Consider the following 48,150-nt stretch of genomic DNA (forward strand, 5'->3'; position numbering starts at 1 on the left):
TTAACAATTTTTAATTTAAAACTATCACTATATTTTGCCATATGAAAACACCCCAAAAGTTAGATTTTTACTCTAACTTTTGGGGTGCAGTACCTAGATGAGGGGAGATTTTTGGTTTAATTACTCTATTACACGAATTCGTACTTGTCTAACGCCAAATCTAAGGGCGTCAGCTTCGTTTGGCATAAAGATATCAATTCGATTGCCTTTAATGGCGGAACCAGTGTCGCCTGCGATAGCTGTACCATAACCTTCAACCCATACTTTGGAACCTAATGGGATGACATTCGGGTCAACTGCAATAACTTTCCTGTCTGGATTAGCTCTTAAATCAATACCTGTTCTGGTTGTTCCGCTGCATCCATCACAGTATGCAGTGTAAGCTGTAGCTTTGACATACATAGTCTCGCCTTCCTGGCTTGTCTCACTGACTTGCTGAATTTCTTGTTCTTCTTGTTGTTTATTTTCACTTGATTGAGCTTGTTTTGGTTCTGGCTCAATCAATGTAATTTCACCTTTTGGTTTTAAATTACTTTCTGATGTTGATAGAAATTGAACATGATGTTCTTTTGCTCCTAATTGAGTTTCTAATGTTGAACTATGAATCTGAGATGCGTTCAATGGAGAACTAAACATCATTAGTATGCCCAGCAAGACAAGTGTTGCCGTCACACTAAATAATGCACGTTTCATGTCGTACCCTCCATATAATTTGTGTCTAAAGTAGTGGTTAAAAAGAAATGCTCTTCTTTCAACCCTTGTGTAGTATATCAGCTGAATGTCTCAAGTCAATTACAACGCTTGTACAGGAACATGACATTATCATTACAAAAGTCTCAAATTAAAAATGAGTTTATATTCATATTGCATCAATCCTGTGATTGCGGTATTGAGGAAGAGTTATCGAGTTATTTAAGTTTCTATGCTATCTTAAATAGTTGACGAAGGGTTATTGCAAAGTTGTATACTTCTAATAACTAGTCATAGAGATACACACAAAGGTATTGGCAGTGCAATAAAATAGATATAGATACAGTTATCTTAGGAAGGAGATATCATCGTGAGAGTTCTATTAATCAACGGCACAATTGTTGGTGAGAAAACGAAAGTCTTACTTAATGAGGTAAAAAAACAATTAATAGAATATATACCGAGCCACGAGCTACAAAACTTATATCTTGAAGATTATCAAATGGAGTTTGCCGATGGGCGCCCTAAAGAGGCTTACAATGAAGATACTCAAAACCTAATTGAAGCGATTGAAGAGGCTGATGGGTATGTGATCGTATCACCCATTTTTCAGAGATCCATTCCAGGTGTTTTGAAAAATATGTTTGATTTGATTTCCCCAAAAGCTATGCGGTATAAGCCAGTTGCAATTTTGGGTAATGGCGGTACTTATCAGCATCATTTGGTGGTTGAACATCAACTGAAGCCAATTTTGGATTACTTCAGGTGTTTAATGACGCCAAATTACATTTATACGCATACCAATCATTTCTCGCATCAAAATGAGTTAATCGATGAGGATATTTTAAAGCGGATTCAGGAGCTTGCTGGCGTGTTTCATCAATACTTAAAAATGAGTGAAGATATTAAAAATGGCGATGATTTTAGTTTGACTGATTATTAAAAAGTAACTCCTGCGGGTAATCCCGCAGGAGTTACTTAGTGTTTATTCGCCTTTAAACTCAGGTTTTCGCTTGTTTAAGAACGCATCAACGCCTTCTTTATGATCTTCAGTTTGGCGCATTTTAGCTTGTCCTTTCGTCTCTTGATCTAAAATCTCTTCTAAGTGCGGCAACTGTTCGTTGTTAATAATTTTTTTAGATTCAATCATCGCTAATAGTGGTGCTTGAGATAATTTTGTTAAATAACCACTTAATGTTGAATCAAGGTTTTCACAAACGACATCCACCAAGCCTAGTGGCTTCGCTTCTTTTGCTGTCATCATTTGGCCTTCCCAAATAAGTTGCTTAGCTTTAACAGAGCCGACACGTTGCTCCATATAAAAATGCCCGCCACCATCTGGGATGAGCCCTATTCCTATGAAGTTCATTGCAACTTTTGCATCTTCTTTCGCAATGACGTAATCCGCTGCCAAAGCAATGCTTAAACCTAGGCCTGCAGCAGCACCATTTAACGCAGAGATTGTAATTTTTGGCATGGTGAAAAACAATGTACTAACACGCTTAATCTTTTGCATAACATCCTCAAATGCTTTTGGGTCAGAGGATTGCAGCATCGTCTTCATGTCGCCACCTGCTGAAAATGCTTTGCCTTTGCCAGTTAAAACCACAATATTGGATTCATCATTTTGAACTTCTTCTAACACTTCAGCTAATTCATTAAGTAGCTCAACATCCATTGCATTTAAATGGTCTTCGCGGTTTAGTTTAATCGTTGTTACAGGCCCTTCCCTATGTACAAAAACTGTTTTTTCTTCCATTTTGTCACCTCATTTATATTTTTAATTCATTTAGTTGCTTGTAATAGTCAATTGCTTTGAGATATTCTTCTTTTTCCGTATAGACTTCTGCAAGTAATTGTAGTAATTCTTTCATTAATCCGTTTTCACCTATCGTTTTATAGTGTGGCAGGATCACGTTTACACATCTGTCGATAAAATCTTGTTCATGTGTTCGCTTTTGAAGTTGATGTTTTAAAATATAAAAGCGATGGCGAACCTTTGTAAAATTAGTACCTTGTAATAATTCTTCACCTTTTGTAACGTATTCTTGAGCTTTGTCATGCTTGCCTTGTTCGATGAAAACCTTTGCAATGATTAAAGTTGTATGGGCTGTATCATATAAATAGTCATGGTTATTTAAGGCTTCAAATAATAATTCTAATGCGTAGTCTAAGTCTCCTTGTCGATAATAAAGGATCGCCAAATTATGTGTTGCTCGGGAACGTACTTTTGGTGAATCGCCCATTGGTTTTGACTTTAACACTTGGTTAAAATAGGATTTCGATATGTCGTATGCTTCTAAGTTTAAATAATTAATCCCAAATAAGTGATAGCAGTCGGTTACTTTTCGATAAAGTAAATCGTTAGCGTATTGCTCAAGGGCAATGCCGACGTAATAATTTGAATAAATAGGCTTGTTCATTCCCATGTAAGATAGGGCAAGTAAATAATAAATCTCAGGATCTCTTAAGTTATGGTCTTCTAAAATATCTTTTGCTAAGTGAAAGTAATGGTTAGCCTGTTTGGCATTTAAGTGACAGTTATAATAGAACCCTACTATTTTGTAAAAATAAAATAGCTTGCGCTCAGTAAATTCTGTCTCTAACCTTAATAAGTCTTGAAAATTAACTTTAAATTTCTCCGTCGGATTCGTCTTAATTAAGTAGTAAAAATGCATAAGCTCAAAATAGTTCTGTGTATGGATCTCATGAAAAGGCGTTATAATATCATTTAATTCATCGACAATTTCTTTAGCTTGTTCTAAGTAATCAAACGTAATTTGTTTATATAATTGATCAATTTGCCTCTGAATGGTTTGTTCATCATATGATGTTAACTTTTCATAATCCATGTTGAGTCGATTGAATAATAGTTCAATCGTATCTGACTTAGGAACCAATGCACCGCTTTCAATTTTACTTAAATAGGAAACAGAGCACACACCATTTGCAAGATCTTTTTGCGTTAATCCTTGTTTTGTTCGGTAAAATTGTATGATAGAACCAAGATCCATCTTGCATCCCCACTTTCTTAGTCAAATTTTATCATTATTTTGAATAATATAATAGAGTGTTAGATTGACTTATCAATTTTCAACGATTAAGATAAATATAGAAAATAAAATACTAGAATGATGGGGTGTAAACATTTCGGTGTTTACTTAAAAGGGAAGTTCGGTGAAAATCCGACGCGGTCCCGCCACTGTGTATGGGTAGCAACTAATCAACCACTGTCCAATAGATGGGAAGGGGTTAGAAGCTAAGACCCTAAGCCAGGAGACCTGCCTAATCGTTTTAGCTCGTTTTCCTTCGGGGTTAAAGGAACGGCTATGATAGATATGTGATCGTAGTATGGCAGGGTGCCTTCGTTTTCCTAATTCCGGGGAGAACGGAGGCATTTTTTATGGAGAAAGGAAGATTAATATGCAGAAGAAATTATGGCTATTGTTACTAGGAGTAATCCTTGCTGTCGGGTTAACAGCATGCCAAGGTGATCAAGGAGAAGAGGAAACTACCAATCCCGAAGATGATCAAACTGTTGAGGAAGATGGAGAACAAGGGGAAGAAGGATTTGAGTCCGTCACTTTAACGGATAAGACGGATACAGAAGTGACGATTGAAGAAGAACCGGAGACGATCGTATCTGTTCTCCCAAGTGCAACTGAAATCGTTTATGCCGTTGATGCTGGAGACAAGGTTGTCGGAGTCTCACAGTGGGCAAACTATCCAGAGGAAGTTTCAGAGGTTGAAAAAGTCGGTGATCAGCAGCTTAATATTGAAAAAATTGTTTCACTAGATCCCGATTTAGTCGTGGCTGATTTGAATAATGCTGATGACATTGACGCCCTTCGAAATGCAGGGCTGGATGTATTAGTATTAGGTGCTCAAAGCATAGATCAAGTTTATGAAGATATAAAGTTAGTCGGGCAGGCAACCGGTCATACAGGTGAAGCGGAAAATGTCATTGATGACATGCAAACGACTATTGATGACGTTACTACTGGCGTGAGTGACCTAACAGAAGAAGAGAAGAAGCGAGTGTGGGTCGAGGTAGGACCAGAGCTATTCTCAGGTGGTGAAGGTTCATTTATTGATGAGGTAATCGAGTTAGCAGGTGGAGTCAATATTATTGGTGACCAAGAAGGTTGGCCACAAGTCAGTGAAGAAGTGGTGTTAGAAAAAGACCCGGATGTCATTATTACGACTTATGGCTATCATACGGAAGACGCTGTAGATCAAGTGTTAGCACGTGACAATTGGCAAGGTGTCACAGCTATTCAGGAAGAACAGGTCTATGATTTACACAGTGATCTTCTAACTCGTCCGGGACCACGTCTAGCAGATGGTTTAAAAGAACTGGCTGAAACGTTATACCCTGATCTAATGGAATAAAGGACGTTGAATTGTGAATAAGACATCTCATGTTTTATGGGTATGGATTCCTGTTTTTATTGTTATGCTGCTTGCTGTTATGAGCTTATCAGTAACATTAGGGGCAGCTAATATTAGTTGGCAACTCGTGTGGCAAATTATCTTTTCAAAAATTCCTGGTGTTTCCTCATGGATTGATGTTAGTTGGGAATCCAATATTGAAACGATTGTTTGGGATTTACGACTGCCGCGTGTCATACTAGGTGCAATGGTAGGAGCAGCGCTAGCTTTAGCTGGCGCTCTATACCAAGGTGTGCTCCGGAACCCTTTAGCTGATCCGTTTATTTTAGGGGTTTCTTCCGGAGCTTCTTTTGGTGCGGCATTAGTGATCGTATTGGGTGTTAACGTATGGTGGCTAGGTAGCTTTACGCTTCCTGCTGTCGCCTTTCTATTTGGTTTTCTTAGTTTACTCATTGTCTACTATTTGTCTAGAGTTAATCAAAAGGTGCGACTTGAGACGATTATTTTGGCAGGAGTGGTCGTGCAATCATTTGTCGGTGCTTGTTTGTCATTAGTCTTAGCACTTTCAAATGAAAAGTTGCAGACGATTGTGTTTTGGATGATGGGAAGCTTAGCTTTAACTGAATGGGATTATAATCAAATGATTTTCCCGATTATGATTGTGATCAGTATTGTGTCATTGTTCTTTATAAAAGAATTAAATATGTTAGGGCTTGGTGAAGAAGCAGCGCACCACAGTGGGGTTTCAGTACAGCGGACACGGTTCATTTTATTAGTGTTAGCTTCGATTATTACAGGTGCTGCTGTTTCTGTCTCTGGTGCAATCGGTTTTGTTGGGTTAGTCGTCCCACATATTATAAGGTTGCTATTTGGAGCAGATTATCGAGTGATTTTACCTTTATCCATTATTGGCGGCGCGATCTTTTTAGTTGGAGCCGATGCTTTTGCGAGAACGATTATGGCCCCTAGAGAGTTACCATTGGGTGTCATTACAGCATTTCTCGGAGCGCCATTTTTCGGATATTTATTACGTCGAGCAAAGCGCGGTTTTTTCTAATTCACAGCCTATACAGGAGGGCTTTAAATGCTTGAATTACAACAGGTAAGTAAAACGATCGGAGATAAGCAAATTGTTCATGATGTGAGTTTTTCTCTTGATAAAGGAAAAAGCATAGGATTAATTGGCCCAAACGGTGCTGGGAAGTCAACTTTAGTCAAGTTAATCTCAGCTTTAGAGAAACCGAGCAGTGGTTGTATTCATTTTTTCGGAGAAGACGTTCAAAAATGGTCAGTCAAAAAGTTAGCGCAACATATTGCGGTTTTATCCCAAGACGGGCTGGCACCTTATCCTATTACGGTGTACGATGCTGTATTGATGGGGCGCTATCCGCATTTAGGTTTTTTTCAACGAGAAGGAAAAAAAGATCATGAATTGGTTGAAGACGTCCTTGAAACAACAGGTCTTTCCGAGTTTCGCGACCAAATGTTGGATACGCTTAGCGGTGGTGAACGTCAGCGAGTCGCAATCGCGAAAGCCATGGTTCAGCATCCGCAGTTACTCATTTTAGATGAGCCAACGACGTTCTTAGATATCGGTCATCAACGCCAAATCTTAAATTTAGTTCAGAGTTGGCAAAAACGCGAAGGTCTAACGGTGCTTATGGTGTTACACGACTTGAATTTAGCTGCACAATTTTGTGATGAGTTAGTGTTGATGAACCAAGGTGAAATTGTGAATATCGGAACGAGTGAACAAATCATTGCAAGAGAAACGTTGCAATCTGTTTATCAAACAGACCCGGAAATTATCCGTCACCCGAAATCAAATATTCCTCAAATTTTGTTATAATATAAAGAGCTTGTCTAGTATAATGTAGTAGAGAACGAAACAGGAAATGGGGAAATATGAATGATTGAATGGAGAAACCTATACCGCGGTCTTCTTATGGGAGCGAGCGATATTGTCCCAGGTGTCAGTGGCGGTACGATCGCCGTTATCCTCGGTATTTACGAACGATTTATTGAATCAATCAATGATGTTTTTACAAAAAGATGGAAACAAAGCCTTGCATTTTTAATTCCGCTTGCTGTTGGTATTTTATTTGCCATGTGGAGCTTGACGGGGGTTATTAATTGGGCGTTAAAACATTATCCGGATCAGGTCTCATTTTTATTTTTAGGATTAATTGCCGGAGTCATTCCATTCCTAGCCCGGAAGTCGAATTACAAGGAAACATTTGAAAGAACACATTATGTATTATTAGTTGTGGCCATATTACTCGTTGGGTCCATGTTTTTCTTAGAACAAGATCCAGTAGGTGATGCTATTACAACTTTTGATCCAACGACTTACCTTATTCTGTTTTTATCAGGATGGCTCGCCAGCACAGCTATGATTTTACCAGGAATTAGCGGGTCGATGCTATTAGTTTTAGTTGGAATGTATCCGACATTTTCCCATGCCATTCACGAATTTGTATTTGAAGCACTGATTCCACTTGGTTTGGGGATTGCGTTTGGTTTACTCATTATGAGTAAGATTTTGCGCTATCTGTTCCATAAATTTTACTATCAAACTTATGCTTTAATTATCGGCTTAGTCATTGGATCGTTATTCGTTATTTTTCCGGGATTTGATACTGATATGATGATGAATGTACTCAGTATGATTTTCTTAATCATTGGGTTGTTAGTGGCTTATGGATTAGGGAAAATTGAACATTAAAATGTTGTCAGAGCATTGAATTGTAACTCAATTTGATGCTCTTTTTTGTGTCTAAAAAAGAGCAATTTCCGATAAGGGAATTGCTCAAACTAACTTTATTATCTAAACTTGCAGATTTATTCTCTATTTATAGTTTATGAAAAACCGGCTTGCGATCTTTGAAAGTCGAGACATACTTGAATCCAATATCTTTTAACAAATTATAAGCTTCATCAATCCGGTCGCCAACGCGCACAGGTTTGTGAGCGTCTGATCCTACGGTAATAATCTCGCCGCCCATATCATAATAAAGCTGTAAGATATCTTTGCTTGGTAATAATCGGTTCATATTGTATTTGTAGCCTGATGTGTTAATTTCAATGCCTTGTCCGCGTGGGATGATGGTTTTGAAAATCTCTTCTATGACCTCATGGAAGTGGTGCACGCCTTCTTCGTATTTGTAGCGGGTGACGAGATCTAGATGACCTAAAATACTGAAGGCATCATAATCTTTTACGCAATCAAGTAATTCTGTATAGTATTTTTCGTATGCCTCATCAATTGTGTAATCCTCGAAAAGCTTACCAGAGTGTAAATCCTTACGATCAGTCGTATGCATCGATAAAATAATAAAGTCGAAGTGATTGGATTCAGTTAATGTTTTATATGAATCTACTAAATGTGGCTGAATCCCTAATTCAATTCCTTTATGAATGGTCAATCGATCAGCATATTGTTGTTTGACGTCTTGAAAAACTTTTTCATACGCCTCTAAGTCTACATCAAATTCAATCGTTGGGTCTGGGTAATCATAATCGATATGATCGGTTAACGTAATCGATGTTAACCCGCGTTTGATTGCAGCCTCAGCCATGTCTTCCATTCGTGCTTCACAGTCCGCTGAAAATGTTGAGTGCATGTGATTGTCGTGCATGTGATTCTTCCTTTCTGCAAATCTTTAAATCTCATTCTAATACCTTGACAGGATTCTGTACACCCATTAAAATAAACATTATCTTTAATCTGATAAAGTGATAAACAAATAGAGAGATAAAGGAAGTTGATTATGCCATTCGACAAACAATTGCCTCAAGGAGTGTCAGATCTTTACTCTAACGACTACGAAAAAAAAGAATATGTCATAGGCCAAATCAATCAACTCACAAAATTATACGGGTTTAAACCCATTCAAACACCAACATTTGAATATTATGATTTGTTCATGAGCATGCCGAATACATTAGATACAGATCAAATGATTAAATTAATCGATCACGATGGGAAAATTTTAGTGTTGAGGCCTGATGCGACTATTCCGATTGCCAGAATGGTCGCCAGTTCAGCTGATAAAAAGCCGTTTGAAAGGCTATCATATGTTACGAATATATTTAGAATGCAAAATGGTGAGTCCGACGTGTTTTCGCGGTCTTTTACTCAACTAGGGGTTGAGTGTTTTAAAGAGAAAGATGCTTACGTCGATGTAGAAATGATTGTATTAGCCATTGAATCGTTACAAGCAATTGGAGTTGAGCGGTTTCAGATTGATTTAGGTCAGGCTAAATTTTTTCAGTCATTATTGAAAACGATGAACTTAACACCTGCTGATGAGAGACTAATTCAGGAGAAACTAGAGCAGAAAAACGAATCAGAGTTAGAACAAGTTTTAGGCAAATACAAGATTGATAAGAAATCCAAAAACGTTTTGATGCGTCTGACGGATTTATTTGGAAACCCTTTAAGTGTTGTCAACGAAGCTAAATCTTTAGCACTAAACGATGACATGCGTGAAGCGATCTATGAGCTTGAGTGGGTGGTTCAACAATTAGAAGAATTGAATTTAGCAGACTATATTTCAGTTGATCTCGGTCTAGTTAATAACCTTAATTATTACACTGGACTGATGTTCCAAGGGTACGTTCATGGCTTCGGCCGCTCCATTATCCAAGGTGGACGTTATGATCGCTTAACTGAAGAATTCGGGTTGCCAATGGATGCGATAGGTTTTGGGGTCTATATTGACCAGTTAATTGATGTCCTTGAGAAACAACATCATTTTTTAAAACACGAAACCATTCAAGTAGGAGTGCATAGCGAAAAAACAATCGAGGCCTTTCAAGTAGCTCGACAGCTTAGGCAAGCTGGTATGGTTGTCAATTTATTTAGTTACGAAACCGAACTAAACGTCGATCTAGATCAAAAATTAATTCAACTACGCGATGAACACACGCCTTTTGAGTCCACCGAAGATTTAATTGACAAGGTAGGTCATATGTATGGAAAAAATTAAAATTGCACTGACAAAAGGTCGTCTAGCTGAAAAGAGCATTCAGTTGTTTGAAACCATGGGCATTCGTTTTTCAGCTTTTTACGAGGATAGTCGAAAATTAATTATCCCTAGTGATTGTGAAAACTTCGAAGTGATCTTAGTTAAAGCTTTAGACGTGACAACGTATGTTGAAAATGGTGCTGCTGACCTTGGGATTGCAGGAAAAGATACACTTTTAGAAACGAATGCAGACGTTTTTGAAATTGTCGATTTAGGATTTGGGAAGTGCCGCTTTGCAGTAGCTGGCCCTACTCATTTTGATATAAATCAGGCCGTTAAATTATCAGTTGCGACAAAGTACCCCAAAGTGGCATCACAATATTTCAGCGATCAAGGGAAGCAAATTGAAACGATTAAGTTAAACGGATCAGTAGAACTCGCACCGTTAGTCGGATTATCAGATGTCATTGTCGATATTGTTGAAACGGGACGAACTTTAGATGAAAACGGCCTAGAGATTCTTGAGAATATGCATGATATAAGTGCAAGGCTAGTTGCGAATAAAGCTAGTTTTAAAACGAAAAATCAAGCATTGAAACCACTAATCGAAGAAGTAAAAGAAGTTATTGCTGTAAGGCAGGGGTGAAAAACATGCAAATCACGGGAGTGGAAAGAGCAGATATTCCATCCATAAAAACATCGAAAAAAGACCGTGAAAACCAGGATTTACGTGTCATAGACGAGCGAGTTAAAACAATCGTTGAGACGATCAAACAAGAAGGAGAGTCAGCTGTATTTCAATATATAAAGGAACTGGATCAAGCAGAGCTAGATTCTCTTTTCGTTAGTGAGGAGGAAATTGGGCGGGCATTTCAGTCAGTATCAGATGAGATGGTAAACATTCTTGAGGAAGCAAAAGACAACATAGAATCGTATCACCGACTTCAAAAAGAACAATCTTGGTATGAACACCAGAAGCAAGGCATTTGGCTCGGTCAACAAGTGACACCGATTGAGCGCGTAGGCGTTTATGTCCCAGGTGGAAAAGCCGCTTACCCATCAACAGTGTTAATGAATATCCTTCCGGCAAAAGTTGCTGGAGTGAAAGACATTGTCGTTACGACTCCTGCAGGTCAAGATGGGAGCGTCAATCCGATGACGATTGTGGCAGCAAGGATTGCAGGTGCCACACAGATTCTAAAAGTAGGCGGTGCCCACGGCATTGCGACACTTGCTTATGGTACAGAGAATTTGAAGCCTGTTGATAAGATTACGGGTCCCGGAAATGCTTATGTGGCACGCGCAAAAAAATACGTATTTGGAGATGTCGGGATTGATATGATCGCAGGTCCTAGCGAGGTTTGTATTTTAGCTGATGACACTGCGAATCCAGAATATGTCGCAGCTGACCTCTTAGCTCAAGCTGAACACGATGAATTAGCTTCTGCCATTTTAGTTACGACTTCACATGAAATAGCGATTCAAACTCAACTTGAAGTTGATCGTCAATTGGAAGAGCGCAAACGAAAACAAATTTTACAGCAGTCAATTCAACATCAAAGCGCGATATATGTTGTGTCAGATCTAGACGTTGGTTTTGAACTGATTAATGAATTAGCCCCTGAACATTTAGAATTAATGGTCGAAAATCCATTCGAACGATTAGGCAGTGTTCAAAACGCTGGAGCTATATTTTTAGGAGATTATTCCCCTGAACCGTTAGGCGATTATTGGGCTGGTCCTAATCACACGCTTCCGACGAATGGAACTGCTAAGTTTTCATCACCGCTAGGAGTCTACGATTTTATGAAAAAGGCGAGTGTCATTTATTATGATCGGGAAGCGTTAAGCCAAGTGGAACAAAACATTCAACGATTTGCGGAGGAAGAAGGTCTTGACGGACATGCGGCTTCCATTCGTAAACGGTTTGAGTAAGGAGTGATGATCTAATGCGTGAAGCAACGATTAATCGAGAAACAACAGAAACAAAAATTAATTTAACACTAAATATTGATGGTCTGAATCAAACTGAGATCGATACAGGAGTTGGTTTCTTTAATCATATGTTGACGCTATTTGCGGCTCACGGAGCATTTGAGCTTAAGGTGAACGCTGCTGGTGATTTAGATGTCGATTTTCATCATACCGTTGAAGACGTTGGGATTGTGTTAGGGCAAGTGTTCAAAGAAGCCTTAGGTGATAAAAAAGGGATTAAACGATATGCATCAGATTTTACGCCGATGGATGAGTCGTTAAGTTTAGTATCGGTAGATGTTTCTAATAGACCTTATTTAGTTTTTGATGTAGAAGGATTACCTGAAAAAGTAGGATCGTTTGATACCGAGTTAGTGGAAGAATTTTTTAGAGCATTCGTGAATCAAGCGGGTATCACGTTGCATGTTAAATTGATTCACGGACGGAACAGTCACCACATCATTGAATCTATTTTCAAAGGGTTTGGTCGCGTGCTAAATGAAGCAGTCACCGTAGTAGATCCGAATGGTCAAGTGCCATCGACGAAAGGGACGTTATAGATGATTGCCATTATTGATTATGGAGCGGGTAATTTACGAAACGTCAAACACGCACTAAATCTTTTAGAATTAGAGTCTTTTATAACGAATCAACCTGATGATTTAAGCCGAGCGAATGGCATGATTTTACCTGGTGTAGGCGCTTTTGGCCATGCGATGGACCGTTTGCGTGAGAAGGGTTTTGATCAAAAAATCGTTGAGGAAGTTGCCAATGGTAAACCATTACTTGGCATTTGTTTAGGCATGCAGTTGTTATTTGATAAAAGTTATGAGCACGGTGAACATGAAGGGTTAGGTATAATTCCAGGAGAAATTGTTCGATTTAATACGGATTTAAAAGTTCCTCATATGGGATGGAATCAGCTAGAAACAGAGAATCACTACAAAAATCATCCCATGGTGCGTGGCATTCAAGACGGTGATTATGTCTATTTCGTTCATTCCTTTTTTGCTAAAGCGAATAACGAACAAGACGTGTTGTTTAAAACAGATTATGGTCAGCGTTTTACATCGGCTGTATTGCGCGACCATGTTGTGGGAATGCAATTTCATCCAGAGAAAAGTTCAAAAGTCGGTATGCAATTATTGAAAAACTTCGGGGAGATGGTGAGTCGTGAACATATTTCCAGCAATTGATATTCGAAATCAACAAAGCGTCCGATTACTTCAAGGCGATTATGATCAGGAAACTCAGTACGGCAACCCAGTTGAAATGGCGAAACGGTGGATACGCGAAGGCGCAACGTATTTACACATAGTCGATTTAGATGCTGCTAAAGGTGATTCATCTAATAATTTAAAAGTCATACAAACGATTGCCGACGAAGTTGACGTGCCCATTCAGGTTGGTGGAGGCATTCGGTCAGAGGAACGGATTAAAGCGTTATTAGACATTGGTGTTGAACGAGTTATTTTAGGAACGGCTGCTGTAAAGGAACCTGACTTTGTTAAACGGTCTGTGGCTAAGTTTGGAAGTCAGGTCGTGGTTTCAATAGATGCTAGAGATGGTTATGTTGCAACAGATGGCTGGATGGAAACATCGACTTTAAGGGCGTTAGATTTCGTAAAAGAGCTAGAGTCAGCAGGTGTTCAAACGATCGTTTATACAGACATATCAAAAGACGGCATGCTTCAAGGCCCAAACTTGAGCGAGTTAAATTATATGAATGATGCAACGTCCATAGATGTCATTGCATCAGGCGGTGTCACAAGTCTAGATGATATTCAAGCTCTGAGCGGAATGGGAATCTACGGCGCTATCATCGGAAAGGCCTTGTACGAAGGAAAAATTGACCTTAAAGCCGTGATGGAGGAAGTTTAATGTTAGCCAAACGAATTATTCCATGTCTCGACGTTCGTGATGGGCGAGTCGTAAAAGGGACTCAATTTCAAAATATCCAAGATGTCGATGACCCAGTGGTTTTAGGGAAGCAATATAGTGAACTAGGGGCAGATGAATTGGTGTTTTATGATATTACAGCTTCGCATGAGAAGCGGTCGATCTTTTTAGATGTCGTCGAGCGTGTTGCAGAGGAAGTGCATATTCCATTTACCGTTGGAGGGGGCATTGCGACGGTTGATGATTTTCGAACCGTTCTTAAGGCTGGTGCCGATAAAGTGTCGGTCAACAGTGCCGCTGTGCGAAACCCGGGTTTAATTAATCTAGCATCTGAGCGATTCGGTGATCAATGTGTTGTGTTATCCATTGATACGAAGTTTGTAAATGGTCAGTGGAACGTATTTGTCCAAGGTGGCAGAAAAGATACAGGGCTTGAACTGTTTGAGTGGGCTCGTGAAGGTGTTCAGCGTGGCGCAGGTGAGATTGTACTAAACGTTATGAATGCTGATGGTGTTAAAACAGGTTATGACGTTGAGGTGACCGGGCAATTAGCACAAACAGTCAATGTGCCTGTTGTAGCCTCGGGTGGCGCAGGAAAAAACGAACATTTTCTAGATGTGTTAAAAAATGGAGCAGATGCAGCTCTAGCAGCGTCCGTTTTCCACTTTGGAGAAATTGAGATTCAAGACTTAAAACAATTTTTATCGAATGAGGATTTACCAATAAGGTTAGGGTGATCATATGAATTTTAACGAAGACGGTTTAATTCCAGCTATTGTGCAGGATTATAAAACAGGCGACGTGCTCATGCTCGCGTATATGAACGATGAAGCATTACAGAAGACAAAAGAAACGAAAACATCTTGGTTTTATAGCCGGAGCAGACAAGAACTTTGGAATAAAGGAGCAACTTCTGGCAATACCCAAACAGTGAAACAAATAAGCTACGATTGCGATGAAGATACGATATTGCTTCAAGTGGAACCAAAAGGGCCCGCTTGTCACACAGGAGAGAAGAGCTGTTTTTATAGAGACTTTGACATCGGTGAAGAGCCGTCATTTAAGCGTGAAGTCGTGCATCAAATATTTGAGTCGATTTTAGATCGTCGTGAATATCCTAAAGAAGGCTCTTATACGAATTATTTATTCGATGAAGGCGTGGATAAAATTTTAAAGAAGGTTGGCGAAGAAGCGAGTGAAGTGATCATCGGTGCAAAAAACAATGACGATGAAAACTTAGCCATGGAAATCGCAGACCTCACTTATCATATTTTAGTGTTATTAGCGGAGAAAGACTTGCCAATCGAGCGCGTGAAAGAGGAGTTAACAAAACGAGTGAAAGGGGACTAATCATGAGTAAGTTCTGGAGCAGCACGGTTCGAAAGACGAAGCCTTACGTGCCAGGGGAACAGCCTAAGGAGACGGATGTTATTAAGTTAAATACGAACGAAAATCCTTATCCGCCATCGCCTAAAGCGTTGGAGGCTATGCAAAATGAAATCGGAGATGATTTGCGTAAATACCCAAGCCCAACCGTCGATACGTTGAAAAACGTCATTGCTAATCGAGAGGGTGTGGCGCCCAAAAACGTATTTGTCGGGAATGGTTCTGATGAAGTATTAGCCTTTGCGTTTCAAGCGTTTTTCGAGCACAATGAAGCGATTAAGTTTCCAGACATTACGTATAGTTTTTACCCCGTGTATGCCAAGTTGTATGACATTCCATATCAAACGGTTCCATTGAACGACGATTTTTCTATAAATGTTGACGGTATGTGTAATTCCATTGGTGGCGTGATCTTTCCGAACCCCAATGCACCAACAGGTCTCGCACTTTCTTTAAATGATATCGAAAAGGTGATTCAAGGCAACCCGAACCAAGTCGTCATCATCGACGAAGCGTATGTCGCTTTTGGCGCGGAAACAGCTGCTCCTTTAACGAAAAAATACCCAAACGTCCTCATTACGCGCACGTTATCGAAATCACACGCCCTCGCCGGCATACGACTAGGATATGCAATTGGGAGTCCAGAACTCATTGAAGGGCTTGAACGTATTAAAAATTCGTTTAACTCTTACACGATTAATCGTGTCACATTAGCTGGGGCTGAAGCGGCGTTGCAGGATGATGGCTATTATAGTGAAGTAATTGAACGAGTTGTAAATACAAGAGAGTGGACCCGATATGAGCTTCAACAAAAAGGGTTTGAAGTCTTACCTTCTAGTGCCAATTTTCTTTTTTGTAAACCGACTGAAATCCAAGCTCGTGAACTTTATGAAAAACTTAAAAACTCTAAGATTTACATTAGATATTTTGATAACTTAGAAGACTATATCCGAATTTCTATTGGAACAGAAGAGGAAATGCAGGCATTGGTAGATCATATCAAACAAAAGGTCAGCGCTAAATGATTGCGCTGACCATTATTATTTAATCTAAGTCAATCGTTATTTCTTCTAGTTCAATAACCTCTTGCGGTTCATCACTGTTTATTGAGCGTGACATACTACCATCTTCATTGTTGTTATCAGCCATTGAGAGTTGAAGTGTAGGTTTAATGATTAATTTTGTTGCTTCTGGATTTTTATCTAACATGCCAATGTAAGATCGGTTTTTATCACCTCGGTCAATCTTATTTTCCCATTCATACTCGTTTCCTAAATTATCATAAACCGTGAAATTCATAATTTTAAAATCCCATTGCTCAAAGGTGTCATCTTTAATACTATAATCGAAATATAATATGGAATTCATTGGTGTCTGTACTAATTGATCCATATTTACTTCTACATTTTCTGTTTCTAATTGATGATCTAAATCCATGATATTATTATCAGTAGTTTTTATAGGGATCTTGAAGTACCAATCTCCATGAATGTTATTCTGATGGTCCAGAGTCACGCTATAAGGCTCCCAAACAATATATGACTCATCTATATAATTTTGAGAGTGTGACAGTGTAGCCATACCAACATATGTGTTCTTAGTTAATCTAGTTATGTTTAAGTCCATTAGTCCTCCGTAATGTAAAAATCCTGGTTCTCCCACAATTTTTGGGTTAGGACCTAATTCTTTTTCACTTTGTATTTGAAAGGTTAAAAATGCTGTTCTTCCGTCATAAACGATTTCATCAATGGTAAATTCAATACCACTGCTATAAGCTACTTGATTAACGTCTGTGGCGTTTTCCTGGTAATCCTCGGCTTCTTCACCCATAAAAAAACTAAAAACATTACTAAACCCAGGTATGTCTATAGCTTGAGAGGTTAAAGATACCCCTAAAAATAATAAGCTAAATGTCATAGCTATGGCTACTATCTGTTTTTTCCATTTAAAGCTTTTACGCTGTTGTTGAATTTGTTGTCTAAGAGAATTTTTAAGTCTTCTTTTTTCTAATTCACTAGCCTCGATTTCATCAATTTCATTTATATTGATGTCGATATGATTGAGGAGATCATAAACATTTTTCATAGAACATTCCCTCCTAATTCGAACTTATTAATTTCTCCGGATAACTTCTTTTTACCTCGATATATGCGATTGTCCACGGACGTTATGGATAAATCTAAAGCTTGGGCAATCTCTTTTGAACTTTCATCAAAGTAATATTTACGAATTAAAATTTCTTTATCGATTGGCTTTAATTGATTGAGTAAATTTATTAAATCTTGATTATTTTCCATTTCAACATATGAATCCTCAGGAGATTGGCTATGCGAATGGTTGATTTGTTCAACAGGAATATCTTGATTATTAGAAGCCTTTCTGTAAAAATCGACAGCTTTAAACTTAGCAATGGCACAAATCCATTTCTCAAAATCAACCTTTTGCCCCTTAAACTTTTTAGAGTTGTTCCAAATAGATAAGAAAATATCATTTATACATTCATCGAGTAACGATTGCTGGTTGATAGGAGAGAGTACTTTGTAGGTAATCCCTTTAATTAATGGAAGGTATTGATCCACAATGTACTCCAGAGCTTGTTCGTTTTGCTTTTTCAATTGTTTAATGAAATTCTTCTCAGTAATCTCCATTTCTTCAAACCCCTTTTACAAAAATTCCATGCATGGAAAAAGCGTTTCTTATCCTATATAACGAAGAATAAGTAAAAATCTCTCAAAAAATTTATCAGTATAATTTAATTGTACCAATTTTTTGAAATAAGTAAGGAAGAAACTTAGGGAACGTAGAGAACAAAAAATTAACCAACTAGCTAGAACTAGTTGGTTAATTTATTTCAAACATTTATTCTAATGGCTCCCAATCATAACTTGAACTTTGGATTATGTCATAAAGTTCATTGACCTGATCAACTTCATGGTGATACCCACCTGCAATTTGTAATCGGTTTTCTCCTAACATTATGAAATATGTCTCTGAATTGCTAGTTTTAATACCTATGGTGTAATCGAATTTTGGAGGGTTATTTACTTTTTGTAGTTGCATATCAGAGGGTTTAGTTATAATATCATGAATCACCTGTTGGTCGTTAGTGCGGAATTGCTTGTTGTTTCGTATATCTTCAATCTCGATCTCTTGAATGTCGTCTTCATTTACTAGAGTTGATATTTCATTACCATATGTCGTTTGATTTGCTTGATTGACAAAAATAAAAGTCGCTCCAATTAAGATGACGAGTATGATTAAGATTATCCACCTTTTTCTCAATGCCGAACACCTTCCTTAATAGTCAGTCCGATCTTTCAATAATAAATATAAGATAACAATTAAAATAATAAAGTTAGCTAATTGAAACATGCCAGATAGGTCGCTGTGTGAAAAGACCTGTTGGATTAACGGAACTTGATAGAGTAAAAATCCTAATATTAATGAACCTAAAACAATTAAAAATGTGTATAGCATAATGACTCCCTTTAATTAACATTTTTAGTCTATTTTATCACAAAATATTATGAATATTATAAAAAGCAGTTCAATCAGAGTTGAACTGCTTTTTAGTTAATTATTTTCTTTATTTTTAATAAGCCTTAGTGCATTCAGTGTTACAAGCAATGTCGCGCCCATATCTGCTAAGATAGCGATCCATAATGTTAGCCATCCCGGGATGACAAGTAAAAGGGCGAGGACTTTTAAGCCTAAGGCAAAGCCAATGTTTTGTTTAATAATGTTTAGGGTGCGGCGACTTAGACGAACGGTAAATGGTAGTTTGTTTAAGTCGTCTCCCATTAAGGCAATGTCTGCGGTTTCGAGTGCTGTGTCGGTACCAGCACTGCCCATGGCGATCCCGACATCAGCTGTTGCGAGGGCTGGTGCGTCATTGACGCCATCACCGACCATGGCAACCTTCCCGTATTTTTGACTGAGTTGTTTAATTTCAGTTTGTTTATCTTTTGGCAGCAATTGTGATAAATATTCTTTGATGCCAACTTGCTCAGAGATTGAGCGAGCTGTTTTCGCATTGTCACCTGTTAATAAGATGGAATGGTCCATGCCTAATTTGTGCAATTCGCCTACCATATCCTTAGACATGTCACGAACTGCATCGGCAATGGCAATTAAGCCTATGATTTGATCATTTTCACTCATCAATACGACCGTGTGACCCTGTTCTTGTAACGCCTCTACTTCATGTTGCGTTGAAGGACCAAGATTAAACATGTCTGGACTCCCTATTTGATAGCGTGAGCCGTTAATCGTTCCGACGATGCCTTTGCCGGTTACAGATTGAAAATCCTTGACTTCATAAGAAGATAGGTCAAATTGTTCGGCATAATGAATGACTGCCTGAGCAAGCGGGTGCTGAGATTGTTGTTCAAGACTGCTCGCGATGGAAAACCATTCATGATCACTGAGCAGAGATAAGTTTTGATAACGTTGCACTACAGGTCTTCCTTGTGTAATCGTTCCTGTTTTATCAAAGGCAATGGCATTAATATTGCCCAACGTTTCAAGGTAGGCGCCACCTTTGACTAACACACCATTTCGTGCAGCACTTCCGATAGCCGTCACGATTGCGACAGGTGTTGACACGACTAGGGCACAAGGACAGCCAACAACTAATACAGCTAAACCTTGATATAGCCAAACCTCAAAACTTGCACCCAATAATAATGGAGGCAAGGTTGCAACGCCTAGCGCCATTAGCATAATCAAAGGCGTATAATATTGTGCGAAACGGTCTACAAATTGTTGAGCAGGTGCCTTTTCGTTTTGAGCTTCTTCTACTAGGTGAATAATTTTAGCTAACGTAGTGTCCTTAACAAGTTTCGTGACTTTGATTTCTAGATAACCTTCTTCGTTTAACGTACCAGCGAAAACGTCATCGTTGATCGCTTTATAAACTGGAACAGACTCACCTGTAATGGCTGCCTGATTAATGGACGATTCACCCTTAGCGACAACACCGTCAACCGGAATTTTCTCACCTGGTTTAACAATCACGATATCGTTAACTTGAATATCATCGACGTGAACTTCTTGCTTTTCACCGTGACGCATAACAAATGCGGTTTTCGGCGCAATGCCCATCAATGATTTAATGGAGTTTCGGGCTTTATCCATACTATAAGACTCAAGGGCTTCACTAATCGCAAATAAGATCACAACAGCGGCACCTTCAATCCATTCACCGATTAGTGCTGCACCAATAACTGCAATCGTCATCAGCGTTTTCATATCAAATCGTAATTTAATGGGGTTTTGAAAACCTGCTATGAAGAGGCGGTGCCCTCCAATGACGATCGAGGCAATAAAAGAACCGATTGTCACAGGATGCTCTTCTCCAAGTTGGAAGAAAAGACCAATCCCTAGCGCTAATAAGATTAACGAGCCAACGACATTTCCGTTTTCTTTAACATAACCCCAAAGTGTTTTTCTCGGAGTTTCTTCAAATTCTTGGGTCACTTTTAAATTTTCAAACGAACCAGCACGTTCGAGCTCTTCAATTGTTGCTGAGCCTTCGACCGTGATTTTTGAAGCACCGAAATTAACGTCGGCATTTTTGACCGTCGAAATTTCTTTAACATTGCTTTCGAATGTTTTCGCGCAGTTGGCACAAGACATGCCTTGAACGTAAAAACTTTGCTCTGTATCGGACATAGTTTATTCCTCCAGTTCCTCCTGGTGCTCGATTGCAACTTTAATTAAGTCATGGACGTGATGGTCATCGAGCGAATAATAAACGTTTTTGCCATCTTTTCTTATTTTGGCTAAACCGTGTTTTTTTAACGTACGTAAATGATGAGAAGCGCTAGCAACTGATGTATCGGTGATCGCAGCTACATCACATACGCACAATTCTTCTTGTATCGTAAGGGAATGAGCGATTTTAATGCGTGTTTCATCGCTTAAAACTTTAAACAATTGACTAACCGATTTAATCGGAACTTCGTTAAGGGATGTATAGACATGTTGCAATTCCTCTTCCGTCACAGCGGACGTACAATTAGGAAGTTTCATTTTTTAACCTCTTTCATTCAAATGTTCGTTTGAGTATATTATATTCAAATATATATTTGAATGTCAATCATTTGATTACCCAATTTAATTCGATTAAAATTTTACAAATAGAAAGAGGTGACAACATGATTCGTGGAGGTAAACTAACGGATTTAGATCAAATAGTTGATTTAGTTGAACGAGCTAAACAGAAAATGAAACAAGAAGGAAACGATCAGTGGGATGATACGTATCCGACAAAAGAGCATTATGAAGCGGATTTACATAATGGACAGTTATATGTCTTTGAGCAAGGTGGGAAAATTCATGGTGCAGCCTGTATAAGCGATGAAGGACACCATGAATATGATGAGATTCCTTGGAAAATTTCTAAAAAACCTTATCTTTGTATGAAACGCTTGGCTGTTGATCCAGACTCTCGTCATAAAGGTATAGGACTCGCTTTTTATCAATATGCAGATGAGTTGGCAAAACAAATAGGAGTACCCTCTCTAAGAACAGATACGAATGGATCCAATAAAGCTGCGCTACGTTTGTTTGAAAAAGCAGGTTATTCATATGTCGCATCTGAGCCACACGGCTATTATAAAGAGCCTTTTGTGTATTATGAAAAGAATGTTGATTAGTGTTTAATAATTTCATTTAGTGCTTAATACTATAAAATTACTGCTTAATACTGTTAAAAAAGGGTTGATCCAACTATTTGGATCAACCCTTTGTCTTTATTATTTCGTAAGTGATAAATATTCTTCTACATCATTTTTACAAAGCTGGATTCCTTTTTCCCAGAATGATTCTTGCGTAATATCTTCACCTAAATGCTTCATTGCTAGATCTTCAACTGTCATGACAGCTGTATCTTGTAGTAAAGCAATGTATTTATTCTCATAGCTCGTTCCTTCTTCAAGTGCTTTCGCATAAATGCTTAATGAGAACAGGTAGCCGAATGTGTACGGGAAGTTATAGAACGGTACACCCGTAATATGGAAGTGTAGTTTATTCGACCAGTAGCTTGGGCTAGTTGTGTTAACCGTATCACGATAAGCCTCACGCTGTGCTTCGTCTGTTAACTCATTTAAGCGGCTTGCGGGTACAAATCCATTTTTACGTTCTTCATAAAAACGTGTCTCGAATAGGAAACGAGAATGAATGTTCATAAAGAAAGCAACACTTCGTTGTAATTTGTCTTCAAGTAAAGCAACTTTTTCTTCATCTGAAGAAGCTTGCTTGACAGATGCATCTGCGACAATCATCTCTGCAAATGTCGACGCTGTCTCAGCAACGTTCATCGCATAACGACGGTTTAGCGGGTGAACATCTTTAAGCGCATACGAGTGAAACGCATGGCCAAGTTCGTGAGCTAATGTCGCAACGTTAGACATGGAGCCACTGTACGTCATAAAAATACGTGACTGCTGGTTTAATGGAAAACCAGTACAGAAACCACCTGGACGTTTACCAGGGCGATCTTCAGCTTCAATCCAGGCATCTTCAAAAGCCGTCTTTGCAAAGCTTGCCATTTTCGGACTGAATTTATCAAAATGCTTTAGAATAAACTCAGCACCTTCATCGTAAGAAAGCTTTTTCTTATTTTTCTGTGTTGGTGCGGCTAAATCATACCACTCCAACTTATCTTTGCCTAAAAGTTCAGCTTTGCGGTTTAGATAGTTAACAAATGGATCTTTGTTTTTCGAAATCGCACCCCACATTGCATCAAGTGTTTCTTGTTTCATGCGGTTAATGGAAAGTGGTTCTTTTAACACATTGTCCCAACCGCGCTTTTTATAAACGTTTAAACGGAACCCTGCTAAGTGATTTAACGTTTTCGCAAATAGCGATTCTTTTTCTTTCCAAGCGGCTTCTAGTTTTTCGTAAGCTTCTTGACGCACGTTTGGGTCTTCGTGGGATAAAAGATTATTGGCTTGTCCAACCGATAACTCTTCACCATTAACGTTGACAGTCATTTGACCCACAATCGTGTTGTACATCTGGCCCCAAGCATGATACCCATCAACAGATAATGCTGAAATGAGTGCTTCTTCATCTTCAGAAAGCTGTTCTTGAGCTTGTGTACGCCATTCGTTTAAGACGAATTCTACTTCAGCTAATCGATTATCTTTTAATAATTCGTTCCAAACGCTTTCTTCAGTTTGGGCTAGTTTTTGTTTCAAAACATTAAATGCAGAACCATATAGAGCACTTAATTCTGTAATTTCACTACGTAATGCGCTTGCTTTATGATCACTCATATCTTGAGCTTCTAAGCAGCTCACAAAGGCTCCTGCTTGTCCCATATGTTGAACAATGTCCGCTGTCTCATCTAATAGTTCAGCGACTTGGCCGACGTCTGATGCTGTCGTTGGTGTTTTGAAATTGGATGTACGTTCTGCGTATGTACGCACGCGTTCTTTCGTCTGATCTAAATGCTGACGAAATTCCGGTGACTCACTTCCACCTTTAAAAAAGACATTTAAATCCCATACGACTGGGTAAGTTGTTTGACTCATAGGTTGACCTCCTAATTAGCTTCAAAATTTTCATAAAATTATAACTCATATTATATCACATGAAATACTTCGGTTAAAGAATATTTCGGAACTGGAAATAATTTAAAAAGAAGTCTTTAAATATGAAATTGTAGATTAAAATGAAGGGTTTTAAATTGATAGAATTTTTAAGTAACTAAAAAATTTATGTGGTAAAATAAGTTAAAGTGCGCACTCAAGAAGAAAATTAATAAGAGGAGAGGCAAATTAATGACATTATGGGGATTGTTTCTAATTATTGCTGTCATTGTAATTGTTTTAAGTTTTTCTTTAAAGGGGATTTTATCAAAAAAAAGTAGCACTGAAATTATGATCCTTGGACTTTTGTTTATTTTAACGGGTGGCATTTTATTAATTGAACCTAATCTACCTAAAAATACTATGATTATCTTAATTGAATTTGGCTTTGTTATTTTTGGCTTTTTCGTTGGTGCTTTAGGTTTCTTCAAAGATTAAAATTGTTTAGTAAATTAAATCACGTTAAGGTGGCGGTTAAATATGAGTGATACTCCAAAATTAACTTTACCGAAAGAATTAGAAATCTATCGAAGTCAAATTGAAAGCACGGTAAAACCTGTCGTTAAAATTTCTACATCAAAAATAAAAACGGATATCTATCAAAGTAAGTTTGCAGGCTATCCATACTTACCCAAGACAATGGAACACCCAAAGGATGCTAGGGATAGACCTATGAAATTGTTAGCTCAGTTGAATTTTGAAGAAATTCCACTATTAGATAATATGCCCAAGGAAGGAATATTACAGTTCTTTATCTCAGCCGAAGACGATGTGATGGGTATTGAATTTGATAATATGACAAATCAGAAAAATTTCAAAGTATTATTTCATGACAAGATAGAGAAAGATAAGTCATTATTAGTTTCTGACTTCTCATACTTGGATGACCTTGATACTGAATACTTTCCGATGCAACACGAATTATCATTAATATTTAACATCGAATATGAACCAGTATCTATCGCAGATTTTAAAATTGATGAGTTGCTAGGTGATAGTGTGGATTTATCAGTTCAAGTGAGTGATGGTGAAGGTGAAAAAGAACTTTGGGAAGTTTATAACGATACATTCTTAGGGGATGGACATAAGGTTGGTGGATATCCTTATTTCACACAAAGTGACCCTAGGGATTATGAAAAAAGTTATGTTGGACAAGATATTTTATTACTCCAAATAGATAGTGACTTTGATAAAGGCATTATGTGGGGAGACAGTGGTATAGCTAACTTTTTTATCAAGAAAGAGGACTTACTAAACTTAAACTTTTCAAACGTGATCTATAATTGGGATTGCCATTAACTTAATAAAGTTTTCCACTCAAAAAGGACTTAGAAAAAATCTAAGTCCTTATCTAATTTGCTTTATATGAATTGCATTCAAAGGAACCTGTTAGTTCGATTACATCGTTTTAAACTTAATTAAATTAAACTTAAATCGCGCTTCTAGGCCTTGGCCTGGTTTTACAAACAATTTGCCGTTCTCTAGTTGCCATTGATTGTCTTCAGATTGCTTTAAATCATTTAGTTGATAAACATATTGTAGACGGTGGGCAAATGATTCCGGATCATCAGAATAAATTGTTACATGATTAAAATCACTTTTATTAATATCCTGTGAGTCAGTCGGAACATTGCCTGGACCGTCCCATTCTATTAAAAATGGTAGCGGCTCTTGATTAAACTCATACTTAGGAAAAAGCATTTTCCATTTTAAAACAGAACCATCTGGACGCGTGCGCTCACCAGGGAAAGGCCCAACATACTCAATACCTTGTTCGTCAAAATGCTTTTGGTATTGAGCGATATCATCTATACGTAATGCAAACTGAATCGGCCCTTCCAAACCTTGGTCATACGTATGGACAGTGTGCTGAATAAGAGGGTTATCAGATGCTCTTGCAGTATTGAGATTATAAATCCCTAACCATTCAACATACGCATTATTGTTATAAAAAGCTAAATGATTAAAGGTCCCCCAATGCTCGTGCTTACCACCTGGCAATCCGACTTGCTTGTGAGAGGCAGAAAAAATCTCCTGGTGCCGCTTAGGGTCACTTGAGAAAATCACTAAATGATCAAAAGCAATCATCCAAAACACTCCTTACATATTAAAGGCTTTAGCAAGTTTCGTATAAGAATCCAATCGACGTTCAAAAGGACTGACAATACAATTGACCATTACTTCTTGAACGTTAAACGTTTCTGCTATATGTTCTATTTGTTGTTTAACACTCTCGACATCGCCGACAATCATCCGTTTACGATTATCTCGTACGGCTTCTTCCTCATACATATTATATTTATATTGACTTGCTTCTTCCGGACTAGGGAAATAATGTCTTGGTTTACCTTGTGCTAAGGTAAGTAAACTATAGTCTAAACTTGAGGCTAGAAATTCAGCCTCTTCCTCAGTATCACCAACTACGGCGAAAACTGCCACGCTTGCATGAGGCTCTTCCATAAGTGGTGATGGGATAAAACTGTTGTAATAACGTTCAATAGCGGCTGGGTGACCGTCGCCGTTAATAAACTGAGCGAACGTGTAGCCTGTACCAAGCTGACCCGCAACTGAAGCACTTCCACCACTTGAACCTAACATGAAGACAGGTGGCGTCGTCTCGCTGAGCGGCGATGCTTTGACGTGATACCCTTCAGGTGAGTTTCCGGTTAAATAATCAATTAAATGAGACACCTGTGTTGGATAGCTTTGGACATCAGGATACTGCCCTCGATTCAGAGCATAATTGACCCCAGGCATACCGCCAGGAGCTCGCCCTACTCCTAAATCAATTCGTTCTGGATATAGCCCTTCTAAAACTCGAAACGTTTCTGCGACTTTGTAAGGCGTGTAGTGTGGGAGTAATACTCCGCCAGTTCCTACCCTAATTTGATTCGTATGTGCTGCAACAGCAGAAACTAAAATCTCCGGTGCAGAACCGGCTAAACTTTTTGTGCTGTGGTGTTCACTCATCCAAAATCGTTTATAGCCTAAGTCATCGACGTGTTTCGCTAATTGAATCGTTTGTGCTAAAGCTTCTTGTTCATTATGGCCTTCTAATAATGGTGATTGATCTAGTACGCTAAGTTCTATTGGCATAAAAAGACACCTTTCTAATCTATGTTTATGCTTTAATTGTTTGATATTTATTACAAAAATTCAATTGATATGCATGGTTGTGGGGATAAAAAAAGGGCTGACCTATCGTTTGGCCAGCCTCAACTGTTTATCTAATCATTTTTAGTATGACGCTTAAGATTGCAACAAAAATTAGTGCACCGAGAATAGCTGGAAGTATATAAATGCCCATCATTTCTGGTCCGAATTGGCCGAAAATCGATTCGCCAATCCAAGCACCTACGACACCTGCAACGATGTTACCGATTATGCCACCTGGCACACCACCAAGCATTAAGCCGGCAATCCAACCGATTAAACCACCTACAATGAGGAATAGTATTAATCCCATTAGAATCTCTCCTTATTAAAATTGGTTAGTCTTAATATACCCATATGGCGACTATTGCAAAACATGCCTAAAATCAAAATAAAAATAAGATGTAGCAAATAGATGATGATCTAGTAAATAGGTCTTATAAGGTTTGAGAGAGTCAAAATGGAGGTAAAATAACAATAACAGGGGTGGTTGGATGGTGTATGAGAAAGTTTTATTATTAATAAATGGCGAGAAAAGCATGGATGAAAAACAACAAGTCATGCAACAGGTTGTCCCGATTTTAGAGCCTAACATTCAAAAGTTAACAATCCGCCAAACTTTTTCTAAAGAAGAGTTTCAGGAAATGTGTCAGGAAGCAACTCATTTCAGTCTTATAATCATCTACGGTGGAGATGGGACAGTACATTTAGCGATCAATGAGCTTGGAAAAATGGATGCCCCTCCACCATTAGCGGTTTTGCCAGGCGGGACGTGTAATGACTTTTCAAGATCTATTTCAATTCCTCAGAACTTAAAAAAAGCAGCACAAACGATTATGTCTAACAAAATTCGAAATGTAGATTTAGCTTATGTTAATGGCAGGTATTATGTAAATTTTGCAGGCGTGGGGTTAATTACTGAAGCGTCTGAGAATATTGACCCACAATTGAAAAGCTCCTTTGGGCGGTTGAGTTATTTTGTTAGTGCAATCCAACAATTTCAGCAGAGTCAATCACAACCGTTTTATTTAGAAGTCGATGGTGAGGAGATAGAGGAAGAGGCGGAGATGGTACTTGTAATGAATGGATTTTACGTAGGTACCCATCAATTTCCGCTACCTGATATTTCAGTTCAAGATGGCTTGTTAGATGTATTTGTCGTAAAGGAATCGAACTTACAAATGATTAGAGAGTGGTTTTCGTTAAATTATATTTACGATGGGAATCAAGAATCGCAAATACGACATTTGCAGGCAAAAAAGGTGCATGTTGAAACAAGTGAACCTAAAGATGTAGATACGGATGGTGAAGTTTATATGCAAACTCCAGTAGATATTCATGTCATTCCTGTTAAGTTAAAGATGGTTGTAGGAGAAGAATTTTAATCTTCTCCTTTTTGACATACCGCAATCCCTAGTGGATAGCGTACACCTTCACGTTGTGTGTTTTCCATAACCACACCGTTTTGATAGAAAAACTCAACTTGATGATAGTCATCTACAAACAGTTCTCTAAATTCGTCTTGCGTTAATTGATGGACGTGGAATGGGTTTCCGCATGGCTCGCCACGCCCTTTACCAAAAGGCGTCGATACAATTAGTAGACCATTTGGTTTTAACAGACGTTTATAGTTATCGAGAAGTGCTTGTTCGTCTTCTATATGTTCAATCGTCTCGAAACTAACGATGCAATCAAATGTACCATACGTATCGATTAGGTTAGGGTCGGTCGCATCCGCAACTTCATATTTAGAGTTCGGATGATAGTATTCATGTTTGGCATATTGAATGATCTCTGGGTCTAAATCTAAACCAACAACTTCGTTTACTTGTTTTTTTCGACGCTTAGCAATCATGTGTGTCCCGTAACCGGCACCGCAAGATAAGTCTAATACTCTTCCATGTAAATAGTTTAATGAAAATTGATAACGTGCTATGTGTTCTAATAACAATGGATTTAACGAATCCATCATCTTAGGAATGACGCGTTCACCTGTATCTTTAATCATACTGTCCCTCCTTAAAGGCAAGTCTATTATGCCAAAATCAAGGCCGTTTGAAAACTGTTTTGACGCTCTTATTAACTAGCCGTATAATTGTCTTAAGATATGAGAAAGGTTGAGTATGATGGATGAAGAAATTTATCAAAAACGAAGAGAAGACCCGTCACTAAAATTATTTGTTGTTCTTTCCAAAGCAACCCGTACGATTTCTGATTTGGCTCAAGAAGATATGGTAAGGTATGGATTGAATCCAACTGAGTTTGCTACTTTGGAATTATTGTATCATCGTGGCAGGCAGCCACTGCAAAAAATCGGTGAACGGATTTTATTAACGAGTGGCAGCATTACATATGTGATTAATAATTTGGAGAAAAAAGGCTATATTAAACGAGTGCGAGCTGAACATGACCGTCGCGTTACTTATGCAGAAATTACGGGTGAAGGACGCGATTTGTTAAACGAAATCTTTCCAGAGCATTGGAAGGAGCTTGATGATATTATGTCGGGCCTAACTGAGCAAGAGAAAAAGCAAGCTATTAAACTCGTTAAAAAACTCGGCTTACAAGCAGAAAAATTAAAAAAATAAGTTTAACTTCTTTCGTTTTTGGGAATTAAGAACTATGAAAACTGCTTTTATGAGGTGAACAGCTTTGATGGATCACAAAGTTATTATTTATACAAGCGATCAATGTTCTAAATCTCAAATATTGAAAAATTATTTAGATGAATGGAATGTGGCTTACGAAGAACGAAATGTCAATGAGAATCAACAGTATCTACAAGAATTACAAGATCAGGGCATTTATGCGACACCAACTGTTTTTATCGGTGAGCAGATTTTTCAAGGATTACTAGTGGACCGAATTAAACAAGAATTAAATATTTAATATGATTAGACAAACACCCTTTGTAATTTCTTCTTCATAAGATGTTGTAGGGGGTGTTATTTATGGAACATCATCGATGGGATCCAGAGAATCAATTCCCGATGAATCATTATTATCCACCATATTATTATCCGATGTATCCAATCGATCAGTATCAAAACCACTTTTCTAACAGCCAACAACCATTATTTTTCGAAGTGCCTGAACAACAAGGCCAACCATCCTTACCACAACATTTATCGCCATTTGTGGAGTACTTTCAAGATGACCAAGGTGAAGTGGATATCGATAAAGTGATCGCAACCGCGAATCAATTTATGAAAACTGCCTCACAAATAGGACCGGTGGTAAAAACATTGAACGATTTTGTGAAAGGGATGAAATTCTAAGTCTTTCCGATTTAGTGTCGGAAAGACTTTTTTTGGTTAATTAAAAATTTGGATAGAGTTATATTCCAAAATTGTGTTAAAATGAAAAACATTGTGATAAAAGAGCGACGGAAAGAAGGATCAATATGTTCAACAAGTTAACACAGACATCGTTTTATTATGGTTGGGTCATTGCTGCAATTGCGTCCTTAGGATTATTCTTCTCAGGGCCTGGTCAAACCTTTGCTATATCCATGTTTACTGAAATCTATATGGAGGAATTTAACCTATCACCTTCAACGGTTTCGAATTTATATTCTATTGCAACATTAATTGCAGGTTTTCTTTTATTTACGATAGGTAAGTTAACCGACATATATGGACAGCGTGTTATGATGGTCGTCGTTGGTCTAGGGCTAGCATTTGCGACATTTTGGAATGCCATGATCACGGGTCCTGTTATGATGTTCTTCGGATTTTTTATGCTACGAATTTTTGGGCAAGGTTCGATGACGCTTGTTCCGAATACGTTAGTTCCACAGTGGTTTTTGGAAAAGAGAGGACGAGCGTTTAGTGTCATGGCTGTGGGTGGTTTCGCCGCGGCATCACTTTTCCCGCCATTAAATGCCTTTTTAGTTCAACAAATTAGCTGGCGTATGACATGGGTATTCTGGGGGGTAGCGTTATTAGTCATCTTCATCCCATTGGTTATTCTGTTTGTGCGGAATAAACCAGAAGATGTCGGGGAAGTAATTGATGGACGAGCTAAAGGAAGGCCTAAAACGCGTTCCTCGTCGAGATTACCAGTATTCCTATTAGTAAGTCTAAATGCTTTAATATTACTAACGTTAATTCCACCTATACATGAGACGCTAACTGAACGTTTCGATTGGATACCTAACATTTATGTTAGATTAATTGTTTTAGCGGCATTACTAGTATCATTATTTTTCTTAATTAAAACAAGGCGAGCAAAAGGTGAACAAGTTGATGTTCCTGAACCTTCTAGTGAGTCGGAAGATGTAAAAGAAGATCAAGAAGTGAGTTGGACATTAAAAGAGGCAATGAAAACTCGAGCATTTTGGGTGATTTTATTTTGTGTTAGTGTTCCGGCTATGACGAACACGGGGATTACTTTCCATCTAGTGTCTATTGCGGATAATAAGGGGTTATCATTGGAAATTGCCGCGCTTGTTCTGTCTTTAATGGCGATTATCGGGTTCCCCGTTACCTTTGTGTCAGGTTACTTAGTCGATCGTTTTAAAGTGAATTATATTTTAGCAGTCACGTTCCTCATTCATGTCGTTGCGATTTCGTGGTTGTATTTTGCTTCTAGTGCAACGGGCGCCATTATTTATGGTGTCATTTGGGGTCTGGCTCACGGTTTTGAGCGAATTGTACTCAATATCGTATGGCCAAACTACTTTGGTCGAGTACATTTAGGTAGTATAAAAAGTATCGCACAATCCACGATGGTCGTAGGTTCGGCTTTAGGGCCACTTCCTTTTGGCTATTTTTACGAATGGTTTAATGGCTTCGGTGAGATCTTATTAGTGATGCTCATCTTCCCATTAACTGCGATGCTGCTAGCAATTTTCTCGCCAGCACCGAGATATGAAGATTATCATGGATAAATCATAAAAAATCCGCGGTTAAATTTGATTAACCGCGGATTTACTTTAATCTTCGAGAAATGATATGACAAGTCCGCCTTCGCCAGCGTGTGTTGCGATGAGTGGACCCATTTCAACGAGTAATTCTTCTTTAGGGTTATATGTTTCTTTGATTGAGGCTAAGACTTTTTTAGCTTTTTCCTCACAGTTACTGTGTGCAAGGGTAATGGTTTTACCTTCTAATGATTTGGAATACTCTCCGATTTGTTCTACTAATCGTCGAAGTGCTTTTTTCTCGCCACGGACTTTTTCAGTTACTTCAATAGTACCTTCTTCAGAGGCTTTCATTAGCAACTTAATATTTAGTGTTTTGGCGATGGCGCCACGCATTTTGTCTAAACGGCCGCCTTTAATTAAATTTTCAACCGTTTTAAGCGAAAATAATGTAGTTGTTTTTTCTACGTCACGTTTAATTTGTTCAACGATGTCCTGAAACTCCGTATTTTGGAGTTTCATCTTAATGACTTCATTTGCTAATAAGTATATGCCTGATGAAGCGGTTTTCGTATTAATAATTTCAATCGTGCGCTCTGGCTCTTCATCAAGTAGCATCTCTTTACCAAGTACAGCATTTTGATAAGTCGCACTTAAGTTTTTCGTCAATGCCAGCATGAGAATCGGTTTGTCAGCATCCACCTCTTTAAAGGCATGATAAAAATCGTTTGGACTTGATGCTGATGTTTTTGGTAGCTCTTCAGTTCGAGCCATCTTTTCATAAAATTCATTAATATCTAAGTCTAAGCCAGCTTTATATTCTTGATCGTCAAAATGGATGTTGAGAGGTACTATTTTAATATTGAACTTCTCAACGAACTCCTTCGGAAGGTCAGCGCCTCCGTCTACCATAATTTGAAATCCCACAATCCTCACCTCTTCTTATACTATTTAGGGTTATTTAGTTAATAAAATCTATGTCTCATCATCAATAACTTTGACTTGTTTTTTCATAGAGGTGCTAAAAATAAACAGTATTAAGCCAAAGATGACAATGGAACCGCCTAAAAACTGTGGCCAAGTTACTAATTCATCTAATATAAAGTAAGCTAAAATTGATGCTCCGACTGGCTCGAATAAAATCCCCATTGTAATGGTCGATGCACTGATCCATTTAATGGCCCAGTTGAATAAAGAATGACCAAAGAAAGTAGGAATAACCGCCAGTGCGAAGAAATAAAGCCACGTATCTGTTTCATACCCGAAAAATGGTTCGTTCAAAATTAAATTATAAATAATAAGGGTTATTGCACTGAAGCCATAAACGACGAAAGTATAGGTAATTAATGAAAGTCGTTGGCGAACATTTTGTCCAAATAAAAGGTATCCGGTTACAGCAATGGCTCCTAGTAAGGCTAAGAAATTACCAAAGAGGGCCATGCCACTAATTTGAAAATCTCCCCAACTGATGATCACACTACCCGTTAACGCAATTAATAAACTAATGACAGCACCAATTGTGAATTTTTCTTTAAAAAATAAATAGCCACCAATAAAAGCCCAGACTGGCTGTGTCGTTACTAATACAACCGAGCTCGCCACTGAAGTGTGGTTCAATGATTCAAACCATAGGATAAAATGAAAGGCTAAAAATACACCGGAGGTTGCTGATAAGAGCCAATCTCGTTTGGAAATCATCGTCATCTCATGCCGGTATTTAATGAGAACAAGTGGCAGCATGATCAAAACGGCTAATAATAAACGATAATTGGCTATAATGGAAGAAGGAGCATCAGCTAGTCGAACTAAAATAGCGGATGTTGAGACGGCTAGGACGCCGATGAAAACTGCAATATATGGTGTGATTTGTTTCTGCTCCATCTTCTGTTCACCTCTAGTGTCTTTATTAGTAGTTTGGACGAATTCGATCAATAATAATAGGTCCTAATGCCACTCCTATAATAAATCCAAATATGTGAGCAATAAAGTTAATACCAGGTCCAAATGAAGTAAGTAATCCTATGATAATAAATACAACGACAATCTGTACACTTTGCGAATCAATTAAATCTCGTCTGGCAAAAATCATATAGCCATATAAGCCAAATAATCCATAAATAGCTCCGGACGCTCCAGCGTGTTGAACTAAGTCACTTCCAAGATAAAAGTAGGCTACATTCGCTAAAATGCCAATCGTTAGATATGTTAAAATGAATTTAAATTTGCCTAGCATGCTCTCGAGCGCTGGTCCAAATAATATCAAACTGAAACTATTAAATAAAACATGTGGTAAAGATAAGTGAACGAAAATGGGTGTAACGAGCCGCCAGTATTCGCCGTCTGCAATAAAAAAATTAATCCCTGATAGCATTCTTTCTAAATCAATCGAAATAGATGTAAGGATATATAAGATTAAGTGTATGGCGACAATGGTAGAGACAACAGGATAAAATTTTAAAAACTGTTGAAAACTCTCGGTTCGAATAAAAAACATAAACGTCGCCCTTTCCTTGTAAAAATCGCTTTTCTTAAGAATACTAATCTTTTTTTAAAGTTTCAATTAAAGAATCGAAAGTTGGTGAAAATATCGTGATCGTCGGCAATGGTATTGACTTAATAGAACTAGAACGAATCGAGAATCTCATTTTACATAAAGGCAAATTTGCAAAAAGAGTGTTATCACCAAAGGAGTATGGCCGATTTGAACAGTACTCCAACCTTAAAAGGCGTATAGAGTTTCTAGCTGGTCGTTTTGCAGCAAAAGAGGCATATAGTAAAGCGATAGGAACTGGAATTGGAAAACATATATCATTTCATTCAATAGAAATTTTCACAGATAATTTTGGGAAACCACAACTATATATAAATGGTGAGGCACAACAAAAAACTCACGTATCCATCTCACATAGTCGTGATTATGCCATTGCTCAAGTTATCATTGAAAAATAATTTTCTCTAACAGCTAGTCTGCATATTAAGACAAGTCGTCTCATATAGTGTATTGCGGGGTAACAAATGATCCAATGTGCACATTGTCACCGCAACACGAATAGATCGCTTGTTCCAAAGAATAAGTAACGATTATGAGGCGAAGGAGTTGTCTGAATGAAAGGAAAACTAGTGCTCTTCATTTTACTCTTGTCAATGGTAGGGCTGCTTGCGGCATGTGGGGAAAATACGGCTGATGATGTTGTCAATTCACTGAACAAAAAAGTGGAGGACATGCAGAGCTTCAAAGCAACTGCAGAAATGGAGATAGAAACAGGTGAAGAACCACAAAAATTTGATGTACAAGTCTGGCATAAGAAAGATGATTACTATAAAGTCATTTTAGAGAATGAGCTGGACGAAAAAGGGAACCAAGTTATCTTAAGAAATGACGAAGGTGTTTTTGTATTAACTCCTTCCATCAACAAAAGTTACAAGTTCCAAAACGATTGGCCGAAGCAGCACAGCCAACCATATTTATTAAATTCATTAGTATCAGATATTAATAATGACTCTGATCGTGAATTTAAAAGCACAGAGAATTTCTATGAGTTTACGGTAAAAACGAACTATAAAGGTAATCAACAGTTACCGACTCAAAAGATCTACTTCCATAAGAAAACCCATGAACCAGCACATGTTCGTGTGTTGAACTCTCAAAACGAGACAATGGTAAAAGTAGATTTCACAGAATTTGAGATGAATGCTGAAATGACTGAAGATGAATTTGACACGGAAAGAAACCTGGCTGAAGGCACGATTAGTGTCCCAACGATGTCAGAGTTAGAAGAACAGTCAATGTCAGTTTATTATCCAACGAATTTACCTGAAGGTGTTGAGTTTACAAACGAAGAAGTGATTTCGTTTGATGGTGGCGAGCGATCGATTTTAAGTTATGAAGGTGACAAGCATTTCACATTGATGCAGGAAATGTATAATGCTGGGTTCCCTACCTCAGTTGAAGTGCCGGTATATGCAAAAGGTGAAATGGTTGATTTAGGATTCACAACGGGTCATTTAACAAATAACACCCTTGAGTGGCAGCAAGATGGAATGAGTTTTGTGTTAGCAAGTGATTCGTTAACAGTCGCTGAGATGGTTGAAGTCGCAAAGTCGGTTCAAACCCAAGCGATGAAATAAAATGACATTACGAACCCAATTACCCGTAATATCCAATATATTATGGGTAATTTTTTTGTTTTATTTGAGTAGAGGTATATTTCGTTGTTGTATTGTGAGGAGCGAGAGGCGGCGACTCCAGGTCGGCTAAATGCGGCCACGTCCTGTGGCCAACGCCGACACTAGAACGTCCAGTTCGTCGCGGGAACAGCACGCGCCGAGGGGCCACAGGATGTGGGTCAGTTCGGCGTTGCAACAAATACTACTTGTTTAGCATCCTTGAAATAGTTTGCGCCGAGTAATCGCAGGCGCAGGACGTTGCGAACTTAGCCGAACATCCTCAATGTACCGAAATGATAGTGAGCTTTGGGAAGTTGAGGCCGTGCCCGCGGAAAGCGTCCGCCGGTAGCGGATCACAATACAGCAACTCAGTGTAAGACTGTTATCATTATTTTTCCAACGGCCGTTTTATTGACAATTAAATCGACGAACTAAGATAATAAAATTATAGATAATACGAAATAGAAGAGGGTTTAGGTATGAATAAATCTGCATATCATCGAGACACTTGGGCCGAAATAGACTTACAAGCTATTAAGCATAATGTCGTAGAAATGAAAAATCATTTAAATAACAAGGAAGTATTTGCAGTTGTTAAAGCAGATGCTTATGGCCATGGAGAAAAAGAGGTAGCTGAAGCGGCCTTAAACGCAGGCGCATCACGATTAGCAGTCGCGGTATTTGATGAAGCCCTCAGATTACGCGAACATTTTCCGGAAGTCCCGATTCTAGTCATGGGTTGGACTGCCCCTCAATATGTTCGATTAGCAGCTCAAAATAATATTACCTTAACGGCCTTTCAAACGGAATGGGTTAATCAGGCTAAATCTTATTTGAAGGGTGAGCCTCTTTCAATCCACCTCAAAGTTGATACTGGAATGGGACGAATAGGTATAAGAAGTGTGGAAGAAGCATATGATGTAATTAGAGCGTGTGATAACACTAGTATTAAAATCACAGGTGTTTTCACACATTTTGCAACGGCAGATGAATCCGACTTGCTATATTATCAACAACAGCTCGGAGCATTTAAGCAGTGGTTAAAGCAAGTGAAGCCACACCTCCCAGATGACCTTACCGTGCATATTGGAAATTCAGCCGCCGCAATGAGATTTCCAGATGATATGTATGATGGTGTACGCTTCGGGATAAGCATGTATGGCTTGTATCCATCTCCTACTGTTAAAGGAGAACAGCCTATTAAATTAAAACCAGCATTCAGTCTATATAGTCGATTAATTCATGTTAAAAAAGTTCATAAAGGTGATGCCATCAGTTACGGAGCCACATATAAAGCACAGGATGAAGAGTGGATTGGTACGATTCCAATTGGCTATGGTGATGGGTGGATTCGTAAACTTCAAGATTTCAGTGCATTAGTAGACGGTAATAAATGTCCTATTGTCGGACGGATTTGCATGGATCAATCTATGATAAAACTTAATCGACCTTATGAACTAGGAACTAAGGTGACTCTAATAGGTGAAGACCAGAATGCTTTTGTCTCAATGGATGATGCGGCGGAACATTTAGAGACGATTAACTATGAAATACCTTGCATTTTGGGCCAACGAATTCCTAGATTTTATATAACTTAAGTACTTTTTAATGACAAAAGTTAACAAATTCCCGTTTTAAAGCGACTTTTTTCCATTTTTTCTTTACGAATCATGGAGAAGAATGCTATGATATAAGTTAGATTTGCTGCGCGAAAATTGCTGGGGGTGTAATGAATGTCTGAATCTTCGAAGGAAATTGTATTAAGGCTTCCTGAATCATTACTAAGTGAATGTGACAGCCTAGTAGAGAATAGCGAAGAGTTAGATCGTGAAACACTAATCATGCAAGCGGTCAACACTTATGTTCAAGAAGAAAAGAAACGTAAGATTAAAGACAAGATGCGCCGTGGTTATGTTGAAATGAAGAATATCAACTTAGGAATAGCATCTGAAGCATTTGAAGCCGAAGAGGAGGCTGAAACCACTCTAGAGCGCTTAGTGAGTGGGGTGTAATTAATTTGTACGTAAAACGTGGCGACGTCTATTATGCGGATCTGACTCCAGTGGTAGGATCTGAACAAGGCGGTGTTCGCCCAGTACTCATCATACAAAATAATATCGGTAATCGTTTTAGTCCAACAGTCATTGTGGCTGCTATTACAGCCCAGATTCAAAAGGCAAAACTGCCTACTCATGTTGAGATTGATTCCAGTAAGTATAAGTTTGAACGTGATTCAGTCGTCTTATTGGAACAAATTCGAACGATTGACAAGCAGCGTTTAACAGATAAGATTACAACGCTAGATGAACATTTGATGAAGCAAGTAGACGAAGCATTACAAATCAGTTTAGGATTAATGGATTTATAATTAGAGAACCTAGTGTTAATGATAACACTAGGTTCTTATATTTTTGTGTAAATTAAGTTTTATTTACAATTTACGCCGTTAATCTGAAAAATATAGCGAATTTTTACGAATAGTGTTAAATTTATACTAAGACTTCTATTATATTTGGGGGTAAATAGAAATGAATCCGGAGTATCAAGATATCTTATTAGCGCACAGTAATGACATCATACATAGATGGATGAACGAGCTTGAAGACAGTAAACTCAAGGAATACAAATCCACTATTTCTGATGAAATGATCGAACAAGTTAACCGTGAATTTGTAAACATGATCTTTGACAAGCTGAAAAATGACTCTTCACGAGAGAGTATCGAACAGTTCTCAGAGCGAATCGTTAACTTAGGGTGGCCATTAGGTTATTTAACTGGTGGAATGCAATCGTTTAGAAGTATTTGCATTCGTACGCTTATCGAAAAAATCGACCGTCATGACCCAGAAACGTTCCTGCAAGTAATGGATGATGTTAACCAGTGGGTTGATCCGATTAAAAACGAGCTAATCGATGCTTATTCGTCTAATTGGTCTAACATTATTTCACTTCAAAAGGTTGCGCTACAAGAGCTATCAGCACCGTTGATTCCTGTCATGGATGGTGTGACCATCATGCCATTAGTTGGCACTATTGATACGGACCGTGCAAAACTAATTATGGAGAACTTATTAGATGGTGTTATCAAGAACCGAGCAGACGTAGTTTTAATCGATATTACTGGGGTGCCGGTGGTTGATACAATGGTTGCTCACCATATTATTCAAGCAGCTGAAGCAGTTCGATTAATTGGTGCAACGTGTATCCTGGTTGGTATTCGCCCTGAAATTGCGCAAACGATCGTCAATCTTGGAATTGATTTAGATAAATTCCCAACGAAGAGCACTCTAAAACGTGGGTTTGAAAAAGCATTAGAAATGACCGATCGACAAGTTATTAAGACGAACGATCATGACGACAAAGTAGTTGACGATATTATTCAGTCAATTGATAAGGAGTGAACAAAATGAGGATCCCTATTTTAAAATTACAAGACTATTTATTAGTATCCGTTCAAATAGAATTAGATGACCAAACGGCGATGCAATTTCAAGAAGATTTATTAAATAAAATTCATGAATCAGGTGCAACGGGGGTTGTGGTTGATTTAACATCAGTTGAAATTATTGACTCTTTTATTGCTAAAGTTTTAGGAGATGTTGTTTCTATGGCTGAACTCATGGGGGCGAAGGTTGTCTTTACTGGTATTCAACCAGCTGTTTCGATGACGTTAATCGACCTTGGTATTCACTTGAAGAATGTCCAAACTGCCCTTGATCTTGAACAAGGCTTAGTAAAGCTTAAGCAAGAATTGGAGGAGAAGTGATGAAAGGGGCCTTAACTACTGTACCAATTTATAAAGAGTGGGATATCGTAGGTGCCAGACAATCAGGCCGAAATATGGCTAAAGATTTGGGGTTTAGTACAGTCGACCAGGCCCGTATTGCAACAGCAATATCTGAGTTAGCCAGAAATATTTATTTGTACGCTGGACAAGGCGAAGTATCTTTCGAAGAAGTACAAGGTGATACACCTGTCGGCTTAAAAATTATTGCGAAGGATAACGGCCCTGGTATTGATCAAATTAGTAAAGTATTAGAAGACGGTTACTCAACTTCTGGAGGGCTAGGCGCTGGTCTGCCAGGAGTTAAGAGATTAATGGATGATTTTGATATTGTTTCAAATGAAAACGGAACGACTGTAACAGTTGTGATGTGGTTAAGGTAAGTGAGGTGATGAAGCTTGAGCTCAACAAGGCAGAATATAAATAACTACAAAGAATTGCTCGAGCAGTATATAAACACGATGGATGAAGCTTCTCTGTATCAAGCGGAGCAATATAGTAAGGCATCAATTCAACATAACGTATCACCAGATAAAATTATTGAAGAGCACTACAAAGCCCTTGTTGAATTGTTTCCAAACTTAGATGAGCGAGTTAAGGCTTCTTTTCAATTCTTAATTCAAACCATGATTAGTTATAGCGTTAACTATCAACAAACTGAGGAATTAAGGGAGAAGCAGCTTGAATTGAAAACGGAAATTGATGTTGCAGCTAATATGCAAAACACATTGCTTAGTACCGATGTTCCTAAAGTTGAGAACATTGATATTGGTGCGAAATCAGTTCCTGCGAAATTAATGAATGGTGACTATTATCATTTTGTTCAAGATGATGAAGGTAACATTGGTACAGCGATTGCGGATGTCATTGGTAAAGGCATACCAGCTGCTTTTTTTATGTCAATGATTAAATATGCGATGGAAAGTTTCCCTGAAGACCGAATGTATCCAAAAATCATTTTAGAACTCCTTAATAGAGTGGTGGAACGAAATGTTGAGTCTGGTATGTTTGTCACAATGTTTTACGGGTTATATGATATAAACAAACATGAGTTTTATTACGCAACAGCAGGCCATGAACCAGGTTTTATTTATCGTTCACAAATACAAGCATTTGAAGAAATTGATGCTAAAGGGCTTTTACTCGGTGTAAAAAAAGACACAAAGTATAATCAATACGTGACACATATTCAGCAAGGGGATATGATTGTTCTACTAACTGATGGTGTAACGGAATGTCGAAGCGGCGATCGTTTTATTGAGCGTGAAGAAGTGCTTGAAGTGATTGACCAGTATAAGGAGCAAAGTGCACAAAATATTGTCGATAATGTTTATAAATATCTTGAACGTTTGCAAGATTTCAAGTTAAGAGATGATTTTACCTTGTTAATTTTAAAAAGAAATTCATAGTACATGTTTAATCTTCTTTATTTCGGGTACACAAGAATTAGCGACTAATAGGGGGAGATTGTATGAATTTGCATATTGAAGGCTATCAAGAAGATGGCGTCTACGTGCTTAAATTATCTGGTGAAGTTGATGCTTATACCGCACCTGAATTAAAGGAACGTTTATTAGATTTATTAAATGAGGACGGAACGGAAGTAAAAATTGACTTAGAAAAAGTTAACTACATGGATAGTACGGGTTTAGGCGTTTTTATTAGCGGATTAAAGACGTCTAATGAACTAAACAGTACGTTTAAATTAGTGAACTTGCAGGATAACGTATATCGCCTCTTTAATATTACTGGATTAAATGAGGTTATGGATATTGAAAACACAATTAGAGGTGGTATGTAATGACTAAGCCATTTGATTTTGTAGAAATGAAGTTACCGGCGAAACCAGAATACGTCGGAGTTCTAAGGTTAACAATCTCAGGTGTAGCCAATCGAATGGGCTTCTCTTATGAAGATATAGAAGATTTAAAAGTAGCTCTATCGGAGGCTATTACTAATGCTGTTAAACATGCCTATTTCGAAGACGATCAAGGTGAAGTTACAGTTGGTTTTGCACTCTATGAAGACCGCCTGGAAGTCATGGTAGCAGATTATGGCGATAGCTTTGATTTAGATAAAATTAAAGAAGATATTGGACCATATGATCGTGATATGCCAATAGACAACATGAAAGAAGGAGGTTTCGGTCTTTTCTTAATTGATGCCCTAATGGACAAAGTAGAGATTAACAATAACTACGGTGTAATTGTTGTAATGACTAAGTACTTGCAAGAAAATGAGGTGGGGCAAAATGACGACCAAATCTCAACCACACAATAATGAAGATGAAATCTACGAACTAATAAACCAACTCAGACAATCTCCAGACGATGAACTTATTCAGGAAAGAATAGTTTTAAAATACGAAAACCTAGTACACTCAATTGCTAAAAAATACTCGAAAAATTCCTCTATTCATGAAGATTTAGTTCAAGTAGGGATGGTTGGATTGATCGCCGCAGTCCGACGTTATGATGAAACCTATGGTAAATCATTTGAATCATTTGCGATCCCGACCATGATCGGTGAAATCAAACGTTATATCCGAGATAAAACGTGGAGTGTTCATGTTCCACGTCGCATTAAAGAATTAGGTCCAAAAATTAAAAAAGCAAACGAAGAACTAACGACCGAAAATCAAGATGCTCCTTCTGTTGAACAAATCGCAGCTTACCTTGACGTTTCCCAAGAAGAAGTATTAGAAGCTATGGAAATGGGACAAAGTTACAATGCCTTGTCTGCAGACCGTTCTATTGAAGCGGATTCTGATGGAAGTACAGTGACAATTTTAGACATTGTCGGATCTGAAGATGATGGGTATGAACAAACAGATTATAAACTGTTAGTCGAGAAACTATTACCAATTCTCTCTGACCGGGAACAAGATATTCTGAAATGTACGTTTTTTGAAAACCTAAGCCAAAAAGAAACAGGTGAGAAGTTAGACTTATCGCAAATGCACGTATCCAGGCTTCAAAGGCGAGCACTTCGTAAATTAAGAGAGTCCTTGTCTGAAGAAGATTTGGAGGTACTGTTTTGACCGAAAGTAAAGACCGTATGGAAGTCGCGACGTTTGATCAAGCAAAAAAAGGTAACTACTACTCAGGTGATAGTTATTTTTATATCGAGTTAGAAGACTTCTTTATATGTGTCTTAGCTGATGGCTTAGGCAGTGGGGAAGTTGCAAAAACTTCTTCAGAGGCCGTTATAGAAGTGGTCCGTCAAAATCTTCACGAGCCTTTAGATACGTTGTTAGATAAGTGTAACGAAGTGTTCTTCTCAAATGAGAAGCGTGGTTGTGTTATAGGCTTATTGAAAGTAGATTATTCAAAAGATAGATATTCTTATATATCGTTCGGTAATATTGGGATTATAGTGGTGCCTGTCGAAGGCAAAAAGAGACGAAACATCCCAGTTTCCGGTTATTTATCAGGTGTTCCATTAAATGCAAAAGTCCATCATGGTGAATTAAAACCAGGAACTGTCTTTTTTATGTTCTCAGACGGCGTGAATGAGCGACAATTAACAAATGAATTTTATAGTCATCGCTCAATGTCATTGACCATTGAATGGTACTCACTTCAAGAGACGTTATCAATGGATGATGATACGACGTTAATTGCGATGAAATTTATAGAATGAAAGCTTCAACGTTAAAAATTAAGAAGGACGTTGAGGCTTTTTTTAATGGATGTGGATTTTTGGTACAATAAGAAGGTGAGTTTGTCCTAAGTGACTGATGAGGAGGAAATATTTTGTCAGAAGTACATACAGATTTGATTCAATTTGTATCAAAACAAGTGAAAATCTCTTCATCAATTGTATCGAAAGTTATTGGTCTGATTGATGAAGGGAATACGATTCCATTTATTGCACGTTACCGAAAAGAACAAACAAATGGGTTAGATGAAACACAAATCCAATCGATTAAAGAAACTTATGATTATCAATTACAATTGCAAAATCGAAAAGAAGAAGTTATTCGTCTAATTGACGAACAAGGGAAACTGACGGATGAACTAAAGCAAGATATTCAAAGCGCAGGAAAATTACAACGTGTTGAAGATTTGTATCGTCCGTATAAACAAAAACGTCGCACCCGTGCGACCATCGCGAAGGAAAAAGGAATTGAACCGTTAGCTGAGTTAATTTGGAAACAAGAAGGCATTAACTTAGATGAAGAAGCTAATAAATACTTATCAGAAGAACATGAGGTTCAAACAACTGATGATGCATTAGCATTAGCTAACGATATAATTGCCGAATGGATATCGGATGAAGCGAAATTTAGAGAAAAAATTCGTTCCGTGACGTTTTCTAAAGGCTCAGTTTTGACGGAGAAAAAGAAAAATGCTGAAGACGAGAAGCAAATATATCAAATGTATTATGAATACAGTGAACCTGTTTCAAAAATGGCCCACCACAGAGTGTTAGCGGTTAATCGTGGCGAAAAAGAGAAAGTTCTGAAAGTCTCCATTGAGCCACCCGCTGATCAAATATTGGACTATTTAAATAAGTCCATTGTTAAGAAGCAAGACATAGAGGAGACGGCCTTTTTAAAACAAGCGATTGAAGATAGTTATAAACGTTTGATTCAACCTTCGATTGAGCGAGAGATTAGAACGGCAATGACGGATGAAGCAGAAGATCATGCGATTGATATTTTTGCAAAGAACTTAAAAAACCTGTTGTTACAACCACCATTAAAAGGAAAGATGATCTTAGGGGTGGATCCAGCCTATCGAACAGGCTGTAAATTATCCGTTGTTGATGAAACAGGTCATATGAAAGAAGTCGATGTTATTTATCCTACTGCGCCTAAGAAAGACACGGTTGGTGCAGAGAAGAAAGTATTAGAGGTACTACAGTCGTATCCGGTTGAATTGATTGCCATTGGAAATGGTACAGCTTCAAGAGAGACCGAGCAATTTATTGCTGAATTAATTCAAAAACATAACTTAGACGTTGCCTATTTAATCGTTAATGAAGCAGGGGCAAGTGTGTATTCTGCATCGAAACTAGCTCGAGAAGAATTCCCAGAATTACAGGTAGAGGAAAGAAGCGCAGTCTCAATTGCTCGACGTGTCCAAGATCCGTTAAGCGAATTAGTGAAAATAGACCCGAAGTCAATCGGTGTTGGCCAATACCAGCATGATGTTAGTCAGAAAAAGCTAAGCGAGTCACTTCAGTTTGTTGTAGAGACCGCTGTTAACCAAGTAGGCGTTAATGTCAATACAGCTTCAGCTTCATTGTTGCAATATATTTCTGGCTTAAATAAAACCGTCGCAGGGAACATTGTGAAATATCGTGAAGAAAACGGGAAGTTTACAAGTCGAACGGCCATTAAGAAAGTACCTCGATTAGGAGATAAAACTTATGAGCAAGCCATTGGATTTTTAAGGGTTTTAGAAAGTAATGAACCATTGGATCGTACGTCTATTCACCCTGAAAGCTACGATACAACCAAGCAGCTTCTAAATCAGATGGAATTAACAACAGAAGATATTGGAACAGATCAATTAATTGAGACGTTAAACCAAGAAAGTCTGCAAGGATTATCAGAAGGATTAGATGTAGGGGTTCTGACGCTAGAAGATATTGTAGCGGATCTTAAGAAACCAAATCGGGACCCTCGTGATGAATTACCGAAACCATTGTTAAAAATGAATGTAATGTCCATGGAAGATTTAAAAGAAGGAATGGAGTTACAAGGGACAGTCCGAAATGTCGTCGACTTTGGAGCGTTCGTCGATGTTGGGGTTAAACAGGATGGGCTTGTTCATATCTCGAAGCTTGCTAATCGATTCGTGAAAAATCCGTTAGATGTCGTAGCAGTTGGAGATATTGTGACTGTTTGGGTTGATGAAGTGGACCTCAACAGAGAACGGATTGCCTTAACGATGATTCCAGCACACTCATGATTCCTGTTGCATGTCAAAGTTTTTACTATGGTAAAAGAACCAACATTGATTTAGGATACGAATTTGGCGAACATCTTTATTAGCATATGCATTTAACATTTGGCGTTTAAACCATTTAGGCATAACCATCACCTTTAATCACCTAATTTTATTGATAGTATATGCATGAAAACCAAATTTGCTCATGAAATATATACCAAGATATACCTAGCATTAACGGTTGTTAGGTATATCTGTTTTTATAAAGGAGTAGGAGAACTATTGATGGATCAAGAGTTACTAATCTTAATAAAAGAAGTATCTAAAAAGTATTTTGATAAACCTTTTATTGGGGATGCCAGATTTAATAAAAGGCTTCGGACAACAGGTGGGCGTTATATTCCTCATTCACAAGTTATTGAAATAAATCCAAAGTATTTAACGGAATTAGGTTATGATGAACTGATCGGGATTATTAAACATGAACTGGCGCATTACCACCTTCACATTGAAGGGAAACCTTATCACCACCGCAGTAAAGATTTTAGAAGCTTACTTAAAGAGACAGGTGCACCAAGATTTTGCAAGATCCTTCCGTCAGAAGAAAAGAAACCAAGACTCATATATGAATGCCAAAATTGTGGGCAACAATACAAACGCAAGCGAAGGATAGATCTTAAAAGGTATCGTTGTGGGAGGTGTAACGGTCAGTTAAAACAAATTCATTGAAATCTTGAGATTGTCTTGACTTCAAGTTGCTAAACATGATAAATTTTATCTCGCAGCGTTAATTGAACGCCAAAAAATTTGGTTGTTAAAGGTATGATTTTTTTACTAAAAAGTTTGTTTATACTGATTGACAGTCATCCAAAGATGTTATATGATATTTAACGTCGCAAGTTAATGAACAAGTCATTTCATTGGGTATGCGACTAAAAATCCAAACTAATATTCCAGCGTAGCTCAGTGGTAGAGCAATCGGCTGTTAACCGATTGGTCGCAGGTTCGAATCCTGCCGCTGGAGCCATGGAGAAGTACCCAAGTGGCCGAAGGGGCTCCCCTGCTAAGGGAGTAGGTCGCGTGAGCGGCGCGAGGGTTCGAATCCCTCCTTCTCCGCCATTTTTAAAATGGCCCGTTGGTCAAGAGGTTAAGACACCGCCCTTTCACGGCGGTAACACGGGTTCGAATCCCGTACGGGTCATTTATTTTTGTTATAAGGTCCGGTAGTTCAGCTGGTTAGAATGCCTGCCTGTCACGCAGGAGGTCGCGGGTTCGAGTCCCGTCCGGACCGCCATTCATATTGGGCCATAGCCAAGCGGTAAGGCAACGGTTTTTGGTACCGTCATGCGCTGGTTCGAATCCAGCTGGCCCAGCCATTTTTTCTTAAAAATTAAGAGATATCGTTATGTAATATAGACGATTGAAAAACGTCTTTTTTTATTGCTTAAAAACAGGCTTTGCCGTGAGGTGTAGGCTTCGATGAGTAAGCTTACAATAATGGAAGAGGAATCGATGTTTTTAATTATACTAAGAGCCATTAGCTCAGTTGGCAGAGCAAAACCGTAAACATCATTGATTATACTTCTTTGTAGGTTTCTGCGAGGAGCGCGGGCGTCGTCGATTTAACTTGCAACGTGACGAGCATCTGACGAACTTTTATTAACATTATAAGAGCCATTAGCTCAGTTGGCAGAGCATCTGACTTTTAATCAGAGGGTCGGAGGTTCGAATCCTCCATGGCTCACCATTTGCGGTCGTGGCGGAACGGCAGACGCGCTAGGTTGAGGGCCTAGTGGGGGTTACCCCGTGGAGGTTCAAATCCTCTCGGCCGCATATCAAATAAATCTATTGCATTATGTCTTTGAATTTGATATTATGAAACTTGTCGCCATTGGCGCCCGTAGCTCAATTGGATAGAGCGTCTGACTACGGATCAGAAGGTTAGGGGTTCGACTCCTCTCGGGCGCGTAGCAATCTTAATAATTTCCAAAATTTTAGGGTTGTGTTTTTCTTAAATACAGTTTAATATATTTATTGCGAAACATTTAGTAGCTTTATTTCATATAATATGATGTTATTTGTTCAGCAGAACAATGTACAACTTCAAAAATTATATGCGGGTGTAGTTTAGTGGTAAAACCTCAGCCTTCCAAGCTGATGTCGTGGGTTCGATTCCCATCACCCGCTCCATTAAATGGGCCTGTAGCTCAGTTGGTCAGAGCGCACGCCTGATAAGCGTGAGGTCGGTGGTTCAAGTCCACTCAGGCCCACCATTTAATCATTCGAACCTTGAAAACTAAACAAAATAGCCTGTCGTCAATTCACATGTTTCGCATTTGATTGGGCGAAACATGAACGACGATTTATGAAGCCA

The 48,150-nt window shown here is 38.3% G+C and carries 56 protein-coding genes, 10 tRNA genes and 1 riboswitch; of the genes, 47 read left to right on the forward strand and 19 right to left on the reverse strand.

The window, feature by feature from the left end; all coding sequences use genetic code 11:
- Positions 1-120: 120 nt before the first annotated feature.
- The gene (locus EDC24_RS15465) at positions 121-693 is read right to left on the reverse strand and encodes a 3D domain-containing protein (RefSeq protein ID WP_124218842.1); all 573 of its coding nucleotides are present in this window, start codon (positions 691-693) and stop codon (positions 121-123) included.
- A gap of 367 nt (positions 694-1,060) precedes the next feature.
- On the opposite strand from EDC24_RS15465, the gene EDC24_RS00010 reads away from it, so the two are divergent.
- Positions 1,061-1,633, forward strand: coding sequence for an NADPH-dependent FMN reductase (locus tag EDC24_RS00010; protein ID WP_124218843.1), 573 nt, complete (start codon positions 1,061-1,063; stop codon positions 1,631-1,633).
- Positions 1,634-1,675: 42 nt separating this feature from the next.
- On the opposite strand, the gene EDC24_RS00015 is transcribed toward EDC24_RS00010, so the two are convergent.
- A complete protein-coding gene (locus EDC24_RS00015) occupies positions 1,676-2,449 on the reverse strand; it encodes an enoyl-CoA hydratase (RefSeq protein ID WP_124218844.1) in 774 nt (257 codons plus the stop codon).
- Positions 2,450-2,462: 13 nt separating this feature from the next.
- Positions 2,463-3,704, reverse strand: coding sequence for a helix-turn-helix transcriptional regulator (locus EDC24_RS00020; RefSeq protein WP_124218845.1), 1,242 nt, complete (start codon positions 3,702-3,704; stop codon positions 2,463-2,465).
- Positions 3,705-3,810: 106 nt separating this feature from the next.
- Positions 3,811-3,993: riboswitch (cobalamin riboswitch) on the forward strand.
- A gap of 120 nt (positions 3,994-4,113) precedes the next feature.
- Between EDC24_RS00020 and EDC24_RS00025 the strand changes: the two genes are divergently transcribed.
- From EDC24_RS00025 to EDC24_RS00040, 4 genes are read left to right on the forward strand one after another with little or no spacing between them, the layout of a single operon-like run.
- Positions 4,114-5,082, forward strand: coding sequence for an ABC transporter substrate-binding protein (locus EDC24_RS00025; RefSeq protein ID WP_170158423.1), 969 nt, complete (start codon positions 4,114-4,116; stop codon positions 5,080-5,082).
- A gap of 13 nt (positions 5,083-5,095) precedes the next feature.
- Positions 5,096-6,139, forward strand: a complete 1,044-nt coding sequence (locus EDC24_RS00030; protein WP_245997916.1) for a FecCD family ABC transporter permease — start codon at positions 5,096-5,098, stop codon at positions 6,137-6,139.
- Between the two features lie 27 nt (positions 6,140-6,166).
- On the forward strand, positions 6,167-6,931 hold the full coding sequence (locus EDC24_RS00035; RefSeq protein WP_124218847.1) for an ABC transporter ATP-binding protein: 765 nt from the start codon (positions 6,167-6,169) through the stop codon (positions 6,929-6,931).
- 60 nt (positions 6,932-6,991) lie between these two features.
- Positions 6,992-7,807 (forward strand): DUF368 domain-containing protein, encoded by an 816-nt coding sequence (locus EDC24_RS00040; protein WP_124218848.1) that lies wholly within the window; start codon positions 6,992-6,994, stop codon positions 7,805-7,807.
- A 127-nt stretch (positions 7,808-7,934) separates the two neighbouring features.
- On the opposite strand, the gene EDC24_RS00045 is transcribed toward EDC24_RS00040, so the two are convergent.
- Positions 7,935-8,720, reverse strand: a complete 786-nt coding sequence (locus EDC24_RS00045) for a histidinol-phosphatase HisJ family protein (RefSeq protein WP_124218849.1) — start codon at positions 8,718-8,720, stop codon at positions 7,935-7,937.
- 132 nt (positions 8,721-8,852) lie between these two features.
- On the opposite strand from EDC24_RS00045, the gene hisZ reads away from it, so the two are divergent.
- The 9 genes from hisZ to hisC are packed head-to-tail and all read left to right on the forward strand — an operon-like array spanning position 8,853 to position 16,336.
- Positions 8,853-10,073 carry an ATP phosphoribosyltransferase regulatory subunit gene (gene hisZ / locus EDC24_RS00050; protein WP_124218850.1) on the forward strand — a complete coding sequence of 407 codons (1,221 nt, stop codon included), beginning with the start codon at positions 8,853-8,855 and terminating at the stop codon, positions 10,071-10,073.
- The gene (gene hisG / locus EDC24_RS00055; protein WP_124218851.1) at positions 10,060-10,698 is read left to right on the forward strand and encodes an ATP phosphoribosyltransferase; all 639 of its coding nucleotides are present in this window, start codon (positions 10,060-10,062) and stop codon (positions 10,696-10,698) included. The genes hisZ and hisG overlap by 14 nt, the downstream gene beginning before the upstream one ends.
- Before the next feature lie 5 nt (positions 10,699-10,703).
- A complete protein-coding gene (gene hisD / locus EDC24_RS00060; RefSeq protein WP_124218852.1) occupies positions 10,704-11,987 on the forward strand; it encodes a histidinol dehydrogenase in 1,284 nt (427 codons plus the stop codon).
- 14 nt (positions 11,988-12,001) lie between these two features.
- Positions 12,002-12,586: an imidazoleglycerol-phosphate dehydratase HisB gene (hisB, locus tag EDC24_RS00065; protein ID WP_124218853.1), complete on the forward strand. Its 585-nt coding sequence runs from the start codon at positions 12,002-12,004 to the stop codon at positions 12,584-12,586.
- Complete coding sequence (hisH, locus tag EDC24_RS00070; RefSeq protein WP_124218854.1) at positions 12,587-13,222, forward strand: imidazole glycerol phosphate synthase subunit HisH; 636 nt, start codon at positions 12,587-12,589, stop codon at positions 13,220-13,222.
- On the forward strand, positions 13,200-13,907 hold the full coding sequence (gene hisA / locus EDC24_RS00075) for a 1-(5-phosphoribosyl)-5-[(5-phosphoribosylamino)methylideneamino]imidazole-4-carboxamide isomerase (protein WP_124218855.1): 708 nt from the start codon (positions 13,200-13,202) through the stop codon (positions 13,905-13,907). The genes hisH and hisA overlap by 23 nt, the downstream gene beginning before the upstream one ends.
- Entirely contained in the window at positions 13,907-14,662 is a 756-nt protein-coding gene (hisF, locus tag EDC24_RS00080; RefSeq protein WP_124218856.1) for an imidazole glycerol phosphate synthase subunit HisF, read from the forward strand. Before hisA ends, hisF begins: the two co-directional genes overlap by 1 nt.
- 4 nt (positions 14,663-14,666) lie before the next feature.
- Positions 14,667-15,275 carry a bifunctional phosphoribosyl-AMP cyclohydrolase/phosphoribosyl-ATP diphosphatase HisIE gene (hisIE, locus tag EDC24_RS00085; RefSeq protein WP_124218857.1) on the forward strand — a complete coding sequence of 203 codons (609 nt, stop codon included), beginning with the start codon at positions 14,667-14,669 and terminating at the stop codon, positions 15,273-15,275.
- Between the two features lie 2 nt (positions 15,276-15,277).
- Positions 15,278-16,336, forward strand: a complete 1,059-nt coding sequence (gene hisC / locus EDC24_RS00090) for a histidinol-phosphate transaminase (protein WP_124218858.1) — start codon at positions 15,278-15,280, stop codon at positions 16,334-16,336.
- Between the two features lie 19 nt (positions 16,337-16,355).
- Here hisC and EDC24_RS00095 read toward each other — a convergent pair whose 3' ends face one another.
- The 6 genes from EDC24_RS00095 to EDC24_RS00120 form a co-directional block, all read right to left on the reverse strand.
- Positions 16,356-17,396 (reverse strand): DUF4179 domain-containing protein, encoded by a 1,041-nt coding sequence (locus EDC24_RS00095; RefSeq protein ID WP_124218859.1) that lies wholly within the window; start codon positions 17,394-17,396, stop codon positions 16,356-16,358.
- Positions 17,393-17,959 carry a sigma-70 family RNA polymerase sigma factor gene (locus tag EDC24_RS00100; RefSeq protein WP_124218860.1) on the reverse strand — a complete coding sequence of 189 codons (567 nt, stop codon included), beginning with the start codon at positions 17,957-17,959 and terminating at the stop codon, positions 17,393-17,395. The genes EDC24_RS00095 and EDC24_RS00100 overlap by 4 nt, the downstream gene beginning before the upstream one ends.
- A 211-nt stretch (positions 17,960-18,170) precedes the next feature.
- Positions 18,171-18,593, reverse strand: coding sequence for a hypothetical protein (locus EDC24_RS00105; RefSeq protein WP_124218861.1), 423 nt, complete (start codon positions 18,591-18,593; stop codon positions 18,171-18,173).
- 15 nt (positions 18,594-18,608) lie between these two features.
- On the reverse strand, positions 18,609-18,788 hold the full coding sequence (locus EDC24_RS00110) for a hypothetical protein (protein WP_124218862.1): 180 nt from the start codon (positions 18,786-18,788) through the stop codon (positions 18,609-18,611).
- A gap of 96 nt (positions 18,789-18,884) precedes the next feature.
- Positions 18,885-20,984 carry a heavy metal translocating P-type ATPase gene (locus EDC24_RS00115; RefSeq protein ID WP_124218863.1) on the reverse strand — a complete coding sequence of 700 codons (2,100 nt, stop codon included), beginning with the start codon at positions 20,982-20,984 and terminating at the stop codon, positions 18,885-18,887.
- Between the two features lie 3 nt (positions 20,985-20,987).
- Positions 20,988-21,344 (reverse strand): ArsR/SmtB family transcription factor, encoded by a 357-nt coding sequence (locus EDC24_RS00120; RefSeq protein WP_124218864.1) that lies wholly within the window; start codon positions 21,342-21,344, stop codon positions 20,988-20,990.
- 125 nt (positions 21,345-21,469) lie between these two features.
- Here EDC24_RS00120 and EDC24_RS00125 point away from each other — a divergent pair, with 125 nt between their 5' ends.
- Positions 21,470-21,970, forward strand: a complete 501-nt coding sequence (locus EDC24_RS00125) for a GNAT family N-acetyltransferase (protein ID WP_124218865.1) — start codon at positions 21,470-21,472, stop codon at positions 21,968-21,970.
- A 99-nt stretch (positions 21,971-22,069) separates the two neighbouring features.
- Here the strand turns inward: EDC24_RS00125 and EDC24_RS00130 are convergent, their stop codons facing one another.
- Entirely contained in the window at positions 22,070-23,851 is a 1,782-nt protein-coding gene (locus EDC24_RS00130; RefSeq protein ID WP_124218866.1) for a M3 family oligoendopeptidase, read from the reverse strand.
- Between the two features lie 249 nt (positions 23,852-24,100).
- On the opposite strand from EDC24_RS00130, the gene EDC24_RS00135 reads away from it, so the two are divergent.
- Positions 24,101-24,346: a hypothetical protein gene (locus tag EDC24_RS00135; protein ID WP_124218867.1), complete on the forward strand. Its 246-nt coding sequence runs from the start codon at positions 24,101-24,103 to the stop codon at positions 24,344-24,346.
- 42 nt (positions 24,347-24,388) lie between these two features.
- Entirely contained in the window at positions 24,389-25,207 is an 819-nt protein-coding gene (locus EDC24_RS00140) for a YwqG family protein (RefSeq protein WP_124218868.1), read from the forward strand.
- Between the two features lie 99 nt (positions 25,208-25,306).
- Here the strand turns inward: EDC24_RS00140 and EDC24_RS00145 are convergent, their stop codons facing one another.
- The 3 genes from EDC24_RS00145 to EDC24_RS00155 all read right to left on the reverse strand — a co-directional run bounded on the left by EDC24_RS00145 (position 25,307) and on the right by EDC24_RS00155 (position 27,374).
- Positions 25,307-25,996, reverse strand: a complete 690-nt coding sequence (locus tag EDC24_RS00145) for a VOC family protein (protein ID WP_124218869.1) — start codon at positions 25,994-25,996, stop codon at positions 25,307-25,309.
- Between the two features lie 12 nt (positions 25,997-26,008).
- Entirely contained in the window at positions 26,009-27,004 is a 996-nt protein-coding gene (locus tag EDC24_RS00150; protein ID WP_124218870.1) for an LLM class flavin-dependent oxidoreductase, read from the reverse strand.
- Positions 27,005-27,131: 127 nt separating this feature from the next.
- On the reverse strand, positions 27,132-27,374 hold the full coding sequence (locus EDC24_RS00155) for a GlsB/YeaQ/YmgE family stress response membrane protein (RefSeq protein WP_124218871.1): 243 nt from the start codon (positions 27,372-27,374) through the stop codon (positions 27,132-27,134).
- A 184-nt stretch (positions 27,375-27,558) separates the two neighbouring features.
- On the opposite strand from EDC24_RS00155, the gene EDC24_RS00160 reads away from it, so the two are divergent.
- Positions 27,559-28,446: a diacylglycerol/lipid kinase family protein gene (locus EDC24_RS00160; RefSeq protein WP_170158424.1), complete on the forward strand. Its 888-nt coding sequence runs from the start codon at positions 27,559-27,561 to the stop codon at positions 28,444-28,446.
- Here EDC24_RS00160 and EDC24_RS00165 read toward each other — a convergent pair.
- On the reverse strand, positions 28,443-29,069 hold the full coding sequence (locus EDC24_RS00165) for a class I SAM-dependent methyltransferase (RefSeq protein WP_124218873.1): 627 nt from the start codon (positions 29,067-29,069) through the stop codon (positions 28,443-28,445). The genes EDC24_RS00160 and EDC24_RS00165 overlap by 4 nt on opposite strands.
- Positions 29,070-29,184: 115 nt before the next feature.
- Between EDC24_RS00165 and EDC24_RS00170 the strand changes: the two genes are divergently transcribed.
- The 4 genes from EDC24_RS00170 to EDC24_RS15280 all read left to right on the forward strand — a co-directional run bounded on the left by EDC24_RS00170 (position 29,185) and on the right by EDC24_RS15280 (position 31,952).
- Entirely contained in the window at positions 29,185-29,649 is a 465-nt protein-coding gene (locus tag EDC24_RS00170; protein ID WP_425455165.1) for a MarR family winged helix-turn-helix transcriptional regulator, read from the forward strand.
- 67 nt (positions 29,650-29,716) lie between these two features.
- A complete protein-coding gene (locus EDC24_RS00175) occupies positions 29,717-29,950 on the forward strand; it encodes a glutaredoxin family protein (protein WP_124218875.1) in 234 nt (77 codons plus the stop codon).
- Between the two features lie 62 nt (positions 29,951-30,012).
- Complete coding sequence (locus EDC24_RS00180; RefSeq protein ID WP_124218876.1) at positions 30,013-30,339, forward strand: YppG family protein; 327 nt, start codon at positions 30,013-30,015, stop codon at positions 30,337-30,339.
- 125 nt (positions 30,340-30,464) lie between these two features.
- On the forward strand, positions 30,465-31,952 hold the full coding sequence (locus EDC24_RS15280; protein ID WP_245997918.1) for an MFS transporter: 1,488 nt from the start codon (positions 30,465-30,467) through the stop codon (positions 31,950-31,952).
- 45 nt (positions 31,953-31,997) lie between these two features.
- Here EDC24_RS15280 and EDC24_RS00190 read toward each other — a convergent pair whose 3' ends face one another.
- The 3 genes from EDC24_RS00190 to EDC24_RS00200 are packed head-to-tail and all read right to left on the reverse strand — an operon-like array spanning position 31,998 to position 34,419.
- Positions 31,998-32,852 carry a DegV family protein gene (locus EDC24_RS00190; RefSeq protein ID WP_124218877.1) on the reverse strand — a complete coding sequence of 285 codons (855 nt, stop codon included), beginning with the start codon at positions 32,850-32,852 and terminating at the stop codon, positions 31,998-32,000.
- 48 nt (positions 32,853-32,900) lie between these two features.
- Positions 32,901-33,806, reverse strand: a complete 906-nt coding sequence (locus EDC24_RS00195) for a DMT family transporter (protein WP_124218878.1) — start codon at positions 33,804-33,806, stop codon at positions 32,901-32,903.
- A 25-nt stretch (positions 33,807-33,831) separates the two neighbouring features.
- Positions 33,832-34,419, reverse strand: a complete 588-nt coding sequence (locus EDC24_RS00200) for a rhomboid family intramembrane serine protease (RefSeq protein ID WP_124218879.1) — start codon at positions 34,417-34,419, stop codon at positions 33,832-33,834.
- Between the two features lie 95 nt (positions 34,420-34,514).
- Between EDC24_RS00200 and acpS the strand changes: the two genes are divergently transcribed.
- From acpS to EDC24_RS00270, 14 genes are all read left to right on the forward strand, one after another.
- Positions 34,515-34,874 carry a holo-ACP synthase gene (gene acpS, locus EDC24_RS00205; RefSeq protein ID WP_124218880.1) on the forward strand — a complete coding sequence of 120 codons (360 nt, stop codon included), beginning with the start codon at positions 34,515-34,517 and terminating at the stop codon, positions 34,872-34,874.
- A 156-nt stretch (positions 34,875-35,030) separates the two neighbouring features.
- Complete coding sequence (locus tag EDC24_RS00210) at positions 35,031-36,053, forward strand: LolA family protein (protein ID WP_124218881.1); 1,023 nt, start codon at positions 35,031-35,033, stop codon at positions 36,051-36,053.
- Between the two features lie 518 nt (positions 36,054-36,571).
- Positions 36,572-37,690, forward strand: a complete 1,119-nt coding sequence (gene alr, locus EDC24_RS00215) for an alanine racemase (RefSeq protein ID WP_124218882.1) — start codon at positions 36,572-36,574, stop codon at positions 37,688-37,690.
- Positions 37,691-37,825: 135 nt separating this feature from the next.
- Positions 37,826-38,104, forward strand: a complete 279-nt coding sequence (locus EDC24_RS00220) for an antitoxin (protein ID WP_124218883.1) — start codon at positions 37,826-37,828, stop codon at positions 38,102-38,104.
- A 5-nt stretch (positions 38,105-38,109) separates the two neighbouring features.
- Complete coding sequence (locus tag EDC24_RS00225; RefSeq protein ID WP_124218884.1) at positions 38,110-38,460, forward strand: type II toxin-antitoxin system PemK/MazF family toxin; 351 nt, start codon at positions 38,110-38,112, stop codon at positions 38,458-38,460.
- Positions 38,461-38,620: 160 nt separating this feature from the next.
- On the forward strand, positions 38,621-39,493 hold the full coding sequence (locus EDC24_RS00230) for an STAS domain-containing protein (protein ID WP_124218885.1): 873 nt from the start codon (positions 38,621-38,623) through the stop codon (positions 39,491-39,493).
- 5 nt (positions 39,494-39,498) lie between these two features.
- A complete protein-coding gene (locus EDC24_RS00235; RefSeq protein WP_124218886.1) occupies positions 39,499-39,858 on the forward strand; it encodes an STAS domain-containing protein in 360 nt (119 codons plus the stop codon).
- Complete coding sequence (locus EDC24_RS00240; protein ID WP_124218887.1) at positions 39,858-40,259, forward strand: anti-sigma regulatory factor; 402 nt, start codon at positions 39,858-39,860, stop codon at positions 40,257-40,259. The genes EDC24_RS00235 and EDC24_RS00240 overlap by 1 nt, the downstream gene beginning before the upstream one ends.
- A 15-nt stretch (positions 40,260-40,274) precedes the next feature.
- The gene (locus EDC24_RS00245) at positions 40,275-41,285 is read left to right on the forward strand and encodes a PP2C family protein-serine/threonine phosphatase (RefSeq protein ID WP_124218888.1); all 1,011 of its coding nucleotides are present in this window, start codon (positions 40,275-40,277) and stop codon (positions 41,283-41,285) included.
- 62 nt (positions 41,286-41,347) lie between these two features.
- Positions 41,348-41,677 carry an STAS domain-containing protein gene (locus EDC24_RS00250; RefSeq protein WP_124218889.1) on the forward strand — a complete coding sequence of 110 codons (330 nt, stop codon included), beginning with the start codon at positions 41,348-41,350 and terminating at the stop codon, positions 41,675-41,677.
- On the forward strand, positions 41,677-42,156 hold the full coding sequence (gene rsbW / locus EDC24_RS00255; protein WP_124218890.1) for an anti-sigma B factor RsbW: 480 nt from the start codon (positions 41,677-41,679) through the stop codon (positions 42,154-42,156). Before EDC24_RS00250 ends, rsbW begins: the two co-directional genes overlap by 1 nt.
- The gene (gene sigB, locus EDC24_RS00260; RefSeq protein ID WP_124218891.1) at positions 42,128-42,916 is read left to right on the forward strand and encodes an RNA polymerase sigma factor SigB; all 789 of its coding nucleotides are present in this window, start codon (positions 42,128-42,130) and stop codon (positions 42,914-42,916) included. Before rsbW ends, sigB begins: the two co-directional genes overlap by 29 nt.
- Positions 42,913-43,518, forward strand: a complete 606-nt coding sequence (locus tag EDC24_RS00265) for a SpoIIE family protein phosphatase (RefSeq protein ID WP_124218892.1) — start codon at positions 42,913-42,915, stop codon at positions 43,516-43,518. Before sigB ends, EDC24_RS00265 begins: the two co-directional genes overlap by 4 nt.
- Positions 43,519-43,631: 113 nt before the next feature.
- Entirely contained in the window at positions 43,632-45,797 is a 2,166-nt protein-coding gene (locus EDC24_RS00270) for a Tex family protein (protein WP_124218893.1), read from the forward strand.
- On the opposite strand, the gene cmpA is transcribed toward EDC24_RS00270, so the two are convergent.
- Entirely contained in the window at positions 45,792-45,920 is a 129-nt protein-coding gene (gene cmpA / locus EDC24_RS00275; RefSeq protein WP_124218894.1) for a cortex morphogenetic protein CmpA, read from the reverse strand. The genes EDC24_RS00270 and cmpA overlap by 6 nt on opposite strands.
- 141 nt (positions 45,921-46,061) lie before the next feature.
- Between cmpA and EDC24_RS00280 the strand changes: the two genes are divergently transcribed.
- The 11 genes from EDC24_RS00280 (at position 46,062) to EDC24_RS00330 (ending at position 48,049) form a co-directional block, all read left to right on the forward strand.
- A complete protein-coding gene (locus EDC24_RS00280) occupies positions 46,062-46,505 on the forward strand; it encodes a SprT family protein (RefSeq protein WP_124218895.1) in 444 nt (147 codons plus the stop codon).
- A 223-nt stretch (positions 46,506-46,728) separates the two neighbouring features.
- Positions 46,729-46,803: transfer RNA gene (locus tag EDC24_RS00285), tRNA-Asn, on the forward strand.
- Between the two features lies 1 nt (position 46,804).
- Positions 46,805-46,895 (forward strand) — tRNA-Ser (locus EDC24_RS00290).
- Positions 46,896-46,905: 10 nt separating this feature from the next.
- Positions 46,906-46,977: transfer RNA gene (locus EDC24_RS00295), tRNA-Glu, on the forward strand.
- Positions 46,978-46,993: 16 nt separating this feature from the next.
- Positions 46,994-47,070, forward strand: a tRNA-Asp gene (locus EDC24_RS00300).
- Between the two features lie 7 nt (positions 47,071-47,077).
- Positions 47,078-47,152 (forward strand) — tRNA-Gln (locus EDC24_RS00305).
- A 295-nt stretch (positions 47,153-47,447) separates the two neighbouring features.
- Positions 47,448-47,523 (forward strand) — tRNA-Lys (locus EDC24_RS00310).
- Positions 47,524-47,526: 3 nt separating this feature from the next.
- Positions 47,527-47,609, forward strand: a tRNA-Leu gene (locus EDC24_RS00315).
- 61 nt (positions 47,610-47,670) lie between these two features.
- Positions 47,671-47,744: transfer RNA gene (locus EDC24_RS00320), tRNA-Arg, on the forward strand.
- 148 nt (positions 47,745-47,892) lie between these two features.
- A tRNA-Gly gene (locus EDC24_RS00325) sits at positions 47,893-47,966 on the forward strand.
- Between the two features lie 6 nt (positions 47,967-47,972).
- Positions 47,973-48,049, forward strand: a tRNA-Ile gene (locus tag EDC24_RS00330).
- The last annotated feature ends 101 nt before the right edge of the window (positions 48,050-48,150 follow it).

This window comes from Aquisalibacillus elongatus (assembly GCF_003843875.1).
In the GTDB taxonomy this organism is placed as follows: Bacteria; Bacillota; Bacilli; order Bacillales; family Alkalibacillaceae; genus Aquisalibacillus; species Aquisalibacillus elongatus.

What these genes read in the sequence shown, in the direction of transcription:
- EDC24_RS00280 (WP_124218895.1), top strand. Translation starts at nt 46,062, where the DNA reads ATGGATCAAGAGTTACTAATCTTAATAAAAGAAGTATCTAAAAAGTAT.
- EDC24_RS00155 (WP_124218871.1), bottom strand. Translation starts at nt 27,374, where the DNA reads ATGGGATTAATACTATTCCTCATTGTAGGTGGTTTAATCGGTTGGATT.
- hisF (WP_124218856.1), top strand. Translation starts at nt 13,907, where the DNA reads ATGTTAGCCAAACGAATTATTCCATGTCTCGACGTTCGTGATGGGCGA.
- EDC24_RS00140 (WP_124218868.1), top strand. Translation starts at nt 24,389, where the DNA reads ATGAGTGATACTCCAAAATTAACTTTACCGAAAGAATTAGAAATCTAT.
- EDC24_RS00200 (WP_124218879.1), bottom strand. Translation starts at nt 34,419, where the DNA reads ATGTTTTTTATTCGAACCGAGAGTTTTCAACAGTTTTTAAAATTTTAT.
- cmpA (WP_124218894.1), bottom strand. Translation starts at nt 45,920, where the DNA reads ATGCCTAAATGGTTTAAACGCCAAATGTTAAATGCATATGCTAATAAA.
- EDC24_RS00220 (WP_124218883.1), top strand. Translation starts at nt 37,826, where the DNA reads ATGTCTGAATCTTCGAAGGAAATTGTATTAAGGCTTCCTGAATCATTA.
- hisG (WP_124218851.1), top strand. Translation starts at nt 10,060, where the DNA reads ATGGAAAAAATTAAAATTGCACTGACAAAAGGTCGTCTAGCTGAAAAG.
- hisD (WP_124218852.1), top strand. Translation starts at nt 10,704, where the DNA reads ATGCAAATCACGGGAGTGGAAAGAGCAGATATTCCATCCATAAAAACA.
- EDC24_RS00230 (WP_124218885.1), top strand. Translation starts at nt 38,621, where the DNA reads ATGAATCCGGAGTATCAAGATATCTTATTAGCGCACAGTAATGACATC.
- hisZ (WP_124218850.1), top strand. Translation starts at nt 8,853, where the DNA reads ATGCCATTCGACAAACAATTGCCTCAAGGAGTGTCAGATCTTTACTCT.
- EDC24_RS00025 (WP_170158423.1), top strand. Translation starts at nt 4,114, where the DNA reads ATGCAGAAGAAATTATGGCTATTGTTACTAGGAGTAATCCTTGCTGTC.
- EDC24_RS00235 (WP_124218886.1), top strand. Translation starts at nt 39,499, where the DNA reads ATGAGGATCCCTATTTTAAAATTACAAGACTATTTATTAGTATCCGTT.
- EDC24_RS00195 (WP_124218878.1), bottom strand. Translation starts at nt 33,806, where the DNA reads ATGGAGCAGAAACAAATCACACCATATATTGCAGTTTTCATCGGCGTC.
- EDC24_RS00150 (WP_124218870.1), bottom strand. Translation starts at nt 27,004, where the DNA reads ATGCCAATAGAACTTAGCGTACTAGATCAATCACCATTATTAGAAGGC.
- alr (WP_124218882.1), top strand. Translation starts at nt 36,572, where the DNA reads ATGAATAAATCTGCATATCATCGAGACACTTGGGCCGAAATAGACTTA.
- EDC24_RS00240 (WP_124218887.1), top strand. Translation starts at nt 39,858, where the DNA reads ATGAAAGGGGCCTTAACTACTGTACCAATTTATAAAGAGTGGGATATC.
- EDC24_RS00110 (WP_124218862.1), bottom strand. Translation starts at nt 18,788, where the DNA reads ATGCTATACACATTTTTAATTGTTTTAGGTTCATTAATATTAGGATTT.
- EDC24_RS00175 (WP_124218875.1), top strand. Translation starts at nt 29,717, where the DNA reads ATGGATCACAAAGTTATTATTTATACAAGCGATCAATGTTCTAAATCT.
- EDC24_RS00095 (WP_124218859.1), bottom strand. Translation starts at nt 17,396, where the DNA reads ATGAAAAATGTTTATGATCTCCTCAATCATATCGACATCAATATAAAT.
- EDC24_RS00210 (WP_124218881.1), top strand. Translation starts at nt 35,031, where the DNA reads ATGAAAGGAAAACTAGTGCTCTTCATTTTACTCTTGTCAATGGTAGGG.
- EDC24_RS00145 (WP_124218869.1), bottom strand. Translation starts at nt 25,996, where the DNA reads ATGATTGCTTTTGATCATTTAGTGATTTTCTCAAGTGACCCTAAGCGG.
- EDC24_RS00115 (WP_124218863.1), bottom strand. Translation starts at nt 20,984, where the DNA reads ATGTCCGATACAGAGCAAAGTTTTTACGTTCAAGGCATGTCTTGTGCC.
- EDC24_RS00135 (WP_124218867.1), top strand. Translation starts at nt 24,101, where the DNA reads ATGACATTATGGGGATTGTTTCTAATTATTGCTGTCATTGTAATTGTT.
- EDC24_RS00120 (WP_124218864.1), bottom strand. Translation starts at nt 21,344, where the DNA reads ATGAAACTTCCTAATTGTACGTCCGCTGTGACGGAAGAGGAATTGCAA.
- EDC24_RS00180 (WP_124218876.1), top strand. Translation starts at nt 30,013, where the DNA reads ATGGAACATCATCGATGGGATCCAGAGAATCAATTCCCGATGAATCAT.
- EDC24_RS00100 (WP_124218860.1), bottom strand. Translation starts at nt 17,959, where the DNA reads ATGGAGATTACTGAGAAGAATTTCATTAAACAATTGAAAAAGCAAAAC.
- hisIE (WP_124218857.1), top strand. Translation starts at nt 14,667, where the DNA reads ATGAATTTTAACGAAGACGGTTTAATTCCAGCTATTGTGCAGGATTAT.
- EDC24_RS00040 (WP_124218848.1), top strand. Translation starts at nt 6,992, where the DNA reads ATGATTGAATGGAGAAACCTATACCGCGGTCTTCTTATGGGAGCGAGC.
- EDC24_RS00125 (WP_124218865.1), top strand. Translation starts at nt 21,470, where the DNA reads ATGATTCGTGGAGGTAAACTAACGGATTTAGATCAAATAGTTGATTTA.
- EDC24_RS15465 (WP_124218842.1), bottom strand. Translation starts at nt 693, where the DNA reads ATGAAACGTGCATTATTTAGTGTGACGGCAACACTTGTCTTGCTGGGC.
- EDC24_RS15280 (WP_245997918.1), top strand. Translation starts at nt 30,465, where the DNA reads ATGTTCAACAAGTTAACACAGACATCGTTTTATTATGGTTGGGTCATT.
- hisC (WP_124218858.1), top strand. Translation starts at nt 15,278, where the DNA reads ATGAGTAAGTTCTGGAGCAGCACGGTTCGAAAGACGAAGCCTTACGTG.
- EDC24_RS00020 (WP_124218845.1), bottom strand. Translation starts at nt 3,704, where the DNA reads ATGGATCTTGGTTCTATCATACAATTTTACCGAACAAAACAAGGATTA.
- EDC24_RS00015 (WP_124218844.1), bottom strand. Translation starts at nt 2,449, where the DNA reads ATGGAAGAAAAAACAGTTTTTGTACATAGGGAAGGGCCTGTAACAACG.
- rsbW (WP_124218890.1), top strand. Translation starts at nt 41,677, where the DNA reads ATGACTAAGCCATTTGATTTTGTAGAAATGAAGTTACCGGCGAAACCA.
- EDC24_RS00045 (WP_124218849.1), bottom strand. Translation starts at nt 8,720, where the DNA reads ATGCACGACAATCACATGCACTCAACATTTTCAGCGGACTGTGAAGCA.
- hisH (WP_124218854.1), top strand. Translation starts at nt 12,587, where the DNA reads ATGATTGCCATTATTGATTATGGAGCGGGTAATTTACGAAACGTCAAA.
- hisB (WP_124218853.1), top strand. Translation starts at nt 12,002, where the DNA reads ATGCGTGAAGCAACGATTAATCGAGAAACAACAGAAACAAAAATTAAT.
- EDC24_RS00130 (WP_124218866.1), bottom strand. Translation starts at nt 23,851, where the DNA reads ATGAGTCAAACAACTTACCCAGTCGTATGGGATTTAAATGTCTTTTTT.
- EDC24_RS00170 (WP_425455165.1), top strand. Translation starts at nt 29,185, where the DNA reads ATGATGGATGAAGAAATTTATCAAAAACGAAGAGAAGACCCGTCACTA.
- EDC24_RS00250 (WP_124218889.1), top strand. Translation starts at nt 41,348, where the DNA reads ATGAATTTGCATATTGAAGGCTATCAAGAAGATGGCGTCTACGTGCTT.
- EDC24_RS00165 (WP_124218873.1), bottom strand. Translation starts at nt 29,069, where the DNA reads ATGATTAAAGATACAGGTGAACGCGTCATTCCTAAGATGATGGATTCG.
- sigB (WP_124218891.1), top strand. Translation starts at nt 42,128, where the DNA reads ATGACGACCAAATCTCAACCACACAATAATGAAGATGAAATCTACGAA.
- EDC24_RS00035 (WP_124218847.1), top strand. Translation starts at nt 6,167, where the DNA reads ATGCTTGAATTACAACAGGTAAGTAAAACGATCGGAGATAAGCAAATT.